Origin of the sequence: Amycolatopsis sp. lyj-108, assembly GCF_046549005.1 — a bacterium.
Taxonomy (GTDB): Bacteria; Actinomycetota; Actinomycetes; order Mycobacteriales; family Pseudonocardiaceae; genus Amycolatopsis.
This window is the reverse complement of the sequence record NZ_JAJPWQ010000006.1, coordinates 505,124-545,714: the sequence shown is the minus strand read 5'-3', so window position 1 is coordinate 545,714 and position 40,591 is coordinate 505,124. Positions and strand designations below refer to the sequence as shown.

17 protein-coding genes are annotated in these 40,591 nt (G+C 69.5%); 14 read left to right on the top strand and 3 right to left on the bottom strand.

The window, feature by feature from the left end; genetic code table 11:
* Positions 1-357 precede the first annotated feature (357 nt).
* Complete coding sequence (eccCa, locus tag ACLJO0_RS24570) at positions 358-4,332, bottom strand: type VII secretion protein EccCa (protein WP_410580705.1); 3,975 nt, start codon at positions 4,330-4,332, stop codon at positions 358-360.
* Between the two features lie 122 nt (positions 4,333-4,454).
* On the opposite strand from eccCa, the gene eccD reads away from it, so the two are divergent.
* From eccD to ACLJO0_RS24505, 13 genes are all read left to right on the top strand, one after another.
* Positions 4,455-5,828, top strand: coding sequence for a type VII secretion integral membrane protein EccD (gene eccD / locus ACLJO0_RS24565; RefSeq protein ID WP_410580704.1), 1,374 nt, complete (start codon positions 4,455-4,457; stop codon positions 5,826-5,828).
* Positions 5,829-5,830: 2 nt separating this feature from the next.
* The gene (gene eccB / locus ACLJO0_RS24560; RefSeq protein ID WP_410580703.1) at positions 5,831-7,237 is read left to right on the top strand and encodes a type VII secretion protein EccB; all 1,407 of its coding nucleotides are present in this window, start codon (positions 5,831-5,833) and stop codon (positions 7,235-7,237) included.
* Positions 7,238-7,360: 123 nt separating this feature from the next.
* Complete coding sequence (locus ACLJO0_RS24555; RefSeq protein ID WP_410580702.1) at positions 7,361-7,699, top strand: WXG100 family type VII secretion target; 339 nt, start codon at positions 7,361-7,363, stop codon at positions 7,697-7,699.
* A gap of 33 nt (positions 7,700-7,732) precedes the next feature.
* Complete coding sequence (locus ACLJO0_RS24550) at positions 7,733-8,032, top strand: WXG100 family type VII secretion target (protein WP_410580701.1); 300 nt, start codon at positions 7,733-7,735, stop codon at positions 8,030-8,032.
* Between the two features lie 33 nt (positions 8,033-8,065).
* Complete coding sequence (locus ACLJO0_RS24545; RefSeq protein WP_410580700.1) at positions 8,066-8,506, top strand: hypothetical protein; 441 nt, start codon at positions 8,066-8,068, stop codon at positions 8,504-8,506.
* A 6-nt stretch (positions 8,507-8,512) separates the two neighbouring features.
* Positions 8,513-10,603, top strand: a complete 2,091-nt coding sequence (locus ACLJO0_RS24540; protein WP_410580699.1) for a hypothetical protein — start codon at positions 8,513-8,515, stop codon at positions 10,601-10,603.
* A complete protein-coding gene (locus ACLJO0_RS24535; RefSeq protein ID WP_410580698.1) occupies positions 10,542-10,952 on the top strand; it encodes a YbaB/EbfC family nucleoid-associated protein in 411 nt (136 codons plus the stop codon). Before ACLJO0_RS24540 ends, ACLJO0_RS24535 begins: the two co-directional genes overlap by 62 nt.
* 6 nt (positions 10,953-10,958) lie before the next feature.
* On the top strand, positions 10,959-12,923 hold the full coding sequence (locus ACLJO0_RS24530; RefSeq protein WP_410580697.1) for a hypothetical protein: 1,965 nt from the start codon (positions 10,959-10,961) through the stop codon (positions 12,921-12,923).
* A gap of 9 nt (positions 12,924-12,932) precedes the next feature.
* Entirely contained in the window at positions 12,933-13,250 is a 318-nt protein-coding gene (locus tag ACLJO0_RS24525) for a hypothetical protein (protein ID WP_410580696.1), read from the top strand.
* 65 nt (positions 13,251-13,315) lie between these two features.
* On the top strand, positions 13,316-14,419 hold the full coding sequence (locus tag ACLJO0_RS24520) for a hypothetical protein (RefSeq protein ID WP_410580695.1): 1,104 nt from the start codon (positions 13,316-13,318) through the stop codon (positions 14,417-14,419).
* 466 nt (positions 14,420-14,885) lie between these two features.
* Positions 14,886-35,585, top strand: coding sequence for a hypothetical protein (locus tag ACLJO0_RS24515; protein ID WP_410580694.1), 20,700 nt, complete (start codon positions 14,886-14,888; stop codon positions 35,583-35,585).
* A 107-nt stretch (positions 35,586-35,692) separates the two neighbouring features.
* A complete protein-coding gene (locus tag ACLJO0_RS24510) occupies positions 35,693-36,118 on the top strand; it encodes a hypothetical protein (RefSeq protein WP_410580693.1) in 426 nt (141 codons plus the stop codon).
* Between the two features lie 114 nt (positions 36,119-36,232).
* The gene (locus ACLJO0_RS24505; RefSeq protein WP_410580692.1) at positions 36,233-36,490 is read left to right on the top strand and encodes a hypothetical protein; all 258 of its coding nucleotides are present in this window, start codon (positions 36,233-36,235) and stop codon (positions 36,488-36,490) included.
* Positions 36,491-36,495: 5 nt separating this feature from the next.
* Here ACLJO0_RS24505 and ACLJO0_RS24500 read toward each other — a convergent pair whose 3' ends face one another.
* Together ACLJO0_RS24500 and ACLJO0_RS24495 are read right to left on the bottom strand one after the other, a co-directional pair.
* Positions 36,496-38,922 carry an ATP-binding protein gene (locus ACLJO0_RS24500; protein ID WP_410580691.1) on the bottom strand — a complete coding sequence of 809 codons (2,427 nt, stop codon included), beginning with the start codon at positions 38,920-38,922 and terminating at the stop codon, positions 36,496-36,498.
* A 156-nt stretch (positions 38,923-39,078) separates the two neighbouring features.
* Positions 39,079-40,059, bottom strand: a complete 981-nt coding sequence (locus ACLJO0_RS24495) for a helix-turn-helix transcriptional regulator (RefSeq protein ID WP_410580690.1) — start codon at positions 40,057-40,059, stop codon at positions 39,079-39,081.
* Positions 40,060-40,135: 76 nt separating this feature from the next.
* On the opposite strand from ACLJO0_RS24495, the gene ACLJO0_RS24490 reads away from it, so the two are divergent.
* Entirely contained in the window at positions 40,136-40,474 is a 339-nt protein-coding gene (locus ACLJO0_RS24490; protein WP_125789601.1) for a YybH family protein, read from the top strand.
* The last annotated feature ends 117 nt before the right edge of the window (positions 40,475-40,591 follow it).

The following is a 40,591-nucleotide window of genomic DNA, read 5'->3' as shown; positions in this document are numbered from 1 at the left end:
GACCCTCTCCTGAAACCGTGCAAACCGCCTGAAACGGCTTTGAGGATGGTCAAGAGTGGGCTGATCCTGACCGGGTGTGGCGAGGTCGCGACGATGGAGGAATCGGGACGTTGAGTGTCCCGATTCCTCCATCGTCGATCTCGGCAACGTGGATGTCGAGGTGGATGAGTGGGGAAGATTCCGGCCGTTGAACGTCCGGAATCTTCCCCGGCCGAGGTCTGCCGAGGGATTGAGGCTCGTCCTGAAAAAGGCGGAGCCCCGGACCTTCGAGAGGTCCGGGGCTCCGCGGCGGCCGGGCAAGCCGCCGGGAAGCCCTTCCGCCGCTGATGGGGGGCGGCGGCGGAAGGGCGGGTCCGGTCACTTCGCGACGAGCGCCGCCTCGTGGGCCGAGAGGGCGGTCTGCACGATGGTCGTGCCGCGCCGCGTCGCATACTGCGCGCGGCCGGGGACCAGGACGCGCGGCCGCACCTCGCCGAACACGATGCCTTCCGAAAGCGGGCACGAGAGCAGCATCATCGGGGTGTTGACCTCGGTGAGCCGCCGCAGCAGCGGATCGTTCGCCCCGCGCCCGATCCCGTTCGCGCCCCGGGCCACGATCAGGTGCAGGCCCAGCGCGTTGCCCTGCGCCAGCGGGTCGAACAGTTGCTGGAAAAGGGAATTCGACGACGACGCCACCATGTCGTAGTCGTCGATGAGGACGAACACCTGCGGACCGGTCCACCAGTCGCGCAGCCGCAGGCGCGCCGGCGTGATGTCCGGGCCGGGCATCCGGGTCTGGACCGCCCGCGCGACACCGTCGATCATGTCGTGCACCGAATCCCCGGAAACCGCGTAGCCCAGCTGGTATTCCTTGGGCACGGCGTCGTACAGGCCGCGGCGATAGTCGACGGTGATGATCCGGGCTTCCTGCGGCGTGTACCGCTTGGTGATGCCGTCGATCACCAGCCGCAGCAGATTCGTCTTCCCGGATTCCACGTCGCCGACGACCATCAGGTGCGGGTTGTCCTCGAAGTCGTGCCACAGCGGCTCGAGACGCTGGTCGTCGAGGCCGAGCGCGAGACGCATGTCCGCGTCCGGGTCGGGGAGTTCGGCCCGGTCCAGTACCGGCGGCAGCATCCGCACCGGCGGGGCGGACGGGCCGGGCCAGGCAGCGACGATCCGGTCCACCAGGGTCTCGACATGTTCGGCGACGTCGCGTTCCACCCCGTCGATCGACGGAAGCGCTGTGAGGAAGTGCAGTTCCTTGTCGGTGAGGCCGCGGCCGGGAATCTTCGGCACGGTCGCCGCCGCGCGCATGTTGATCACCGAATCGACCGGGTCGCCGAGCCGGAGTTCGAGCTGGGTGCCGACCAGGTCGCGGACGGCGCTGATGATCTCGCTCCACCGGCTCGACGCCATCATCAGGTGGATGCCGTAGTTGAGGCCGCGTGAGGCCAGCTCGACGAAGGTCGGCAGCAGATCCATGAAGTCCTGCCGGATCGTGGACCAGCCGTCCACCACCAGGAAGACGTCGCCGTGCCGCTGGTCGGCGAATTCCCCGGCCGCCCGTTTGCGCCGGTAGGTGGCCATCGAGTCGATGTCGTTGTCGGTGAAGAACCGCTCCCGGCGGGTGAGCAGCGCGGTGACCTCGCCGATGGTGCGATGGATGCGTTCGACGTCGAGCCTGCCGGTCACGCCGCCGACGTGCGGCAGTTTCCGCAGGCTGGTCAGCGTTCCGCCGCCGAAGTCGAGACAGTAGAACTGGACCTCGGCCGGGGTGTGGGTGAGCGCGAGCGCGGTGATGAGGGTCCGCAGGGCCGTGCTCTTGCCGCTCTGCGGGCCGCCGACGACCGCGACGTGTCCGTCCGCGCCCGACAGGTCGACGAGCAGCGGATCCCTTGCCTGCTCGAACGGCCGGTCGATCAGTCCGATCGGGACGGTCAGCGCCCCGCGGCCGGGCCATTCGAGCGCGGTGAGCCCCTGCCCGTCGGTCTTCACCAGCGGCGGTAGCAGTTCACCGAGGGAACTGGGCGCGTCCAGCGGCGGCAACCAGACCTGGTGGGCGGGCGGGCCTGCGTCACGGAGCCGGTCGACGGCCAGTTCCAGCAGGCTCGGCACCGAACCTTCCGGCTCGGGTTCGGCGATCACCGGCTCCGGTTCGGGCACCGGTTCGGCGCGGGCGGCGAACCTCGAGGTGAACGGCACGATCTGCTGCGCCACCACCGCCTGTTCGACGTTCCGGCGGACCACCCGGTGCGGACCGGACACATAGGCCGCCTTGAACCGGTCCAGCGCGGCGGTGCCGCTCTTGAGGAACCCGTTCCCCGGATCGGAGGGCAGCTGATAGGCGTCCGGCACCCCGAGCACGCCGCGGCTTTCCATCGCCGAGAAGGTGCGCAGGCCGATCCGGTAGGACAGATGCGATTCCAGCTGGTGGATCCGGCTTTCGTCGAGCCGCTGGGAGGCGAGCAGCAGATGGACGCCCAGCGAGCGGCCGAGCCGTCCGATCATGATGAACAGGTCCATGAAGTCGCGATGCGCCGAAAGCAGTTCGCTGAACTCGTCCACCACCAGGAACAACGTCGGCAGCGGATCGAGCGGGGTCCCGTTCGCCCGCGCCCGTTCGTAGTCCAGCGCGGAGCTGTAGTTCCCCGCTTTGCGCAGAAGTTCCTGACGTCGCACCAGTTCACCGTTGAGCGCCTCGCGCATCCGGCCGACCAGCGCGGCCTCGTCGGCGAGGTTCGTGATCACCGCCGAGGTGTGCGGCAGCCCGTCGAGGCCGAGGAACGTCGCGCCACCCTTGAAGTCCACCAGGACGAAGTTCAGGATCTCCGACGAGTGCGTGAGCGCCAGCGCGAGCACGAGGGTGCGCAGCAGCTCCGATTTACCGGAACCGGTCGCCCCGATCAGCATGCCGTGCGGGCCCATTCCGGCCTGGGCGGACTCCTTGATGTCGAGGTCGACCTTCTGGCCCGCCGGGCCGATACCGAGCGGCACGCGAAGCCTGCCGCCCGGCCGTTTCGCCGCCCAGCCCGCGGCGACGTCGTAGGTCTGGATGTCGTTGATGCCCAGCATGGCCGTCAGGTCGAAGTTCACGGCCATCGGTTCGGCCGACTTCCGGCGCGCGCCGACCCGGTACGGCGCGAGCCGCGTCGCCAGCGCCGTCGCCGTGTTGAGGCCGATCCCGTCCGGGCGGCCGAGGTCACCGGCGACCTCCTTGTTGTGCTGGTCGACCGTGATCAGCTTCAGCGTCCCGTCCTCGAGCCGGAGCCGCAGGGTCAGCGGATCGTCCTGAATGGACAGTGCCGAGGAGAGGTCGACGAGGGTGGTGTTGCGGTAACCCTCACCGGCGAGCCGGGAGGTCGGGGGCAGGGTGACCCCGTCCACGAACAGCATCACGCAGGGCTCGTGGAGGTCGGGAAGGGCGTCCGGATCGAACCCGGGCCGGACGGCGAATTCGTCCCCCATCGCGGTCTCCAGCTCCGCGACGGACTCCACCACCAGGCGGGCTTCCCCGGCCCCGTCGGTCTCACTGGGATGAAGGTTGTGCGGCAGCCATTTCACCCATTCCCAGGCCGCCCGGCGTTCCGGTGCGGTGAGCACGACGATCCGCAGTTCCGCGGGCGAGTGGAAGACCGCGATATGCGCGATCATCGACCTGGCGAGCGCCCGGATCCGTTCACCCTCCTCGTCGGCGGCCTGCACCAGGATCCGGGCGAACGACGGCAGGAACACCGCCACCGGCTGATCGGGCACCGTGCCGTAGGCGTGGATGAACCGGCGCAGCGCGTGCGCGGACAGCGGTTCGAGGTCGTCGACAGGCTTGGTGGACAACGGGTTCAGCCGCCACGCGAGGCGTTGCGGGCCCCGTGCGACACGGATCTCGCCGAAGTCGTCGTCCTGTGCGTCCCGCTCCCACATCCGGGTCGTGCCGGGCAACGACCACAGCGAGGTCGGGTCGGGGTGCCGCCAGGCCAGTGCCTGTCGCTGGCTGGTCACCACTTCCCGGACCTTGCGCCTCGATTGGGCCAGGTAGCGCAGGTAATCGCGCCTGGCGTCGTTGAGTTTCTGTTTGCGTTCGCCCGCGCTGCGGCCGAGCTGGCCGACCAGCATGGCCATCGACGACACCGTCATCAGCCCGGCGGCCAGGTAGCTGAACGCGCCGTTCTCACCCGGCCGGACGAACAGCAGCACCGTCGCCGTCGACGACAGCGCCATCGGCAGGTACATCATCACCGCGCCGGCGCTGCGCTGGACTTCGGGCAGCGTGGGCGGTTCCTGGATACTCAGCTCGCCTTCGGGCATTTCCGGTCCTGGCCGTCGCGGCCCCTTGCGGAATGTGATTACACTCAAGCCCGGATTCCTTCCCTCTCGGACGCGCTGTGGTGGCGGCTCCACTAGAGGTGACGAAATCCGACCACGCGACGGTTCACTCACGATTCCGCGCGTCGGTCGCCCGATCGAAGGCGTGTGCCATGGCGACCACTTCAGGGCTGTGCAAGCTCCGTGTCCGTGCTCCGGCGACCAGTTTCGCACTGGCCGTCCCGGTGGACATCCCGTTGATCGAGCTGATGCCGACGATCCTCGGCCACGCCGGGCTGGATCTGGCGGAGGAGGGGGTGGACCACGACGGCTGGATCCTCCAACGGCTCGGCGATCCACCGCTGGACCAGGAGTCCACTGTCGACGTTCTCAAGCTGCGCGACGGTGAGACCCTGCACCTGCGGCCGCGGCGGGAACAACTGCCCGCGGTCCATTTCGACGACATCATCGACGGCCTGTCCACCGAGGCCCGCGCGCGGCCGGATTCGTGGAGCGCACCGGCCACCCGGTGGACGATGCTCGGCGGTGTGCTGGCCACGGTGGCGCTCGCGTTCTGGTCGCTGGTGACCGCGCCCCCGGCCTGGCCGGTGTTGCTGTCCGCCGGAGTGGCGGCGTTCTTCCTGCTGGTATGCGCCGCGACGGCCGCCCGGGCGCTGGGTGACAGTCCTGCGGCGCTGGCCTTGGCGCTGGCGGCGGTCCCGTTCGTCGGCCTGGCCGGTTCGCTCGTCCCGCACGGTCCCGAGGGCCCGGTGCTGACCGGCGCGCGGCTGCTGGCCGCCTGTGTCGCGGGTGCGGGAGCCGCCGCGCTCGGGATGGCGGCGGTGGCGGGTTTCGCGCCGGTGTTCGTCTCGGTCGCGACGTTCGGGCTGCTGTGCGCGACCGGTGGCCTGGTGCTGATGCTCGGTGGCGGATCCGCGGCCGCTTCGGCGACGATCATCGCGGTGATCGCCGTCCTGCTCGGCGCCTTCGTGCCGAGGATCGCCTTCCGGCTGTCCGGGCTGCGGCTGCCGGGCCTGCCGACCACGGCCCGGGAACTGCAAGAGGAACTCGACCCGCATCCCGGCGACGAGGTCGTCGGCAAGGGCCTGATCGCGGACGCCTTCGTGACCGCGTTGTTCGCGGCGATCGGGTTCGCCTGCCTGGTCACGCTCGAATTCGTGGTCCGCGACCGGTCGTGGCAGGCCGTCACGTTCTCCGCGCTCCTGAGCCTGTTGCTGCTGGTGCACGGTCGTGCGCTGGGCAGCGTCTGGCAGCGGCTTTCGGTGATCGTTCCCGGCGTGTACGGCGTGTTGCGCCTGCTGTCGGCGACACAACCGGATGCGGCGACCCCGCTGCCGATGGTGGCGGGTTTGTTCGCGCTGGCCGCGCTGGTGCTGGTGGCACGCTGGACCTTGCCAGGGCGCCGGATGCTGCCGCAGTGGGGGAGGCTCGCGGACCTCGCGGAGACCCTCGCCGCGGTTTCGCTGCTGCCGCTCGCGTTGTGGCTGATCGGCGTGTTCGCGTTCGTCCGCGGTTTCGGGGGCTGAGGATGAACGCCAAAACCGATCAGGTCCAGGCACACCGGTTCATGCTGGGCCGGTTGACCTCGGCGCTGCTGCGGGTCGATCCCGACGCGCCGGAGAGCCCGTTGCACCGGACCTACCGCGGCAGCGTGATCGGCGTGCTGATCACCGTCCTCGTCTGCCTCGGCCTGCTGGTGTTCGGGCTGATCTCGCCCGGCGGGAACAAGTCCTGGCGGGTGGAGGGCGCGCTCGTCGTGGCCGACTCGTCGGGAGCGCGGTTCCTCTACGCGGGCGGAAAGCTGTTGCCGGTGCTGAACTTCGCCTCGGCGAAACTGGTCGCCGGGAAGCAACTCACGGTCAAGCACGTGTCCGAGGCTTCGCTGAAAGGCGTCCCGCGTGGCGAACCGCTGGGGATCATCGGCGCGCCGGACTCGCTGCCCGTGCTCGCCGGTGATCCGTGGGAGGTGTGCACGTCCGTGGACCGCGATCAGGCCGGGCCTGCCGCTTTACGCGTCGGCGGCGCGACCGCGGCCCCGCTCGGTGACGAAGCGGCGGTCGTCGCGGTCGCCCCGGACGGGACGACGTTCTTGCTGTGGAGGGGGAAACGGCACCGGGTGGCGACCGATCGCGGCGCGCTCGACGCGGTGGACGGGGTGCTCCAGCCGGTCAAGGTCCCGGTGTCGTTGCTGGACGCGCTGCCCGCCGGGCCGGATTTCGCGCCGCCCGTCATCGACGGGCTCGGCGGTGCCGGACCGGCGCTCGGCGGAACGGAATCGCGGATCGGCAGGCTCTACACCGTCTCCGGGGAATCCGCGCAGCGTTACGTGCTGACGAAGGCGGGCCTCACGCCACTGTCCGAATTGGACACCAGGCTGCTGACCGCCGATCCGGAGGTCCGCCGGGCCGCGTACGGCGGCGGGGACGTCGCGGTGGCCCCGTTGCCAGGACGGGTGGCCAGCGAGCGGCTGGCTTCGGTCGAGCAGCCGCCGCCCGCGAAACCGCCGAAGGCCACGACACTCCACAGTGGTCAGGGACTGTGTGCTCTCGTCACCCCGGACGGCGACGCGCCGCGAACCCAGGTGGCGGTGACCGACAGGTTCACCCCGGCCGGACAGGTCCCGGCGGGCAGTCCCGGTATCGCGGCACCCTGCTCGCGGGTCGACCGGATCGCGGTGCGGCCCGGCGCGGGCGCCCTCGTACGAGCCTCGGCGACGTCGGGGCGGGCCGGTGACGCTCTCTTCCTGGTGACCGACACCGGGGTGAAGTACCCGGTCCCGGCCGAAGGCGCGAAGGCACTCGGCTTCGAGGCGGCCACCTCGAACGGGTTGCCCACCACGTTGCTGAACCTCCTGCCGACCGGGCCGTCACTGGATCCGGCGACCTTGCGTGACGGCGGGACGGTCCTGCCCGCGGCGACGGCCTGCGGTTCCTGACCGGAGGAATCCGCGCCGTCGACTTCTGCCGGTCGTTCCGCATGGTCTGCCGGTGCCGGACTTGGTGTCCTTGCTGTGGACCGGTGAAAGTCCGCGAGACCGCGAGGAAGGACGAGCGAGAAGATGAACATGCAGTTCCAGAAGACCGACACGGGGATGAAGGGCGGTATCACCGCCATCGAGGACTGCGAGTCCGCGTGCAAGAACATCCACTCGGGAGTGACCTCGGTCCGCAGCGACCTGAGGGCGGGCTGGCAGGGCGCGGCGTCCCAGACCTTCCTCAACCAGCTCGAAATGTGGGAGCAGGACTACCTCCAGGTGCAGAAGATGCTCACGGAGATCAAGAACATGGTCAACGAAAGCGACAAGACCATGAACACCAACGAAGACGACGTCAACCTGACCGCGGTGACGGCGTTCGGCGGCAACGAGGGCAACCGCATCTTCGACGCGCTGGCCTGAGGACTTCTTCCCCGATTTCGAAAGGAAACGATCATGAGCGTCCCCTATGACGGTTTCGCGGTCAGCGGCAACGTTCCGCACCTCGCCGAGCGGATGGTCGGGCTGAGCAAGCAGATCGACGCCGCACTGGTGGACCTGGAACAGGCCATCAAGCCGATGACCAGCAGCTGGATCGGTCAGGGTGCCACGGCCTACGAGGACCTGCAGCGTCGCTGGCACGCCACGACCAAGGCGATGGAAGGCCGGTTCACCAAGGGGCACCAGACGCTGGCCCTGTCCTTCGAGAACTACCAGCGCACCGACCAGAACATCGGGGCGAAGTTCCAGATCTGATTCCGGGCTGCTTTCGGGGAAGGGAGTAGGGACGTGGCGGACAAGCCGGACAGCGGCGACATCAAGATCACGGTGAGCTTTCTGCGGGATTTCCAGAGCAAGGTGCTGCAGAAGATGGTCGACGAGCTGGAGACCGATCCGCACGTCGCGGAACTGGCTCTGACCGTGGGCAGCGCCAAAGGGCAACGACGGCTGCTGGCCGGTTCCGAGGCGTGGGAGCCCGCCAGGCTGCTGATCGAGAAGTACGAGAAACCCACCACGGGCACCGGCCCGTCGCTGCACGCGCAGGTCGACGCGATCAAGAACCAGCTCGTCACGTTGAACGACCGCATCATCCAAGTGGTGGGGATCGCGATGAACGGCGAGGACGAGAACATCAAGCTGTCGACCGAACTGAACATGAGTCAGCTCGGGGAGATCCTCGCGACCGCTCCCGCCCCCACTCCCGCCCCCGGCGGCGGCACGGGAACCTGATCCGCGATGACTTCCACCGAGCCCAAGGTGGGGAAGACGCCTTGGGAAGAAGCTCTCAAGATCTTCGTCGTTCCCGACGCGCCGGACACCCACGTACCGGACCGCGAGACCATCACCGGGATCCAGTGGCTCAAATGGGACGTCTACGCCAAAAGCCGCGGCCTCCCCGACCCCAAAGGCTGGGACTTCTTCGCCTCCACCGAGACCTGGTGGATGGAGTACTGGGCGGTGGGCAGCGCGAACTACGAGGCGTTCACGCCGGTGATGACCAAGTTCTACGGCAACATGGACGACATCCTCGAGTCCATGCAGGGCTACTACAACACCAATCCGGTGGCGCAGCCGTGGACGTTCACCAGGGCCTTCGACGCGTTGAACGGCACGAAGTCCCTGCTCACCCGGCAAGCCGGGGACCTGACCGTCTGGAAGGACAAGGTCGGGAAGAAGGGCGACGACTTCCAGGGGACCGGCGCCGGTGCGTTCCGGGACGTCCTGGACGGCCTGATCTTCAAGAGCAACGACCTGGTCAGGCAGCTGGGTGCCCGGCCGGACGCGCTCAAGGACGCGTTGGGACACAAGGACGATCCCGCGACCACCGCGAACGAGGGCAAGAGCGGACTCGAGTGGGCCTTCGCGAAGCTTCAGGAAGCCCACGCGAGGTGGATGTCCTCCGAGGTGTTCACCAGAGACACCGGCGTGTTCGGCCCGCTGAGCCTGCCGGGTAGCCAGCTGGCCTGGCCGGGCGGCTGCCTGTCGGCGATCTGGACCTCTGCGAAGTTCAAGGAAGATCTGAGCAAGGCCAAGGACGACGACTGGAGCGGGACCGGCGGCGAGCGTTACCCCAGGAGCACCCTCCTCGGCGCGGACGCCAGGAACCCCGCCTTCTGGAACGGAATCGCTTCCGCGGCGCAGAAACTGTGGATCGACCACATCGTGAACGTCCTGGATCCCGCCGCCACCACGGTTTTGACGAGCCTCCCGACGAGCTACAACGCCGCGAAGCTGCTTCTGCCACAGATCAGGGAACCGAGGCGGCTCAACCTCCACAAGGCACCGCCGAAGCCCCCTCCCGGATCGCAGGGGCCGCCCCCGCCGCCTCCTCCGCCCGGGTCGGGTGGTGGCCCCAAACCGCCACCCGGTTCGAAGGCGCCGCCGAAGATTCCGGATCCCACCAAGGACACCAAGGGTTCTCAGGGCGACAAGGACAAGAAGGGACCCAACGGCGGGCCTCCGCCGCCACCCCCGCCGGGTCCGTCGAAGGGCGGCCCCAAACCGCCACCGGCCCCGCCGAAACCCGACGAGCCGCTCAAGGTGCCGTCCGGTTCGTCCGTCGGCACGGACGGCGTCGTACTCGGTCCGGACAAGAAGCCGCTGCTCGACCCGCTCGGACGGCAGATCGTCGTGCCGCCGGGCTCCCGGGTCGGGCCCAACGGCGAGATCATCGGGCCGAAGGGCGACAAACTCGCGGAGAAGGACCGGCTGGCGCGGGCGGAGCCGGTCAAGAAGGACGAGTCACAGCAGTCGGATCTGGACCGGTACCTGAAGTCCTTGCGCGGCGGCAATGCCCCGTCGATGCCGACGTTGCTCGGATCCCCGGCGCTGTCGACATCCTCCGGTGGCGCGCCGACTCTCCACAGTGGACCGTCAGTGCCGAGTACGAGCGTGGGGTCGATCGGTACGCCGGGTGGCCTCGGTGCCACGGGCGGGCACGAGACGCCCGCGCCGCCGGTGAAACCGGTGACGACCGAGGGCGGCCCGTCACTGATCAAGAACCAGCAGGGCACCGGGGCCCAGCAGCCCGGCATGGGCGGCGTCCCGTTCTATCCGCCGATGGCGGGTGGTGCCGGTGCCGGGGCGGGTGGTGGCGACCAGAACAAGGGCGAACGCGACCGGACCACCTGGCTGACCGAGGACGAGGAGACCTGGGGCACCGATCCGAAGCTGCCGCCTTCGGTACTCGGCGGTCGCAGGCGAAGAGGCAGGACGGCGGGCCGGGGTGCCGGCGGCTCACGCGACTACGGACAGGGAGGAAACGATGGCCGACTGGCTGGAGGAACAACTTCACCAGACCATGGTCACGCTCAGGGATCAGCGTGACCGGATCGAGGCGGCGAAAGCCGATCTCGCGTCCCGGACCACCTCGGCGACCTCGCCGGACCGGATGGTCACGGTGACCATGGACGCGCAGAACTCCGTGGTGGGACTCAAGTTCAACACCACGAAGTACCGCTCCATGCCGCCGGAGCAACTCGCCAGGACGCTGCTCGACGTGCTGGACCGCGCCCGCCGGGAGATGGCGGACACCGTCGTGGAGGTCTTCGGCCCGCTCATGGACCAGCGCGACGACCTCCGTGCCGCCATGACGGGCGGCACCGATGTCGACAAGGCGTTCTCGGCTCTGTGGAAAGAGGCGCCTTCGGACGTCTTCGGCAGGGGAAGGGACTGATCCCCGGTGGCGCTGGGTGGGCCGGACACGACGAAATGGGTGTGGGAAGAAGCGCTCAACATCTTCACCCGCGATTCCGAGGTTCCCGTGGTGCCGCCGCGGTCGACCGTCCTCGGTGTGCCGTGGTTGTCGTGGCGCGTTTACACCCATCTTCGTGGCCCCAGCAACAAGGTGCCGACGAATCTGATCCACGCGGAAGGCATGACGTTCTTCACGTCCTGGTACGCCGTCGCCGACCCGAGCAAGGAACTGGAGACCGCGGCCGGGACCTACTTCTCCACCGGGAACAAAGTCGTCGACTCCCTGCGGGACGAAACGAACCCGGTCGGGAAACACTCCACCTTCGAACGAGCGTCGACCACCGTGGGCGGGGTGGCGAACTGGCTGACCGCGCAGGTCGCCCCGCTGGAAACCTGGCGGGACAAGACCGGCCACCGCGGCGACGCCTTCCAGGGCACCGGTGCGGGTGCGTTCTGGACCGTGCTGGACGGGCTCGCCGGTAAATGCCGTGGCCTCGTCGCCCAGCTGACCAAGGACCTCACGACCTGGGAAGTGCTCCACCTGGCGAGCGGCTTGCTGAAGCGGGCCGGAGAAATGCTCGACGAGGGACGCGCGCGGTGGCAGGGCGGCGAAAGCTTCACCTATGACACCGGCCTGGGGTTCGCGGTCACCGCGCCCGGATCGGCGCTGTACACGCCGAGCGGCGTGGTACGCGCGATCTGGCAGTCGCCCGAGCTGGCGGCGGATTTCGCCAGTCATCCGCCCCCCAAGTACACCAGGGAGGCGGACGGCTGGCCGAAAAGCACCTACCTTGGCGGAGTTCTGGACGAAGGCAACACCGCTCCGCGCGAGAAGCTGGAGTTCGCCGCGCAACGGGTCTGGCAAGAGCACCTGAAGGTCGCGGATGCCAACGGTGCGGCGGTGGCCTGGTTGCTCGACCTGACCTATCGCCAGTCCCTTCCGTACTTGCCGATGCTCCGGACGCCTGTCCAGCTGAATCTCTCGGGAGGCTCCGGCGGCACCGAGGACGGCGGACCGGGGACCGGAGGCGATGGCGCCGGCCCCGGTGGAGGGGACGGATCGACCGGAGACGGCGGCCCCGGTCCTAACTCGTCATCGCCACCGCCACCCCCGGTCACCCACGTCGGTGTCAACGGTCCCGGCGGGCGGTTCCCGCCGCCGATCACCCGCGTAGGTACGCCGAACAACTTCCTGAAGGTGCCCACCGGTTCGTACGTCGGACGGGACGGCACCGTCATCGGACCCGACGGCAAACCCGTACTGGGGTCCGACGGCAGGCCGATCATCGTCCCCCCGGGGTCACGGGTGAACGGCAACGGCGAGATCCTCGGGCCGAGGGGCACCGGGAACCTGGAGCAGAAAGACCGGCTGCGCAAGGCATACCCACCGCCGGGCACGACCGTCTCCGGTGCTCCCGGAGAGTCGGCGATGGAGCGGTACCTCAAATCGTTGCGGCGTAACCCACCGTCGACCCCGTCGTTGCGTGCCCCCGACACGTTCCCCATGACCATGTCGAAATTCGACCCCCAGGCGAATTTCCACAGTGGACCGGGCGCACTCGGTGGCGGCCGGATCGGGGTGTCGCCGGATCCGCCGGCCCCGTCGACCACCTCGTCGCAGGGAGGGAAGCCCGCGGCTCCGCAGACACTCGGCGGCCCCAAAGGTGCGGCGGGAACCGGAAACGGGAGCGGGGTGCCGTTCTATCCGCCCTCGATGGGCGGGGCGGGCGGCGCCGGACAGGGCAAGTCCGAACGCGACCGGACGACCTGGATCGCCGAGGACGAGGAGACCTGGGGCACCGATCCGACGGTCGCTCCGGGCGTACTCGGCAGGCGTCAACGCCGTGCCCCCGGTCCCGGCAGCACCCGGCTGAGCACGGACACCCAGCGCGACCACACTTTCGGATTCGGCGGCGGCGCCGGCCAGAACACCGGTACCACCACGGGATGAGGACGTGACATGAACGATTTCAGAGCGGACCCGCGGGCCATGGAAGCCCTCGCCGAGGCATATCGGGACATCGGCGCGAAGATGCGCACGATCAGCGAACTCGGCGGCGATCGGCGGGATCTGATCTTCGACGCCGCGGGCGACGACGAGATGGGCGAAGAGATCAAGACCAACCTCGGCGACCCGGTCACGAAGATCGAAGGCGCCTTCGTCTCGATCGGTGAAGTCGTCGCGAACCAGACCAACGTGACCAAGGGGATGGCCGCGAAACTCGCCGTGGCGGAGAGCCAGAACATCGAGAACGTCCACAGAGGACTCAAACGCTAGTGACCTTCCGGCGGCCGTGTGGACGCCGTCGGCCAACCCCAGCCAGTAAAGGAAGCGGGAACACCATGCCCTCGGACGCAGCAGAGTCCACCGGCGTCGCGGTCGCCACGGCGGAAGCGGCGGCACCCGCCGCCCCCGAAACCAAGGCGGGCACCGAAACCAAACCGTCCCCGGAAGCCAAGACGGTCGCGGCCGGTGCGGTTCCGCCGGTCGTGGACGCCGGCGCCGACGCGGGATCGCCGTCACCGAGCCGGATGTCGAAACCGGTGATCGTGGCGGCCGCGGTCGCCGGTGTCGTGCTGGTCGCCCTCCCGATGGCACTCAGCGGACTGCTCGGCGCCGCCGAACCCGGCGAGGGGCCCGGAACTGCGGGCTACTCGAAGGACCTTCCGCCGGAGGGCGGGTTCGTACCGGGGCTCGCCGCGCCGCCCGCCGACAACGGCGGTGCCCCCGTCGGTCAGCCCGGTGATCGGTTGCCTGGGCAGGCGGCCGAAGGGGTTCCAGCAGGCCGGGCGGGTGTGCCCGCCGATCCCGGAACCGCGGGGCTCCCCGGCGGTCCGCCGCCTGCCGCGGGCGGCGGACCGGCTCAGGCGCCGCAGCAGCACCAGGGCCCGCCGCCCGCCCAGCAGCCCCAGGGGCCGCCCGCTCCGGGCGCCAAGACGGTGACCTACGAGGGCATGGCCGGCCGGGGATGCGGCGGTGGCACCGGATTCACCGGCGTCGGCGCCTACAGCGACGGGAGGTCGGGCTGGGTGAATCACGGAAACGGCGGCTGTGGCACGTCTTTCGTCTCGATTCCCATGTCCGGCGACGCGAACAAGGACGACACGAGCGCGTACGGGCTGTGGACGTTCAACACCGGCCCGGTGACCACCGGTTCGTGCGCGGTCTCGGTGTTCGTCCCGAACGGTGACGTGACCGTGGCAGGCGGCAGCCCGTCGGTCTACCGCGTGTACGACCGGTTCGCGGTCGAAAAGGGAACCCCGGTCGGGACGTTCCAGGTCGACCAGATCGGCAACCGCGGCCGGTGGGTGACCGTCGGCACGTTCCGGATCAACGGCGCGAAACTGGCCGTCCAATTGCTCAACCGGGGCCGTGACTGGTCGGGTTCCACCAAGACCTACGCGCATCACGCCGCGGCGATGGTGAAGGCCAAATGCCAGGCGTGACGGCGTTCTCGTGAGTGTTAAGAACGGTTATCGGGGGTGAGGCAAAGGTGGCGTCAGTTCGGGGTGTGTGGAAATAGGGATGTTGAATGTCCCTATTTCCACACACCCCTTCCGGAACAGGTGTTCACAGGACCTGTCACGCTGGACTGTGTGGATTTCGGGACATCTGACGTCCCGAAATCCACACAGTGAGGGACGCCGTCCGCCCCACACGCACCAGCAGTCACAACAGCTGCGCGTGAAGGCCCCCTTCCTTCGGCTCAGCCGAGGAAACTCGACCTTCACACCTTGCCCAGTACATGAAGGACCCCTTCCTTGCGCCTAGCGCAAGGAAGGGGTCCTTCATGTACCTCGGGAGGGCAAGGGGCACTGGTGCCGAGCCGGTCAAGTCTCCGGCGCGCTGGTCGCGGTGAACCGTTCTGGCACCGGGCCGCGTTGTCTCCGGTGAACCGGTCAGGAGGTGTCCGTGCCCATCAAGGTCGATCGTGGTGACTTCGGCGACGTGCCGGAGTGGGCGCGGACACTTCTCGAGATCCTCGGTGTTTCGTGGCCCGCCGCGAATCAGCACAAGTTCCGGCGGGCGGCGCAGGAATACGACACCGTCACGGAACTGCTGAACGAGCTTCCGGACGACATCGCCAGGGTCAAGCGGGCGATCGACGAGAAGCTGTCGATGCCCGAGGCGGGCGAGGCGTTCGACAAGAGCATGAAGCCGCTCACCGGCGGGTCACCGAACCTGCTGGGGGAGCTCGCCGAGGGAACGAAGGGTATCGCCGACGGCTGCCGCAAGATCGCGCTGGACGTCGAGTACACGAAGTTCTCCGCGATCGGCCAGCTTTTCCTGCTCGCCTACGAGATCGCGATGGAGTACGCCCTCGCCGTCGCCACCGGGGGCGCGTCGCTCGCGAACCTCACCTGGCACTACGCCCTCACCCGCGGCTACCTGCTCGTCCTGTTCAAAATGCTGGTGCGAGCCGTCGTGTTCGAGATGTTCGTCGGCATCACGGGTGGACTCATCATCGACGCCGCCGTGCAGCGCCTTCAGCGGGAACGCACCGAATGGGACGACGAAAGCACCAAGCAGACGGCGATCTCGGGGGCGATCGGTGGCCTGCTCGGCGGTGCCGTCGGTGAACTCGGGGAGAAGCTGGGCCGCAAGATCGGCGGCCTGCTTGGCAAGGACTTCGGCAAGATCGCCACCGACGACCTGCTGAAGCTCGTCAAGGATCTCAAACTTCCCAACGGGGACGCGCTCCCCGACAACTGGGTGCGTGATATCGGCCGGACGCTGACCGACCGGGCGGGCAAACAGTTCACCGATCCGGCGACCGCGTTCACGAAGCGGGCGATCGAGGGTTTCAGCGACGAGGTCGCCGACCGGTTCGTCACCGCGTTCGGCAAGACCCTCGGTGACGACGCCGCCCGGCAACTCGGCCGGGACTACGCACGCGCCTTCGTGGACAACTGGAGCAAACACGGCCTGGACGGCAGCGGCGCCTTCGACGACAGCCTGCGCAAGGTGCTCGCGCCGCACGGTGACGAGCTCGGCAAGGACGCCGTCGGCCTGCTCACCGGCAGCGTGCCGGATGTGCTGTCCCGCAACGCGACCGACCGGCTCGGGGGCAACCTCGCCGCCAAGGCCATGGAGTTCAGCACGGTCTTCCTCTTCGAAGGCGTTTCCGGCGTGATGAGCCAGGCGGCGATGGCCGCTCTCAACGGTGAGTCCGTGTCCGCCGCGGAATACGGGATGGGTTTCGTCGGTGGGGTGGTCGGCGGCGCGGTCAGTCACAAGATCGAGGGGATCGGGGAACGCGCGCTCGATTCGGCGGTCACGTCGATCAAGGAGAGCTTCACCGGCCAGACCGGCGGTCCGGTTTCCCCCGGCGGTCTTTCGGCGAATCCGCCTGCCGGAACGAACACCGGTACCGCCGCGCCGAACACCACGTCCACGTCCGACACCAGGTCCACTTCGGACGTCAAGTCCACTTCGGACACGAAGACCGTCTCGGAAGGCAAGTCCGCGCCGAAGTCCACATCGGACACCAAGTCGCCGCCGGAGGTCAAGACGAGCTCGACCGGCAAGACGGACGTCAAACCGGCGGAGCCGGAGACCGCGCCCGCCGTCGTGCAGACCTTGTCCGATGCCGGGGCGGTAGAGGACGCGCCCCCCGTGCGCACGGAGTCCGCGGCGTACGGCGAACAGCGGGAGGACGAGGAACGGCCGCAGACCCGTCCCGCTCCGCTGCGCACCACTTCGGAGGAGCAGGACGGCGGCTCGACTTCGGCCGCGGCCACCGAGTCCGTGCACGTCGAGCCGGCCGTGACCGAGACCGATCCGGCGCCCGCGATCGAACTGGACTTCGGCGAGCCGTTCGTGGAAGACCTCTTCAACGGCCTGGAATCGGACGTGACCCCCGCGCAAGGCCCGGCCACCACCGAAACCACTACCACCACTGAAACCACCACCGTCGAGACGGTCGAGAACGAGCAGGACCTGACGCGCGCGGATCTGCCGCCGTTCCTCGCCACCGGCCGGGCGCTCGGCTCGGCGCCGGTGCTGGAGGTCGCGGGGACGGACGCACTCCGCGACGAGCTGACCCGGCTGCTGCCCGGTGCCGGACCGGATCAGCTCGACGCGATCGAGGCCGCCGTCCACGACGATTTCGAATCCGCGCTCAGCGGACTGTATTTCCCGCTTCCCATGGGCAAAGGCTGGCGGGAGGTCCGGATCAGGGCCACCATCGGCGGTGACGTGGTCAGTGAGCCGAGGGAGAAGACCAAGGCGGATCTCACCGTTCAGGGCGGTACCGCCAACTCGGAGAACCTCGCCGTTCTCCGCGCCGGTGACCTCGGGGCGGCCTTGACCGTGCAGGCGCCGACCGGCCCGTATCTCACCGTCGGCGGCAAGGTGGCGCTCGCGGCGCCCGGTGCGACGCAGACCGACTCCGTGTCCACTTCGGACCAGCGGGCGATCCGGTCCGGCGAGGGTTCCCGCCGGGTCGGCCTGGCCGTCGAGTTCACCGTCAGTGTCCACGACCAGACCGGCGCCGAGGTCGGTCCGCCCGACGGCGAGGACCGGGCGAGGCCGGTTCCCGGACGGGTCGTCGTGCGGCTCCCCGACGACCTGGTCCGGATCGAGGCCCCGGCCGGGCTGACCGTGAAGGAGCTGAACGCCGACGTCGGGCGCGCACTCCGGGATCCGGTGCCCGAGGCGGTCACCGATCTCGCCGAGGTGTTCACCGGGACGGCGGGGCTGCTGCACCGGTCGGTCACCGCGTTCGGCGCCCCCGGCAGGGACGCGTTGCGCGCGTTCCTCGGCAACGCCGGTATCCGGGAGAACTTCGGCGCCATGCTGGACGGCTGGGTCAGCTCGCCGGCCCTGCTCAGCGCGGACGGCGGCGAAGTGGCGGCGGTGCGGATGAAGGCCGTACTGACCAAGGCCGAACTCGTCGGCCCCACCACGGGGGCACAGCTCCGGCTGCACGAGTCCACGACCACCAGCTCCGCCGTTTCCGCCTTCACCAAACGCGGGTTCGACGCCTCTGTCTCGTTCGGCGGCGGTGGCGGCGTCAAGGGCGCGAAGATCGCCGCCGGGGTCGGTGCCGGGTACTCCGCTCGGACGGTGGACACCGTCGTGTCCGGCCGGACCTCGACGGTGAAATCGGGTATCCAGCTCAAGGGCGACGTCGGCCTCTACCGGTTCGACGCCACGATCGCGGTGCAGGCACTGGACGGCAGGGAGACCACCACCACGGCGACGGTCTACGCCAGGTTGGGGATGGCCGAAGCCGCGGCACAGGGCCTGCCGGTCCCGGACGGCACCGGTGACGGGATCACGCCGCCGTCGACCGAGAAGTTCCCGCCCGCGCATCTCGCCGCGGGGCTCGCGGCGGGCAACGTGCGCGTCGGCGAATTCACCGGCGCCGAGGCGGTGCTGACGCAGATCCGCGGCAAACTCCAGGAGACGAGCCGGTACAAGGACTTGCTGCCCGGCTGGGACGACGAGAAGGGCGCGCGGGCGAACCGTGCGGGGGCGGCGCGGACCTTGGAGATGCTGGCCAACGAGCATCGGTTGCAGGCCACCTTGTCCCGGACGGCCTTGCGCAACCGGGTGGACGCGCTGCTGAGTTCCGGGGTGTCGGTGACGCTCAAACGCCAGGGGGCCCTCTGGCAGGACAACGTGACCATCACGGTCCGGTTGGAAACCAAGCGCCCCAAGCACATCGGCCGCGCGACGGGACGTGTGGTCCGCAACGCCACGACCACCGGTCCGGCGCTCGGCGCGTCCTCTGCGACGAACAAGGGCTGGACGGCCGGACCCGAGGGCAAGGTGACCCTCGGGGTGACCGGGACGGCCTCGGCGAAGTACGGCAGCGGCGTCGGCACCCGGACCGGCGCGGGGCCTGTCACCGACGCGACCGACCTCAACATCGGCAGCGCCGACTCGGAGGGTTTCGAGCACGAAGGCCGGTTCGTCGTCACCATCACCGGTTTCTCCCGGTTGAACGCGACGGTCCGGCAGATGCTGCCCGGACTGCCGGGTATCCAGGTGCCGGACGTCCAGCGGATCTGGACCACACCCGAGAAGCTGGAAGACGGGTCCGTCCCGCTTCCGGCGAACTTCACCCTGTGGATGTCGGACAGCCTGACCCTGCCCGCGGAAGCCGATCAGGTCGCGCCCGGCGAGCCGCGGGTCCGCGAGCTCGATCCGCCGCGATCGATCACCGGCTATTTCCAGGAGCTCGGGCCGCCCACCGTCGGGGACTGGATCGGTGTGGAGAGCATCGCCCACACCGGGCATGTCGGCTCGGCGGCGTTGGAAGCACTGGTGGAGGCGTCGGACGACGACCGGGCGCTCGCGCTGCCCGGCAGCGACGCCTGGACCAGCGTCCAGGCGATGCTCGGCACCGACAACATCAAGGCGGCGTTGCGGTCGTTCACCCGCGGTGTGGTCAGCGCCGATCTCGTGCATCCCCGGCGCATGGCGGACCGCGTGGGCAGGATCGGCGTCCACGCGAAGCTGAGTGAACCGGTCTTGGTCCGGATGGCCGACGACGCGGCCTCGGAACGGTCCACTTCGGGCGGGTTCCGGTTCGACGGCGGCACGAGCGAGAGCACGGGCCCGGTGATCACCGCGGGCGTGGCCGTCACCGGTTCGGTGAACGACGATCCCACCGGTTCGGCGACCGGCGGCCTGTCCGGCAAGCCGTGGGCGAAGACGACCACGAAGGCGGCCGGCCTCGACATCTCCGCGGTCGTGGACCGCAACCTGACCACCGCGGCCGGGACACCGCGGGTGCTGGCGCGGTTCGACCTCGACTTCACCGTGCTCGCCGAGGCACGGCAGCAGACCGCGCTGATCCGCCCGGACGCCAGGGTCGCCGCCCGTTCTGTCCACCTTCCCGGCGCGGTGCTGGTGTGGCTCACCGAAGACCAGGCACGGGAACACGGTCTCCTGCCGGCCAAGCCCACGGCTGCGCGGGAACGGGACGAGCGGCTCGTGGCGCCTTCGACGCTGCCGAAGGGGCGGCCGGGCACGCTGGGACTGGGCGCCGTCGAGCGGCTGCCCGACCTTTCCGATCTCGTGCCGAAGCTGGCCGCGGAGCTGGCCAAGGCCAAGATCCCGTTGCTGCCGGGCGTTTCCTTGAACGACGCGATGCACAACTGGGCGAGGCTGACCGGCCTTGTCTCGCCGGACGGCGTGCGGGGACTGGTGGACAGCGCGCTGGACGGTGGTATCCCACTGCACACGCATCTGCCGAAACTGTTCACCGACAGCGGTTACCAGCTCCTGCTGACCGCGAAGACACTGGGAGAGCCGGCTTTCCGCGAGGTGGTCAACGACGGCCGGACCATCGAACACAGCACCGTCCGCGCGGTCAGGACCATCCACACCGACAGCACGGCCAAAGCGTGGTCGGCCGCGGTGCGGGCCGGTGGGCAGGAGAAATACCAGGAATCCGGCGGTGACACGACGACTTCGGTCGGCGGCGCGGTCACCAGGGGGATCGGCGCGATCAAGGTGACCGGGACCACGGAGGTCCGCACCGAACAGGAAACGTGGCTGCGGACCGGGGCGGGGCCCGCCGCGCTGTTCGACGTGCCGATCGAGTTCACCCTCGATGTGCGGCGAGACGGCGAAACCGTCGCCTCGGCGGGTACGGGCGAGCGGATGCTCGGTATCCGGCTGGTCGCCGACAACCTGACCGCCGGCACCGGCCGAAAGGCGGACACCGGCGAGGACACCGAGCCGGATCGGCTGTCCGCGCGGGACGCCACCCCCGCCGCGCTGGCGAAGTGGCGGCAGGGGAGTGTCACCGAACTGCCGGACATGGCGTCGGTCGAATCCGTGCGCGCCGCGGCGCGGCTGCGCGACGTCGTGCGGGACGCGCTCACCAAAGCCGGGGCGGGCAGCGGGATCACCGGCTACGGCACCGGACCGGTCAACGCGCTCTGGTCGAGCCTGAGTCCTCAGGTGCTGCAGGCGTTCCTGCCAACCATGACGGTGAAAAGCCTGCCCGTGCCCGCCTTGCGCGAGGCGGCCGTCCTGCGGGGACGGCGGGCGGACGTCGAGGTGCACGCCCGGCTCGTGAAACCGCGGACGATCGCGCTGAGCGACAGCGTCAGTCTGGAGAACCCGAAGAACTCGACGGCGGCCAGCTCGGCGGAACGAAAGGTCGTCGAGGCGGGCGAGATGGGCATCACCGGACCGACGGTCACACCGGTCGACGAGAAGGGCAACGTCGGTGGCCTGATCACCGGCATCGACGCGCGGTGGACGAGCGAGCCCGCCGACACCACGGTCGACGGCACCACCGTGTCCGCCATCGCGAACCTGAAACCGGTCGGGCGGACCGCGCTGGTGCGCTTCGACGTCGACTACCGGATCGTGGTCAAGGTCGACGGCCGGACCGAGGTCGTGGATGTTTCGCTGCCCGCCTCGGCGGACGTGCGGATGCCGATCGAGGGGCTGGCGGACGTCACCGGTCAGAAGACGCCGCGCATTCTGAAGGCACGGCAGGGGAGGGTGGCCAGGACCGCGAAGGCGTGGCGGGACGCCGAGACCGGCGCGGAGGGCCACCGCCGCCAGGCCGGACGGCTGGCTGAGAAGCTCGGCGTCGGCGTCGACTGGAGTGCCACGGTCGACGCGGCCCGGATTCGCCGTCCCGGCCCGCTGGAGGAGCGGCACCACAAGTACGCCCGCGAGACCGAGAAAGCGTTGCGGGAGGCCGAAAGTCTCGCCGACGCCGCTCAGCTTCACCACGATCGGGTGGCTGCGGCCGCCGACGTGGCGATGGCCGGACTGGGGGCAAGGACCGTCGATCTCGACGACCTCGCCCGTGGCGCCGCCGACGCGGAGCGCGTCTTCCGGATGCGCTCCTCCGAACTGGCGGCGGCGCGCGGACGGGTGGACCTCGCCGAGGAGAACCAGGACCTCGCGGCGGCGCTGGACGACGTCCGGCGGCTGACCCGGGAACGGGCCGACGCGAAGATCCGGCGTGACCTGTTCCGCGAAGTACTGGCGGAACAACGGGAAACACTGGCCGCCGCCGAGGCCGAGGCGGTGGAAGCGAGGGAGCAGCAGGTCGCCGCGGCCGAGCAGGTGATCCGCACCCAGGCCGCGCTGCAGGCCGCGTGGCTCGATTTCGTGGACGGCAAACAGGACGCCTGGTGGCTGGCGAAGGGCGCGCTGGACGACGAATTCGCCCGGCTCGCGGCACCGCCGGGGTCGATCGAGGACGAGAAGTGGCGGCACAGCCGGGCCACCGACGCGCCCTGGTTCTCGGTGGCGGAGCCACTCGACCCCGCGCAGTGGGAGCCGTTGCGGGCGACCACGCCGAGACGGACGGTGGCCACCGAAACCGCCGACGTACTGACCACGCTCCTGTCCGAAAAGGACAAACGGTACGACGGCGTGATCCGGTACGGCGTCAGCCGCTTCAAGGTCGGCGAGCGCGGGGTCACCGAGTTCACCGTGCCGATCAACCTCGTCCCCGGTCGCGGCGTCACCGACGAGCAGCTCGCCCGGCTGCGGGAGCGCGCCACGGCCGGTGTCGAGAGGCTGATCAACAAACGCCACGGCCTGCCCAACGGTGACCAGCTGCACGTCCGGGTCGAGTTCACCGACGACCGGCTGACCGGCCGGGACGGCGATCCCCGGTACCGCGCGTACGACGTCGTCGCCGGTGACGACGAACGCACCACCCAGACCAGCTGGCGGTCCGACGCCACGCCGGAGGAACTGGCCCACGAGCTGCTGCACTACCTCGGCGCGGCCGACGAGGAGCACGACAAGGACCGGGTGTTCCTCAGCCGTGAGGACGACGGCACGACCGGCGTCGTCACCGGCGGCGAAAGCATCATGGGCAAGGGCGTGGTCACGCCCGGCATGACACCGAAACTGCTGCCCCGCCACACCTGGATGATCCAGCACGTCCTGCACAGCCAGCTGGGCCCCGGCCACCGCCTCACCGACCCCGGCCAGGACGTGCTGCCGGGGGTCCGGCCCGCCGCGGACGCCGGTCTGACGGACGCGCAGCGCATCAAGCTCGGCCAGGAGCGCAGGGAGGCCGTCAAGGTCGGCGGTGATACCCTCGCCGCGAACCTCGTCGAGGCGATCGCCCGGACGCTCGCGCCCGGTTCCCCGGACCGCCGGGCAGCACTGCGGGAACGGGCCGCGTCCCCGCGGCACGCCACCCCGGAGGAGATCGCGGTCGCGCTCGAGGTCCGGTTGCGGCTGCTGACCGAGGACGGAACGACCGTCGAGCTCGGCCCCGAACACGGCGAACCGGTTTCGGTGATCTTGTCGCCGTCGGCCGACTTCCTGGCCACGACGTCCGTTCCGGAGCACCCTGGGCTCACCACCGCGCAGCAGGAAACCCTCACCCGGCTCGGCAAGACGGTCGTGCCGGTGGGTGGGGAGCCGGTCACCGGGAACCTGATCGCCGCGGTGGCCGCCGCCGTCGCGCCCGGATCGTCGGTACGGCAGGCGGAACTGCGGCGGCTGGGCGCGACGCTGCGGAACACGACCGCGGCGAAGATCGCCGAGGCCTTCGGAGTCCGGCTGCATGTCGTGACCGAGAACGGGGACGACCTCGGGTACGGCGCGGCCGGGCCACGGCCGGTCCGGATCGTCCGGACGGCGGGCGGGGAGTACCTGGCCACTCGCGATTCGGAGGCCAGGGCGGCTTCGAGGCCCGCGCCGGACCAGCCGGGAACGCCCACGAGCGCGGCCGTCATCAAGCCGATGCTCGGCGCGGGTGGCAAAGTCGTCGGGATCGCCTTCCCCACCAAGAAAGGCGACGATGTGGTCGCTCGCATGTGGTCGGGCGCGACCGCCACCCGGCCCGTCGTCGAGTACAACAGCCTGAGCCCGAAGCCGGAAGGCGAGGAGACTCCGTCGAACGTCGAGGCGCCTGAAGCAGTGAGCCGTCCCGCTCCCTGGGCCGCGAAAGAGCTCGACAGGCAGCCGATCTTCCTCTACCTCCATTCCGGTCCCGACAGATTCCGGGTCAAGATCCCCGGACGTTTCCTCGCCCAGCGGATCACCGGTGCGGAGCTCGCCAAGAGTGCCTTCGAAAACCCGGAATTCCGGCAGGCGCTCGAGTCCCGGCCCGAAGCGCCGATCGTGTTGCTGGCCTGCGAATCCGGACAGCGGAACGAGCCCGGCGGAGGTGGCCACGACTTCCGCCGTGAGCTCAGGTCGCTTGGCCACCACCGGACGGTGTACGCGCCCACCGAGACGATCAACCTCGTCCACGCGCTGGCGGGCGTCAACGTGGACAAGCGCGGCGAATTCGTCGAGATCGCCGACCACCCCGACGACGGCACCGAGCCGGTCGCGGAGCCCGCCGTTCCGGCCGTCGGCACCGCGGTCACCTTCGCCAAGGGGGCACGCGTCCTGGACGACGACGCCCTCGCCGCGGTGGAGCGGTTCGCCGACTGGGCACCGGCGGCGGCCGAAGCGATGGTGAGGAGCGACGAATCGCTGCCGTCACCCTGGATCCAGGTCACGGGCGACGGCAACGCGAGGATCGGCCGGACCGAGACCGCCCTCGCCAGGGCGAACGCGGTGGCCGCCGCACTGCGGGCACGGCTGCCCGAGGCGGCCGGGGCGCCCCTGATGGTCAAACCGGTCGCCGCCGGCCCGGGCAGCCTTCCGCCGCTGGTGTCGAACGACCCCGCGGCCCGGCGGCGCTCGGTCACGATGGCGCTCGTCCGGACCGACGACGGTGACATCCGCTCGGAACTCGGGCTCCTGCCGGACGAGACGGTGACCTCCTGGCTGTCCAGGACGGCGGCGAGACTCGGCGTGGACCCGAAACCCTGGGCATCGTCCCCGCTGGTCGCCTATCTCGATCACCATCTGCCGCTGGACACGGCGCGGGAGAGGAACACCGTGCTGCGGTTGTCGGTCGACCCCGGCGACTCCGCGCCGCGGCTTTCCCAGCTCGTCGGCGCCCGTGGTCATGCCTGGGTCGAGTTCGTTCTGCCGAACGGCGACCGGGAGACCATCGGTTTCCACTCCGACGGCGACGGGAGCCCGGCGGTACGTCTCGGCGGCACCGGGCACACCGCGTCCGCGAGCTACGAGGTGTGGATCTCCGCGGAGGGCGCGCTACGGGCCCTCGAACATTCGTTGCGGAACCTGCGGACCCCGTACCGGGCCTTGTCGTTCAACTCCCTGCATTTCGCGGGCGGGCTGTTCGAACGCGCCACCGGTACACCCGCGCCGTCGGCCGGGTGGCTGATGACCGGGCCGGACGACCTCGGCAGGCGGTTGCGAGAGGCGGTCGGCGGCATCGCGGAGCTGGACGACGTCGAACTGCTCGAGCCCTACGCGAAGGTTTCGTTCGCTCCCGGCTCGGACGTCGTCGACCCGATCGCCTTCCGGGGCTTCGTCCGGGCTTTGGCCGAGGAACTGCTCACGCGGCCTGTCGCCGGACGGCGGATCGAGATCGTCGTGAAGCGCGGCCAGGACGAAGACCTGGCGAACCGCCGCGGAACGAACCTGGGAGCCGCGTTGCGGACCGCACTGGGCGCCGCGACGGACGAGCACGGCGTCGTTCTCGAATTCCGGCCGATCAAGGTCTCCTATCAGCAGGACGACACGGCGGCCGATTCGGCGATCGCCGGGTTCGTCGCCGCCGAACAGGGTGAAGGTGTCCTGCCGGGGCGATCGGTCCAGAACTGGTTGAACGACCAGGCCGCCCGATCGCAGGTGGTCCAGCAGCGGACCGTCGCGCAGTACTTCATGCGTACCGATCTCCCCGACGCTCTCGACCGGATGCGGCTGCTGAACCCGGACCGGCCGGCGTTCCGTTTCCAGGTGAAAACCCGGCACCGGGATCTGCGCGCCCAGTACTCCGGCCACGCGTGGATCGAGATCCACGACGCTTTCGGCGGTGGAACACTCATCGATTTCGCGCCGGAGAATCCTCCTTCGCCGCAGTGGGCGACAGTGCCGGGCACGGTCCATGTCGGTCCCGCGCGGGAGAAACCCACCACGTACACCGCGGAGTACCTGGCGAGCGCGAACGACGTCATCCGGGGACTGGAGCGGGTGCTCGCCCTCTCCGGCAGGCAGTACAAGCTCACGAGCCACAACTGCACGACCTTCGTGCAGGACGTGTACTCCGCGGTCCTCGGCGCGCCCGCTCCCCGTGCGGGCCGCTGGGTCCAGGGACCGACGGACCTCGAGCGCACGCTCCGGACCGGCGCGTCGCACATCACGGTCCGCCCGTCCGACGCGGCCTTCCCGACCGGCCCTGTCCCGGACGCTCCGCCGCGTCGTGCCGCACCCGTACCGGCCACGGACATCGCGGCGGGCTATCGCGAGACCACCGCGAGCCTTCCGTGTTTCCGCTTGTCGGACAGGGATTTCGACATCGCTCTCGCCGAGTTCTCCCGGCTGGTGGGCACCGGCGACCTCAGGTCGGTGTCCGATCTCGAGCTTCCGCTGGGCAGCCTGGACAGCGCGCTCGGGGAACTGGAGTCCCGGGCGCGGGACGCGGAGACCACTGAGGAGAAGTCACGGCTTCGGCTGCTCTCGCGGCAGGTGCGGGCGTTGGCCAACGACGCCGTCCTGCTCGCGGGCCTGGCACCGACCCGCGACACGGTCTTGGCGCCGGTCACGCCGCAAAGGCTGCGGCGCGCGTTGTCCGACGTCGCCGCGATCGTCCACAGTGGACAGGATCCGTTCACCGCGGAGGATTCGCCGTGGCGGGGTCTCGACTACGACCGGAACGCCCCGTTGCCGCGCAGGCTGGTCGAACTCGTCCTGATGGACACACCGCCGGTCGTGGTCGAAAGCCTGCGTGAAGACCCGCTCTTCCAACACCTCATGCGTGATCCGGAGGCATTGGCCGACGCCCTGTTCACCGCCTCCGGCGGATTCGAGCAGGCCTTGGCGGCAGCCGAAGCGGACGAGAACGCCGTCCCGCCGTCGGCGACGCAGGACCGGCTACACCGCGAGATCGCCCGCCGGGCACCCGACGCCTCGCCCGAAGACCTGACAGCGCTCGTCCGCCAGGCGATGGCGCTGCTGCTCGCCGCCCCGGTGCCCGCGGATCCGAAAGCACGCCTCGCCGTCGGTGGATCTCCGCGTTCGGTCATCCGTCCGGCGGGGCGGCCGTGGACACGCGACGGTGCGACGCGGGATTGGTGGCGGGCGGCGGATCCGGCGGTGACCGTCGAGCACCGGGTCGCGAATCCGGTGACCAGGACGGATATCGGACCGGAGCATCGGGAGACCCCGCCGGTGCCCGTCCGGTCCGAAGACGGCGGGCTGAGCCGGTCGGGACGGCCGTGGCAGGCGACGATCGGCTACGACCTGCGCCGGTTCACGGTCGAACGCGACGGCCACGATCCCGCCCCGGTCCGGCTGCACACCGTCCGGCTGCGGCTGGACGACACTCGACTGTCCGAAGTGGACATGGTGGCGTTCCGGGCCAGGGTCGAATCCGGGGTGGACAGGTACTACAACCAGGGCTATCGGCTGCCCGGGGGCGAGCAGCTGCTGGTCGAGGTCGAGTTCACCGACCGCGACGACGCGCACGGCGTGGTCTTCGTGACCGCCTCCGGCACCTCGGTAGACCAGCGGCACTGGCCTTCGGACGGGACCGAGGTCGAGTTCGCGCACGAACTCGGGCATTTCCTGGGTCTGTACGACGAATACTTCCTCGGTTCGGACGACGCGCCCGTCTTCCAGCACGCCGTCGGCGCGGGCCGCGTCGCGACCGGTCCCGGCCTGATGACCGCCACCGCGATCACCGGAGACGTCGTCCTCGAACCGCGCGATCTCCAGCTGCTCGCGGACCGCACCCACGCGCTCGTCGGAGACGACCCCCGGCCGGATCCGCGGCCGCCTCGCGGTACCGAACACGAACCGGGTTACCTCGCCTCCGAGGCGGACGAGCAGGAGTTCCGTTCCCACGACGAGATGGCCGGATACCTGCGTCAGGCCGCCGAAGTGCTGAAGGAGAGCCCGCATCTGGCGCCGGTGGGAGAAGCGGAGCTGGCCGCGATCCGCGCGTACAGCCACTCGCATTCCCCGGACATCGACAACCACCTGAAGAACGGGACAGGTCCGGCATACGCGGCGTCGTTGTCCCGGCTGCTGGCCTCCGCGGTGACCCGCTTCCCGGCTCGCCACACCGGGCGCGCGACCAGGGCCATGGACCTGACGGTCGCGGCGGGCAAGGAGATGTTCAAGGCGGAGCAGCGGTTCACCGACCGGAGCTTCTTCCGCGCCATGCAGGACGACGGCGTTTTCGACAAGACCCGGAAGGTGATCGTCAGCGCACAGGTCCACGACGCCGCCTATATCCAGTCGGCGTCCGTGCGTCCCGGAGAACGGGAGATCCTGCTCCCGCCGGGAACCACGTTCGAAGTGCTCACGGTCGAAGAGGCGGACGGCAAGCTCCACGTGACGGTGCGCCAGGTCGGTACCACGCCCACCCGGATCGGCACACCGTTCACCGGATTCCCCGGCGACGGCCCGGCAGCGGACGTCTTCGACGACAGGCTCATGCTGAGCAAGGTGGTCAGGGAGGCGCGCGAGCTGGCGCCGGACCTGGCGAGCCGTGACACGCGTGCGCATCGCGACAAGATCGTGTCCGCCACAAGGCATGCCCTGCGCGATGCCGGGGAGCGGAGCCGGATCACGGTGAACACGTGGCGGTCGGCCGCGGAGCTGGACGCGTTCCGGAAGGGTGGCTTCGTCACCGAACCGACGGTGCTGGTCGAGGGGGGCGAGCCGGGCAACGTCGAGTTCGTCATCGACGACGCCTTCGCCGTGACCGTGGACGGCACCCGGATCCTGCCGCCGAACAGGACTTTCGAGGTCATCGAGGTCAGCAGAGCGGCCGAGTGGCACGGGCCGTCGGTGATCCATTTGCGTCAGGTCGACCCATACTCGGTGGCCGGCCGGCCCGGGGCGGGTCCGGCCGCCGGGCTGCTCGCCGAGGCGGGTGTCGAGTTCACCCTGCCGAGGCTGGCCGCGACGCGGGCGCTGATCGACGTGGCACGCGCCGACCTGTGCTTGTCCGAGCAGGCCACGATCACCTTGGACCACCTCGAGCTGACCGCGGCCAGGCTCGGCTGGACCAGCGGTCTCACGGAGGTGCTCGCGCACATCGAGACCATCAGAGGCGGCGTGACGGCGGACGCGGTCCGCAGACCGACGGACGAAGACACCGTGGTCGCGGCGAGCCCGGCCGCCGGGACCGTCCCGCTCGAAGGAAATCGCGGGATCAGGCTGGACGACCCTCGGCTGGCAGGAGTCCTCGGCGGCTACCCGGCGGATGACAGGTTCTTCACCTTCCTCGCGCACGGTGGTCCGGACGGCGCACCGGTGCACGGCGAATCCGAGACCGGGAGTACGTCGCTCACCCCGGCGGAAGTGGCCGCGACGTTGGCGCGTGCCAAGGACGAGGGCCGGTGGGACGGCGTGAAGCCGTTGATGTTCGCGTCGTGCGGAGCCGGCAGCGGTGGCCGTAAGTCGTTCGCGGCCCAGGTGCTGGCCGAACTGCGGAGGACGGGTATCGACGTGGAGGCCGTCGCTCCCGACGGTCCGGTGTACTTCGTGCCCGACGCGGCCGATCCGGCCGGAACGGGCCACCTCGTGGTGACCGGGCAAGTGGGGGTCGACACGGCGGGGCGCGCGGTGGTGGCGCCGAACGGGAACTGGGTGCGGCTCACCGGCTCGATGGGCGGGGCGGACCCGATCGGCGCGCACATCGTGGTGGAGGAAGGGGAAACCCGGCGTACGGACGATCTCCCGCCCGGCTATGCCGCCGGTCTGCCCGTGGCCGACCTGGACGGGGCGACACGGCTTTTCGACGAGGGACGACAGGACGCCGAGACCGCGCGGCGCGACTCGTCCGCCCGCCGCCGGTTGACGGCGGCGCAGCGGAACGCGCTGGCCATCGCCGCGGAGCGCGGAGAACGCCTCCACGAGGCCGACCGCGCGGCCGCGATCGAACGTATCCGCGAGCTGAACACCAGAGCGGGGACGCGCTACCCGGTCGGGGACCCGGTCGCCTTGGGCCTGCTCCTGGACTCCGCGCATTGGCACCTGCAGTCGATGGCCCTCGTGCGCAACGTCGACCTCGCGCGCGCGCCGGCGGGTATGCCGAAGGACCCGGATGGGCATACGCCCACCTGGGCGGAGTTCTTGACCGCTCGTGAACGGTTCCCCACGTACTGGGAGACGGGGCTCACGACGGGGACGCCGTTCCGCGCCGGTCGTGGCTGGGTCGAGGAACGACTCGGCTACGCGGACGTGCTGAACCGGGTCAAGGGTGATCCGGCGATACCCGGCGACCGAACCGCGGACTTCGCCCCGACCGCTCCCGGCGAGATGCCGCTTTACGCCGCTTTGAACTCATCGCTCCAGAAGGGTGGCGCCTATCCCTACGGCACCACCGTGATGTACCTGAAAGAGGAGGTGCGAGAGCGTTCGACGTTCACACCGAGGGACAGTGCCGCCGAGGGACTCCGGGGCGTCGAGTCGGCCACTGACGGCCAACACCTGTTCGGGTTGCTGGCGCACGGCCACGAGGACACCGTGCGGCTCGCCCTTGGCGGCATCACCGACTTCAAATACGACCGCGAGCTTCGCAGGGAAGTCGAAGAGACCGGCTTCGCGGCGGTCGGAAATTATTTCGAGGCGCAGATCCACGGCGGTCTTTCGTGGAAGGACCTGTCCAAGGTGGTGGTCAACTGGGGCGACCTCTACGGACGAGCCGCGAAGAACACGACCAGGGCCGAAGCGGACGACCTCGTCACGTACCTCGAGACGTTCAAAAGGAAGGAGGGCCACGATTTCGACGTGATCCTCGGCAGGGAGATCGGCAGGCCCGGCGGGATGGAGACGGCCGGGAGCGAACGTCTGCTCGCCCTGTTCGGCATCTTCACGCCCGCCCCCGGTGACCAGGAGATCCTCTCGGCGCTCGACCGGCTCGCCAAACCGGCGCCGTTCTCCAGCCGGGCCTCCGAGGCGGAAATGCTCGACCTCGCGGCGCGTGCGGGTATGGACATCGATTCCCCCGAAAAAGCGCTGGAGGAACTCTGGGAGCTCGCCAAGTCGGCGCCGCTGGACGGAGGGCTTCCGGCCCTGCGGGAGAAGCTGGGGCTTCCGGCGGCCGGTGAGCCCGCCGAAGCGGTGAAGGACCTCGGTGGTGATCGCGTCTGGCTCGACGATCCGTCCCTGACCGATGAACAGCGGGCCGCGTTCGAGTCCGCCGCGCGTCGCGTCCGGCCGAGTGACACCTACTTCACCTTCGTGGTGCACAACACCGGCTCGGACGGCGCCTCGATCGGATGGAACGGCACGCGGATCTCCGGTGCCGCACTGGGCGGGTCGCTGCTCCGGCTCAGGGAACGCGGGATGTGGGACGGCAGGAAGCCGGTGAGGCTGGTGTCGTGCCGGGCGGCGGACGGCGGGGCGGATTCGGTCGCCGCCGGAATCGCGAAGGAGCTCCTGCGGCACAACGAAGAGACCGGCGACGATGTGCACGTCGAGTTGTACGCGTCGACCGGTCAGGTGTGGTTCGTTCCGTCGCCCGCCGATCCGGACGCGGAAACCGGAGAACTGGTCGTCGCCTCGACGGTGGGAATGACCGAGTACGGCCCGGCCTTCGTGCGACAGGGCCATTGGACGGTGTTCACCCCGTCCGAAGACGGCGGCGTCGAGGCCGTGGCCAAGGGGGCGTATCTGCCGGAGAGGGACGAACCGGCCGACGTCCCGTTCGGACTGGAATCCGGACCCGGGGAGCCCGAGCCGGCCCCCGGAACTCTCGGTGCGCTGGCTTTCGGTAACCAGCTCAGCCGTCCGCCCGGACAGCAGGAGCCGGCCGGGGCACTGACGGACGACGTCGACTCCGCCTTGGTGCGGGACGAGATCTACTTCGCCGAGAGGAGCAGGGAGCTCGACGCGGACGCCCTGGCGACGATCGACCGGATCGCGCGACAGGTGGCCGAGAACGCGGTGCGGCAGCACGAGCGTGGGCTGCCCGTTCCGGTGGTGAACGTCGCGGGGTTCGGCAACGGAGCCTTGCTGGGGACAGGGCAGGCTGTGCGGTCGGGGGACGCGCGTGCCGAGGCGACGGTGAAGTCGTTGCGCGCCGCCGTCGGTCGTGAGCTGGCGAGGCTGCGGGCCGACGCCGGAGTGCTGCCCGCGCACAATGTTCAGGCCGTTCCCGAACCGGACGGGAGCCCGGCGCGGCGGGCCCGTCGGCGTGCCGTGATCACGGTGGATCTCCGGCCGGCGTGGACGTCGCCGGAACCGCCAGTGATCGGTCTGGACCCCGAGGACGGGCGAGGCTCCGATATCCAGGCTGAGCTCGAGTCCGAACACCCTGACCTGTGGCCCGCCGAAACCCGGGACGAAACCCGGTCCGCCGAGGACTCTTCGCTGTCCACTTCGGACGATGACGCGCTCGACCTGGTGGACGCGGAGGACCGGGACGACAGTGGCGCCGTGAAGGTCTACGACGGCCTCGCGTCCGGAGTAGCGGTCGAATTCGCGGAAGGTTCGGACGAGCTGGACTTGACGGGCGCACAACAGGGCGAGTTGCGCCGGATCGTGGGGCGGGTGGCCGACTGGGTCCAGGAGCACCGGCTGCGGCCCGACCTGGTGGTGGCGCCACCGCCGATCGAGATGTCGAGCCTTCCGTCCGGCGACGAAGATCTCGATGAGCTTCGCTACCAGGCTTTGGAGTCGGCGTTGCAAGAGCTGATCGGCGAGGAGGTCTTCGGCAGGGAAGATTTGACCGAGAACGAGCAGCTGGATCTCGCCGGAGAGATCGTCATCTCCACCGGCACCGCGTCCGCGGCCGAGCCTGGGCAGTACTGGATCCGGGTCGACGATATGCCGACGGCGCATCTTCGTGCTCCCAAGCCACAGCCTGTCGTGACAACGTCGTACCGGTTCGAAAAGGGTGCGGACGCGCTGGGTGACCCGGTCTTCAGTCACCCGTCCGGATATGTCCTGCGGGAAACGGACAGGTCGGCTCCCTTTTCGGTGCCTTTCCAGGAGAAGGTGACCGCTGACGATATTCCTGTGCTGATCTCCGCTGATGTTTCGATCGCTGTCGGCTATCCCAAGCAGTCGGCTCAGGAGTTCTTCGCCGTCCCCGAAGTCATCGCGAATTCCCGAGCGGCGCTGCTGAAGGCCAACAGCAACATCAAGCTCGTCGTGCACGATGTCGTGCTGGTCATCGAGCGCGACGGAGCCGAGCACAGGCTGAACAGGGTGACGGTCGAATTCTGGGACAAGCCCTCCGAAATCTGCCGTGACATGGCGCAGGAGATCTTGGGTGGCCTGCCGGACAGGGCCGTCTTCAGGGACGCGCGGGGACTGGCCGCCGCGGGAAACCTGGATTCCACCAACGGCGTCGAGGTGACGGGTACTCGCACGCTCGCCGAGGCACTCGCGGAGCTGGCGGATGGCGAGCCGGGAGAACTCGACTCGGTCGAACCGCGGTGGGCGGTGACTCAGGTGGCCAAGGACACCCGGCCTACCGGAGGCGGGCCGGGTGCACCACGGCCGGGACGCGAGTACGGCGGTGCGATGAGCTATCGCCCGACGAACGCGGCTCGCCGGGCGAAGATGGGACGGCTGGCACGGAAGACCGGCGTCAACGAGTATGCCTGGCCGTCGGTCGGGGAGGCGTACTGCGGCAACTCCATGCCCTATGACGACGACGAGGGCTTCGTGTCCATGGACGTCGACTTCGCGAAGGGCGGGGTGTCCACCCAAAAGTCGTGGGGTTATCACTTCTCCGCGGTGGTCGCGACGAGTCTGGACGGCCAATGGAACATGGCTCTGGAGAACACGCCGCGGACCAGCGGCCGGACCCGCGTGATCGATGGTGCGATCGCACAGGCCCTCGATGAGAACAGCGGGAATTGGGACGCGATCGAAGCGGAACTGGCCGATGCGCTGCGGAGAGCGAAGGAGAACGAAGACTCGAACGCCATCAGAAATGTCGAATTGAGGCTGTATGCGGCGCGGAAGTTCAAGGAGCTGGCCGAACTCCGAGCGGTGCACGGACCCGATGACCTTCGTGTCGAAAACGCCTTGAACCAGGTTCGTGGCGCCGTCTACAACCTCGCTATTTGGCCGAAAGAGCGTGACCTTTGGTATTTCCACGCGTACGGCAAAAGGCTGGGCGACACCTTTCACGAGGCTATGGCGGCATACCACCTCCCGAATGTCGTCGGTTTGCCGAATACGCTCACCGTCGTCGTCTCGGCCGGTCAAGGCCCGGCCACCGACTGGTCCGCTCACGTTTCTTTCGACGAGGGGTCGGCTGTGCCGCGAGAGTCCGACGCGCAGACGTTCGCCTCTGTCGCGACCAGGGTGGCGAAGGCCGCGCTTTGGCTGCACGACAACCATCTTCCGCTGCCGGTGGTGACCGTGACCGGGTACGGCAACGGCCGGTCGATCGCGCCTGGCCAGGCGATCAAGAAGGGGGAGCGACGCGCCGGCGCCGTCCGGGACCGGATGGTGCTGGAGATCGGTGAAGAGCTGGCCCGCCTTCAGGGGGAAGACCAGATCGTCAAGGTGGCGCAGGAGAACGACCCGGTCGCTGACGGCGTTCCGGCGATCCGTGTGGCGGCGCGGTCGCAGGGGCGTGACCTCGCCGGCGCACCGGACGATCCGCGAGCGACGCCGGAAGAACGTCGTCGCCGGGCGGTCATCACGGTGCGGCCGGATCAGACCGCGCGGGGAGACCGGCTCCCGGTCGACGGGGCCGATGGTGTGACGCGGACGCCTGCGACCGAGTCGACGACGGCCCGGGTCTTCAACGATGTCGCGACCGCCTTCGAGGTGAATCTGTTCGAGCTCGAGATGCGGACGATGGATCCGTTCCCGGTGTTGTTCTCGGCTTTCGAGCAGGACCCGAACACGCCGGTGGCCGAGATCTATCGTTCGTTCGCCGACGGTGACCTCACGGGTGTGTGCGGTCAGACGGCCAATCTGTTGTTCGATCTGGCGCACGATCCGGTCGATACACCGGTGGAAGTGACCGTGTCCGGACTGGCGGACGTGCTCAACGGTGGCGAGGACGTCGGCGTGTGGGTGAGCACGGGGTCGACACACGCGTTCTACCTGGAGCTGCGAGGTGACCAGGCGACCCTGCATCAGAGCTATTTCGGCCAGTACGGTCTCGCAGGCAGTTTCGGCGCTCGCCGGTCTTATCCGCGAACGGAGCTGGCGGTCCGGCTGTGTTCGGTGCTCGCCGGATACCAGGGCGGCGGCCTGCCGGACGCGCAGGAGAAGGACCTGTTCGGCGGGAGGTTGCTGGAACCCGCCCGGCGCGACGAGTACGAGCGGAACGACTGGCGGGTGTTCCGGATCAAGGTCGCTCCGTTCCGCACGGAAGAGCGGCAAGCGGCGAGCTTGACCACGATGGTCGCCGGACGGCATCAGCTGTGGAACGAGGTCAAGGACTCGTCGCAGACCGTCGCCCAGTATTTGGGTATGGACATATCGGAGTCCGGCCAGGACGACGGCACACCGGCCCATCCGGTGGAGGAGCAGGCCGAAACCTCGGCGGCGGACAGCATCTTCGAGGCGCTCGTGCCCGCGGCGACCGAACCCGAGCCTCCGGCCCACGGTGACGACCGGTTCGAGGAGTTCCCGGAGCGGGACTGACCGAGAGGAACCGGCGGGCGTTTCTGCCACCGTTCCTGCCTGGCGCGCGGTGATCCGGTGCGGTGTGCTGACGTGGCGAATCCATGCCCGTCAGCAGGAGGTACCCGGTGACCACAGCGGAAGAGTTCACCCTGGCCAGGGTGTTCGACGTCGTCGACCCCGAAACGGGCCCCGGGTTCGCGCCCGGCCATCCGCTGATCGAGGACCCGGAGGAACTGCGGGCGCTCGTCACGTATCTGGCCAGTGGCACGCCGGTCCTGGTCACGCCGTCCTTGCTGGACGACGTCGTCGACTCGGACCGGACCGCGGTCGTGCCGTCGAACTTCCTCACCGACGGGCAGTGGATCTGGACCGACACCGTCACCTACTACCTGGAGCGCCACGGGTTGGCACCGGAGCCGGAGCTGCTCGGCCACATTCGGGCACGGGGGCGGTCCGCGGAGCCGGTGCCGCCGGAAGTCGTCCGGCGCGCGGCAGGTTTCGTGCTGGAGCCGCCGGGTGCCGCACGGACAGCGGTGTGGAGCGCGGGCTGACCCGGCGGGACTTTCCTTCCGGTTCTTCTGCTGGTGGTTGTTCATGGTGACCGGGACGAGGGTGCCGTTTACTGATTCCAGAGTCGCAGAACCGCTCAACACCAAGGAGTTGACGTGTCGCTACGAATCCAGGGTTTCCGAGGCCGCCCCGCTCGGTCCGAAGAGGACATGGTCGCCGTATACGTCTCCCGCGACGACATCCGTGACCTGGAAGCGGGTGAGCTCGGCGGCCGGATCGCCGCGGCCGCCGGGGTGCCGAAGGCAGGCGGGTCCGCGGCCATCGCCGAATTCGAACCCGCGCCCCGCTACACCATCCAGGACGTCCTGCTCGGGCACATCACCTGGGAGGAACTGACCCGCACCTCCGCCTGACCGGGCTACGAGGCGTCGAGGCGTTCGGCCAGCTTCTCCCGGAGCCTGCTGCCCTCGGAGCGGCCGAGCCGGTCGCACAGGGCCATCGCGCGCTCCCGGTCGCCGCGTGCCGACGCCGGATCGCCCGCCTTCTCGGACCGGGCCGCCTTGTCGCAGAGCGTGTCGATCTGAGCCTGTGTCATCCCGATGCGTTCGTAGAGTTCTTCGGCCTCGTTCAAGTGGCGGCGCGCGTTCGCGTGGTCGCCCACCAACCCTCCGATGGCCTGGAGCGCGCGGGCCTGACCCATGGTCGCGCCGTGGCGACGGAACAGCTCGAGCGCTGTTTCACAGTAGATGAGTGCGCGATCGGACGAGTCGAGCGCGGTCAGGTTCTGCGCCGAGCGCAGCAGCAGGTACGCGTAGTTGGTGTCGTCCACGGGAGTGCGCGAGCCGCCGTGTTCCCGCGCGAAGTAATCGACGCAGGCGTCGAACTCTTCGGCGGCGTCGGCGAACCGGCCGTTCCGGTACAAGTACGACGCCAGCATCCCCCGTGCCATATGGACCCCGAGGGGATAGCCCGCGTCTTCGAACAGGCGCACCGCCTCGTCGAACAACTCCGGCGACGTGGTGCGGGCGGCGTCGCGGGCATGGGCGCTCATCAGGTACAACCGAGCCCAGCCCTGCTCGCGGCGATCACCCGCCTGCACCGCGGCTTCCCACGCCCGCCGGGCCATCTCGCCGGACTCTTCGGCCTGGTCGCACAGGGTGGCCAGCACCCAGGACAGGTAGTTCCGATGGACGGCCTCGTCCCGTTTGCTGCCGAGCGCGATGGCCGAAGCCATGGCGAGTTCGAACACGTCGTACCAGGTGCTCGCGGTCCCGCCGATCTCGGAGTACCAGTGCATGGACTCGGCGAGGTCGAGGACCGGCTGGTGGTCGCCGCGCGCGGCGACGCTTTTGACGGCGGCGAGCCAATTCTTCAGTTCGACCTCGAGCCACCTGCCCGCTCCGGAGTGATCGGCGAACGACGGGGTCGCGACCGGGAGAGGGCTGACCCCGTCGGTCGGATGGAAGTAGCGGCCCGCCGCCGTCGCGGTGGACACCAGCCAATCGGCCAGCCGGTGCTCCGCGGCCTCGACGGCTTCGGGGGTTTCCTCCCTGTTGAGCCGTTCGGTCGCGAAGACCCGGAGGAGGTCGTGGAACTGGTACCGGCCGTTCTCCTGCGACGTCTGCAACAGGCTCGCGTCGGCCAGTTCCTCCAGGAAGACGGCGTCGTCCTCGTCGGCGGCTTCGATGAGCGTCATCGCGGCCTCCAGCGAGAAGTCCGCCGCCGGGACGAGCGACAGCCGCCGGAACACCGCGGCGGCGTTCGGGCTGAGCTGGCGGTACGACAGTTCGAACACGCTGCGCACGTCGAGATCGCCGGCGGTCAGCGTGGTCAGCCGCCTGTTGCGGTCCCGGAGCTGGTCCACCAGCCGCGACAGCGGCCAGGTGGGGCGGCTCGCCAGCCGGTTGCCCGCGATGCGCAGTGCCAGCGGCAGCCGCCCGCACAGTTCGACCAGTTCGAGCGCCGCCTGCCGCTCCGACGCGACCCGGCCCGCCCCGATGATGGTCGACAGCAAGGAGACCGCGTCGTCTTCGTCGAATACGTCGAGGGGGAGCCTGCTCGCGCCCTCCAGCCCCACCAGCATCTGACGGCTGGTGATCAGGGTGAGACACCGCGGTCCGCCGACGAGGAGCGGACGGACCTGGGCCTCGTCGGCCGCGTCGTCGAGGACGATCAGGGTGGCCCGGTCCCGCAGGAGGGAGCGGCACAGGTTCACCCGGTCCTCCGGGTCGGCCGGGATGCGGACGGCGTCCACGCCCAGCGAGCGCAGGATCAGGTGCAGCACGTCCGCCGGGGTCGTCGGCCCGGCGGACGTCCCGCGCAGCTTCAGGAAGAGCCTGCCGTCGGGGAAGTCCTCGGCGAGATTGTGCGCCGCGCGGACCACGAGGGTGGTCTTGCCGGTGCCGGGCGGTCCGCTCAGGATCGCGACCCGCCCCGCCCGGCGGCGGCCACCTCGCAGGTCGGCCGAGAGGGCGCGCAACGCCGCGAGATCGGTTTCGCGTCCGGTGAGGTCGTCGACGTCCGTCGGCAGAACGCCGATCAGCGGTGATTCGCGGATCCCGGCCGTCACGGGCGCGGGTGCGGCGATCGGCTGGACGCGGCCCTGCCTGGCGACCTTCTGCAGGGTGGTCAGCTCGTCATCGGTCAGGGACAGCGGCGCGGCGAGCGCTTCGATCGTCCGGCGTTGCGGGCTCTTGGCGATCCCGCGCTCCATGTCGCTGATGGCACGGACGCTCACCCCCGATCCCTCGGCGAGGTCCTCCTGCGTGAGGTTCGCGCGAACGCGGTAACCCTTCAGCAGCGCCTTGAAAGTCGTGGCTGCCTTTCCCCGGGCGGCGTTCGTCATGGGCCGAATTATCCACCTCCGCCCGGTGGGCTCAACTTGACCTTCGTCTCACGAGCGCGGCCGCACTCGGAAGACTACGGCCGCGAGAACACAGTGTTGACAACGGGTTTCGCGCTCGGGCCGCGTGAGTGGGTCGTTCTCGAGAGGTAAGGCGCCCTAGGGTGAGGACGGCTCTTCGTAGCGGCTGGTGATGGCGGCGGCGCGGTCGCGCAGGGAGACCCGCAACCAAGGCGGGGCCAGGGCTTCCGCGTCCGTGGAGAGCTGCCACAACGCCCATTCGGCGTGGCGCGCGTCCTGGAACGTCACCTCCAGCCGCAGCCTGCCGTCCTCGTCGGTTTCCTCGGCGAGGATGGCCAGCGCGGTGCCCACGAGCTCTTCCCGTCGCCCCGGGGCGACGCGCACCTGCACGGCGACCTGGTCCCCGCCGGTCCGGAACCGCGTGCTGCGTTCCTGCCAGGCCCGGTCCAGATCGACCCGGTCCGGTCGTTGCGCCGGTTCGGGGAGTTCCTCGGCGGCCCGCAGCCGGGACAGCCGGTAGGTGCGGTCCTCACCGGATCTCGTGGCCAGCAGGTAACCCCGGTCCCGGACGGTGACCAGCCCGATCGGGTCCACCGTGCGCCACTGCGCCGCCCGCCCCGTCGGCGCGTAATGGATGCGCAGCTTGTGCCCGGCGAACACCGCCCGCCGGACCTCGGTCACGATCGCGTCGGACACCTCCTCGGCGGCCTCGCGGCGGGAGAGGAGGTCGATCTCCGGGTCGACGAGCAGCCGCCTGGCCGCGCCCGCCGCGGTGTCCCGCTGGCTTTCCGGCAGCGCGTCGATCACCTTGAGCATGGCCGAGGCGAGGGCCGAGCCGAGGCCGAACGCCTGCGCGCCGCGTCGTGATCCGGCGATCAGCAGCGCGAGCGCCTCGTCGTGGTTCAGCCCGGTGAGTTCGGTCTGGAAACCGGGCAGCAAAGCGAAACCGCCGTGCCTGCCGCGTTCGGCGTAGACCGGGACACCCGCCGCGGACAACGCCTCGATGTCGCGCAGCACGGTGCGGGTGGAGACCTCCAGCTCGCGGGCGAGCGTGGTCGCGGACAGCCGGCCGCGGTGCCGCAGCAGCAACACCAGCGAGACCAGCCGGTCGGCACGCATGGGAAAACTCTAGCGGAATACACGACACAGGATGTCGTGATTCGCTGCGAGGCTCATCCCCATGACAAGCAGGACTGTGGCCACCGAGCCGAACGATCTTGGCAAATTCTTCATCGAGCGAGGCAACGCGGGCGATGTCGACGGACTGGTGGCGTTGTACGAACCGGACGCCGTACTGGCGTTCCCGCCGGGCAACATCGCGACCGGGCACGCGGAGATCCGCAAGGTCTACGAGGAGTTCGTCGCGGCCGCGCCGGAACTCCTGCCGGGCAGGCAGCATCCGGCGCTGGTGGGCGGCGACCTGGCACTCACCGCGTCCACGCTGACCACCGGTGAGACGACCATCGAGGTCGCCCGCCGTCAGCCGGACGGATCCTGGCTCTGGGCGCTGGACCAGCCGGTGTTCGTGCCGTAGGGAAGGCGGGGGAGGTACGTGAAGGCCCCCTTACCTCGGCTGAGCCGAGGGAAGGGAGCCTTCGGTCCAGGTCAGGCGCGAGGGGTCGTGAGTTCTATGGAGGGGTAAGGCAAACGT

Excerpts from the sequence above, each read along its gene's own strand:
- eccD (WP_410580704.1), top strand. The coding sequence starts at position 4,455 with ATGGCGACCACTTCAGGGCTGTGCAAGCTCCGTGTCCGTGCTCCGGCG.
- eccB (WP_410580703.1), top strand. The coding sequence starts at position 5,831 with ATGAACGCCAAAACCGATCAGGTCCAGGCACACCGGTTCATGCTGGGC.
- ACLJO0_RS24555 (WP_410580702.1), top strand. The coding sequence starts at position 7,361 with ATGAACATGCAGTTCCAGAAGACCGACACGGGGATGAAGGGCGGTATC.
- ACLJO0_RS24550 (WP_410580701.1), top strand. The coding sequence starts at position 7,733 with ATGAGCGTCCCCTATGACGGTTTCGCGGTCAGCGGCAACGTTCCGCAC.
- ACLJO0_RS24540 (WP_410580699.1), top strand. The coding sequence starts at position 8,513 with ATGACTTCCACCGAGCCCAAGGTGGGGAAGACGCCTTGGGAAGAAGCT.
- ACLJO0_RS24535 (WP_410580698.1), top strand. The coding sequence starts at position 10,542 with ATGGCCGACTGGCTGGAGGAACAACTTCACCAGACCATGGTCACGCTC.
- ACLJO0_RS24525 (WP_410580696.1), top strand. The coding sequence starts at position 12,933 with ATGAACGATTTCAGAGCGGACCCGCGGGCCATGGAAGCCCTCGCCGAG.
- ACLJO0_RS24520 (WP_410580695.1), top strand. The coding sequence starts at position 13,316 with ATGCCCTCGGACGCAGCAGAGTCCACCGGCGTCGCGGTCGCCACGGCG.
- ACLJO0_RS24500 (WP_410580691.1), bottom strand. The coding sequence starts at position 38,922 with ATGACGAACGCCGCCCGGGGAAAGGCAGCCACGACTTTCAAGGCGCTG.
- ACLJO0_RS24495 (WP_410580690.1), bottom strand. The coding sequence starts at position 40,059 with ATGCGTGCCGACCGGCTGGTCTCGCTGGTGTTGCTGCTGCGGCACCGC.